Source organism: Pseudomonas brenneri (assembly GCF_007858285.1).
GTDB classification, from domain to species: Bacteria; Pseudomonadota; Gammaproteobacteria; order Pseudomonadales; family Pseudomonadaceae; genus Aquipseudomonas; species Aquipseudomonas brenneri.
In genome coordinates this window covers 111619-154814 of sequence record NZ_VFIL01000012.1, presented here as the reverse complement: position 1 = coordinate 154814, position 43196 = coordinate 111619, and the positions used below count along the sequence as shown (strand labels likewise).

Here is a 43196-nt window from a genome sequence, read left to right as displayed (position 1 = left end):
TGAAACGATGCATCGCCGATGGTAGTGTGGGGTTTCCCCATGTGAGAGTAGGTCATCGTCAAGATTAAATTCCGAAACCCCAATTGCGAAAGCAGTTGGGGTTTTGTTTTGGGCGCTCGGAAAGGGGCTGCTACAAGCTTCAAGTTTCCAGCTGCAAGATTCCAAGCCCAACCCATACTCTCCCTTGCGCTTGCAGTCGGCTCATCCCGACAAATTTGCACAGTTATTTCTGAGCCAGAACACTAGAATAGGCACCTGATCATTTTAGACTTAGAGCCCTATATGTCCGACCCGGTTGATACCCCCCAGGTGTCCGACCTACCGCTGGAGGACCTGGTTGCCTGTCATGAGTGCGACTTGCTGATGCGTAAGCCAGAGCTTGCGCACGGTGAAAAGGCCCTGTGCCCACGCTGTGGTTATGAGATGTACGCCCACCGCTACAATGTCGTCGAGCGCAGCCTGGCCTTGGTGATCGCGGCGTTATTGCTGTACATCCCGGCGAACTTTCTACCCATCATGCAGCTCAATCTACTCGGGCAGACTGCTGAAGACACGGTCTGGAGTGGCGTAGTCGCCCTGTTCAATACAGGCATGCAAGGCGTCGCCGTGGTGGTGTTCCTGTGCAGCATGGGCATTCCGTTGCTCAAGTTGCTGTGCCAACTGGCGGTGTTGCTCAGTATTCGCTGGAACGTAGGTCGCAGCTATGGCCTATTGCTATATCGCATTTATCACCATATGCGCGATTGGGGGATGCTTGAGGTCTACCTGATGGGTGTGCTGGTCGCGATCGTGAAACTGGCCGGCATGGCATCCCTGAGCATAGGCCTGGGATTGGCCTGCTTTGTCAGTCTGTTAATGGTTCAGGTTCTGTTGGAGGTTGTCATGTCACCTCATCAGATCTGGCAAGCGTTGTCAGGGGAGGACGAACATGCGGGCGATTGATGCAGGCATTCTGATATGTGGCGAATGTCACGAACTCAACAGGCAGGACCCGGATACCGGCGAGCAAACCTGTACCCGTTGCGGCGCATTGGTCCACGCTCGTCGTCCGAACAGTTTGACCCGCACCTGGGCTTTACTGATTACCGCTGCGATTCTGTACATTCCGGCCAACCTGTTGCCTATCATGACGATCAACTCTATGGGGCAGGGTGCCCCGAGCACCATCATGGCCGGCGTGATCGATCTGGTGCATTACGGTATGTTCCCAATTGCCACTGTCGTGTTTGTCGCCAGTATTCTTGTGCCAACCTTCAAGCTGGTGGGCCTCGCGTTGTTACTGCTCTCGGTACAACGTCACCAGCCGCTTTCTGCCCGACAACGCATTATCATGTACCGCTTTATCGAATTTATCGGTCGCTGGTCCATGCTGGATATCTTCGTGATCGCCATTCTGGTAGCGGTCGTAAATTTTGGGCGACTTGCCAGTATCGAGGCCAATCTCGGTGCCGTGGCGTTCGCCAGTGTGGTGATTTTGACGATGCTTGCCGCAGTAACTTTCGATCCCCGACTGATTTGGGATAACACGGAGTCGGACGACGACCATGACTGATTTGCCAAAGGCTAAAACCCGCCCCGCTTCGAACTGGTCGGCCATTTGGGTACTGCCGTTGATCGCCCTGGTGATCGGCGGCTGGCTCGGATGGCGTGCCTACACCCAGACGGGCATCGAGATCCAGGTTCGCTTTGAGAGCGGTGAAGGCATCCAGGTCAACAAGACCGAAGTGGTCTACAAAGGCATGCCCGTGGGCAAGGTCACGACCCTGGCCCTGGATGACGAGGGCAGCAATCGCGGGGTGATTGCCACCATCGAGATGAACAAGGATGTCGAGCAGTACCTCAAGGCCAATACGCGCTTCTGGCTGGTCAAACCGAGCGTCAGCCTGGCCGGGATTACTGGCTTGGAAACCCTGGTTTCGGGTAACTACATCGCCGCTAGCCCCGGCGACGGCGAGCCCACGCGCAAGTTCAAGGCGCTCTCCGAAGAGCCACCTTTATCCGACGCCAAGCCCGGCCTGCACCTGACCGTCAAGGCCGAGCGGCTCGGCTCGCTCGACCGTGGCAGCCCGGTGTTCTACAAACAGATCCAGGTCGGCCAGGTCAAAAGCTACCTGCTGTCCGCTGATCAGAACACCGTCGAGGTAAAGATCTATATCGAGCCGACCTACGCCAACCTGGTGCGCAAACATACGCGCTTCTGGAATGCCAGCGGCATCAGCATCGACGCCAACCTGTCCGGGGTCAAAGTGCGCAGCGAGTCCCTGGCGAGCATTGTCGCCGGTGGTATTGCCTTCGCCACGCCGGAGAATCGCAAGGACAGCCCGCCCACCGACCCGAGCCTGCCGTTCCGCCTATACGAAGACTTCGATGCCGCCGCAGCGGGCATCCGCGTCAAGGTCAAGCTCAGTGACTTCGAGGGCTTGCAGGCCGGCCGCACACCCGTGATGTACAAAGGTATCCAGGTCGGCAGTCTCAAGGCCCTCAAGGTCGACTCGGACCTGTCCAGCGCCAGCGCCGACCTGACCCTCGACCCATTGGCCGAGGATTACCTGGTAGAAGGCACCCAGTTCTGGGTGGTCAAGCCGTCCATTTCCCTGGCGGGCATCACTGGCCTGGAAGCGTTGGTAAAGGGTAACTACATTGCCATCCGCCCCGGCGACAAAGGCGCCAGCCCGCAACGCGAGTTTGTCGCCCGGCCCAAGGCGCCACCGCTGGACCTGCGCTCCCCAGGCTTGCACCTGGTCCTGCTCACCGAGAGCCTCGGCTCCCTGGAGGTCGGCAGCCCGATCCTCTACAAGCAGGTCAAGGTTGGTTCGGTACAGAGCTATCAGTTCTCGCGCAAGCGCAAGCAACTGGTGATCGGCGTACATATCGAGAAGGAATACGAAGGCCTGGTCAATGGCTCCACACGATTCTGGAACGCCAGTGGCGTGACCCTGACCGGCGGCATCACCGGTGGCATCCAGGTCAAAAGCGAGTCTCTGCAAAGCCTGATGGCCGGTGGTATCGCCTTTGAAACCCCAGAGCCGAATGTGCCGCTGAGAAATCGCATTCCGCGTTTCCGCTTGTTTGCCGATCACGAAGCCTCCAGCCAACGTGGCACCCTGATCACCATCAAGGTGGACCGCGCCGACGGCCTGCGCATCGATACGCCGATTCGTTTCAAAGGCCTGGACGTAGGCAAGATTGAAAGCGTCGACCTGAGCGCCGACATGCAGTCGGTGATGCTCAGCGCACGTATCACTGAGGTCCCTGAGCGGATCGCCCGTGCCGGCAGCCAGTTCTGGGTGGTCAAGCCCGAGTTGGGGCTGATGAAAACCGCCAACCTGGAAACCCTGGTCACTGGCCAGTACATCGAGGTTCTGCCCGCGGTGAAAAGCACCGGTCCGCAAAAGAACTTCGTGGCCCTGGCCCAACCACCAGAAACCAACGTGCAGGAAGCCGGCTTGAGCCTGGTACTCAGCGCCGCCCGTCGTGGTTCGTTGAAAGTCGGCGTGCCAGTCACCTACCGTGAAGTCACCGTGGGCAAGGTCACGGGTTACGAGCTGGGCAAGACCGCTGATCGCGTGCTGATCCATGTGCTGATCGAGCCCAAGTACGCACCGCTGGTTCGCGGTGGCAGCCGTTTCTGGAACAGCAGTGGCTTCGGTCTGGACTTCGGCCTGTTCAAAGGCGCGACGGTGCGCACCGAGTCTTTGGAAACCCTGATTCAGGGCGGAATCGCCTTTGCTACTCCGGACGGCGAGCGCATGGGCAACCCGGCGCTACCTGAGCAGACGTTCCCGCTGTTCGACAAGTTCGAAGACGAGTGGTTGATCTGGGCGCCGAAGATTCCCCTGGGTAAATAAATCCAGGCGCCACAAAAAAGGCCGCGATCCAAAAGATCGCGGCCTTTTTGCATTTCAGTACAGCCGATCAGACCTCATCCAACTCCGGCTCAGCCGCCTGCACATTCACCGTCGCCTTCACCACATCATGACGACGGATGTACTTCCAGTCCGCCTCATCAATGTAGATCCCGTTCGGTCCGCTGCCACCTTCCAGGTCGATCGCCACCTGGGCGGAAACCTGTGGCTTCACACTGGCCAGGATCGGCACGAAGCCCAGTTGCAGGCTGGTTTCCAGCAAGGCTGCCTGGTTCTTCTCGTCGATATCCGCCGCCTCATCGAGGTAGTACGGCAGGCGCACGCGACCGGCCTGGTCGCGGTCCATCAAGTGCAACAACAAGTACATGTTGGTCAGCGCCTTGATGGTCATGGTGGTGCCGTTGGATGCAGCACCGTCGATATCGGTATGAATCACCGGCTGGCCATTGACCTTGGTAATCTCGAACGCTAGTTCGAACAGATCCTTGAGCCCCAACTGGTTATGGTTGGCAGCCACCAGGCGCGCCAGGTACTCCTTGGCCTCTTCGTTCTTGTTGTCCTGCTCGGCGCTTTGGCTGAGGTCGAACACCGACAGAGTCTCGCCTTCCTCATACTGACCGGCACTGTGGATGATCTGGTCGATATGCTTGAGCGCTTCCTTGTTCGGCGCCAGTACGATACGGAAACTCTGCAGGTTGGACACCTGGCGTTTGTTGATCTCGCGGTTGAACAGTGCCAACTGGTGCTCAAGGCTGTCGTAGTCACTGCGAATGTTGCGCAACGTCCGCGCGATATCCGTCACTGCCGCACGGCGCGCCTTGCCCAGGGTCAGGGCCTCATCGGTACGGTGCGCGTAGGCGTTGATCAACAGGTGCAGGCGACGCTCCATATCGTCTTCGCTGTCGAACTTGGCCACGCCCTTGAGGCGCACCTGAGCGTACAGCGCCTCAATCTGCCCGTCAGCGCGCAGCAAGCCTTGCCAGCTGTCCTGATAATCGTTGAGCAGCGGCAGCAGGTTATCCATGGAATCGTCGACCGGATCCATGAACGGCGTGCCGAACGGCAAGTCGGCCGGCAGCAACTGGCGACGGCGCAGCGCGTCATCCAAAGTGCGTTGCTTGGCTTCCATGTCGCCGATCTGTCGGCCGACCAGTTGCAGCTTGGCCGACAGTTGCTGGACACGCTCGGTAAAGGCATCGCTGGAGCGTTTCAACTCGTCCTGCGCAGCTTCCATCTGCGCCAGGTTTTCCAGCTTCTCGCCTTCCTCGGCGCTCAGGGTCTGGCTGCGGCGGAAGTCTTCCAGGGCTTTCTGCGCATCCAGTACCTGCTGGTACAGCGCTTCAGTCTGGGTCTTGCTCGCCGCCCGGTCAGAGGCCACGGCTTGCTGGGTCTTGAGTTGCTTGAGTTCTTTTTCCAGGCGCTCTTTCTGGTCGCGCAATGCCGCACGATCGGCCAGGGCCTGCAATGCCGGTGGCTCGATGTGCGAGATGTCGATGGACAGCCCCGGCACTTCAAAGCGCTCGCCGGTGAAGCCATCAAGGATCAGTTCCAGGGATTTGACCCACTGGCCGTCTTCATCCAGGGTGATGCCATGTTCGCCCAGTGGCAGGCTGAACAGCGAACTGTTGAACAGGCGCATCAGACGCTCGACGTCCTGCTGTGAGAATTCTTCCCGAAGTTTGGCGTAGCTGTTGTTGTCGGCGTGATCGAGTTGCTGCTTGACCGACTTCAGGCGTTTTTCCAGGTCGCGCAGGCGCTCATCCAGATCTTCGGCGCTGAACTGTCGCGACTGCGCCAGGGCGCCGGCCAGTTCGTCGTGCGCATCCTTGGCCGCCAGCAGTTGCTGCTCCAGGACCTTGACGTCATCGACCAGCGCAAAGCGATGCTTGAGCACCGACAGCTCGCCCAGCCAGCGTTGAATACCGCTGATTTCCCGCTCCAGGCGCATCAGTTCCTGGGTGCCACCGCGCTGATCGTTCTGCAGTGCATCCTGCTCGTTGCGGTAATGTTCAGCCTGGATCGTCAGCTCTTCCTTGCGTGCACTGGCGTAGTCCGACCAGGTGCCCAGCAGCGAATCGAGCAATGGCGACAAACGGTGCAGTTTGCCGCGCAGGACTTCGCGCTGCTTCACCCCGTTGGAAAGCGCTTCCACCAGAGGGCCCGCAGCGACCAGGGAGTTGTAGTCCTGCTCCATGCGCCGCACATCGCGGAAGGCTTCTTCGCACGCGGCGATGTAATCCACACTGCCCGAGCGCAGGCTGTGCTCGAACGCATCAAGGAACAGTTGCTTGAGCTTGGCCGCAGTGATTTCGCGCATGTGCAGCAGGTTGATAAACAGCGCGCGGAAGGTCTTCAGGCTCTGCTCGCTGGTGGAGCGCAGCGGAATCAGGGTCAGGTCCAGCGGGATCGAGGTATGCCCGCCGACCAGCAAGCGGCGCAGTTCATCGGGCTTGAGTTCATAGGCTTTCAGGCCTTCGCGCTCAAGGTTGGTGAACAGTTCTTTCTGGCGCAGGCAGGTATCGTTCTTCTGATAGTGGGCCAGGTCCAGTTTGCCGGCGTAGGCAAAGAACTGGTGACCGAAACCACCGCCCGGGCCGCGACCGACCACACCGATTACATGGGGGCCATGGGGCAGGGATACTTCGACGAGGATATAGCTGGTGTCGGTGGCAAAGTAGAAGCGTCGCGACTGTTCCAGGGTGTACTTGCCGAAGCTCATGTCCGACATGCGCGCCAGGATCGGGAACTGCAAGGCGTTGATCGATGCCGATTTACCGAGGTTGTTCGCGCCATACACCGACAACGGCTCTTCCAGCGGGAACAGGCCCAGGCTGTAGCCGGCGGTGTTCAATAAGGCGAAGCGGCGAATGCCGTAGCGTTCCTTGCTCATGCATCGGTCTCCTGTTCTTCGGCAATGGCGCGGGCCAGGGCGTCTTCTTCGCTGTCATCGGCAAAGTCACTGAGGTCCAGCGGGTCATCGGTCTGCAGCAGTTTTTCATCGCTGTCTTCGTCGATGATCACCGGCGCCGGCAACGGCAGCACGCTGTGCACGCTGGCCGCCAGGTCGCGGTCGGCCTGGACCGACAGGCACACGTCGAGGAAACGGTGCATCGGCGGCAGGAAGCGGTAGACGCCGTTATCTTCACTGGCAAAGCCGAGCTGGGTCATGCGGCGCATGATTTTTTCTTCCAACTCTTCCTGGGTCTGCACTTCGGCCTGGATAAACAGGTCGCGGTATTTCTCCAGCAAGGAGGGCAACTCATCGCGGCCCAGGCTGCCACCATCCAGCACGGCAATCGGGTCGCGGCCCTGGTCGGCCAGGTGTTCGACGATGATGAAGGTGAACAGTGCCAGGCGCTGTGCGGTCTTGTTGACCTGCGCGGCAGCGACGGCGGTGTCCGGCACGAAGTAGTAGAAGCCACGGGTATCGCACACCAGCTCAAAGCCCAGGGCCTTGAACAGCGTGCGGTACTGGTCCTGGAAGTTCGACAGTTGTGCGTACAGCTCCGGGTCGCGGCGGCTGACGTGGTAACCCTTGAACAACTCGCGAAAGATCGGCGCCAGTTGGGACAGTTCGGATAGATCAAGATGCATGAGGGGTGCTCGCAGAGTGCTCGGCCGCGTCAGTGGCCGGGAGCAGGGCGAATGAGCGCAGGCTGACCTGATGCTCGTGAGTATGGTAATCCTGGCGTTCCAGGCGCTCGCGCTTGAAACGCTTTTCCCGCGACAGGCGCGAGAACCAGTACAGCAACTCGTCGGTGGCACCGTCCGGTTCCTGTTCCAGCAGCCAGGTCATCAGGTCCGGCATCGGCAGGGCGTCTTCGCAACGCTCCAGCATCTCCTTGACCGTACGCGGCGCACGCTGGGCTTCGCCCTTGTGGGATTTGTGGGCCTTGGGGAAACGCGCAGGTTTTGGTTCGAAGTTTGCCAGGGCATACACATAAGCCTCCACCTGGCTGGCACTGCCGAGGAAGGTACTTTGCGGCCGGGTAAACATTGGCATCGCCGCTTGCGGCACGGCGTCCAGGCCCTTGCGCCGGATCGCCGACAGAGCCAAGGCGGCGCCACGGGTCACGGCGTTGTGCCGGCGTGCTTCTTCACGCAGCGGCAGCAGCAGTTCCCGGGCATGACGCAAGGTCAACTGGGCGCTGGTCTGCATTTCGAGGATGCGCGCGTGGGTGCGCAGCAACATGTCGTCATCCACCAGGTGGCCCAGGCGCTGCTGCTCGGTGAGCATGCGCAGCAGCACGTTTTCCACCTTGCGCACGCCTTGCTCGAAGGCGCCGTCGGCGTTCACCAGTTGAATCATCGGCTCGACGTACTCGTCCCAGGTCGCCAGGACCTCGGCATAGCGCTGGCGCAACGGGATCTGCCGGTCGCTGGTCTTGGCGCGGTCGGCTACGGCCGCGAGGGCCTGTTCGTCGTTGGCGAGTTTTTTCAGCACGTCACGCACGCGCATGTCCAACAGCCGCAGTTGACGGGCCAGGTCATGGCCGTCGCGGATGTCGAAGGCGTCCTGGATATAGCCGGCCAAGCGCTCAAGATGGCGCAGGTAGGCTTCGATTTCCAGGCACAGGCCTAGCCGGTGCTCCTTGCGAAGATAGGCCAGGAAGTCATGGATCTGCGCATTGAGCTCGAAACGGTTCGGGCTCTTGGCGACAGGTACCAGGATATCCAGGCGAATCCACACGTCCAGCAGGCTGGTGATGTCCTGTGGCGTGCTGTCCAGTTGTTGGGCCGCCAGTTGCGCGCGCAACTCGCCAAGGCTCAGGGTGCCTTGGTCAAAGTGTTCGCACAGTGGCTCAAGCAGGGCCCAGTGTTCGGCGAGGGCGCGCAAGACGCGCTTGGGTTCGATCATCGGAATGGCCGGCTGGTTGGCGATTAAAAGCAGCGATTGTACTGCATCAGGCGCGGGATTTATCCACAGCCGGTCAGGGCGCGTTCGCGATGGACACTCAGGAATGCAGAGAAAAGCATCAACGGTGGGCGATCGTTGCCGAAGGGCGGTAGAATCTGCGCTCTTTAGTTATCCACAAGTGGCCGAGCCTTGCTTATCGAGTCCCGACGTCGCGCTTACTTGACCGCCATGCAGGTGGTCAACTGGCTGCCGCGCACCGAATTGCCCTTTGCCGCACCGTCGCGGCCCGAACTGCTGCAAGCGCTGGAACCGTTCGAGCCGTTCGACGCTTCGGGCGAGGAAGCGGCGGCGCCGGTTGCGGTCGTCAAGCCCACGACTGAAGCGCCCGTGCGCCCATCGGAGCGGGTCAAGATCGAAGTGCCGCGCCCGTCAGCGGCGCCCAAGGTCGCGGCAGTGGCCGACGATGCCCCGGCGCCGGTCGCCAAGGCTGCGGTCGTACCGCCGCCACGCTTTGCCCTGCAACTGTTGCGGGCCGGGTGCTGTTTGTTGTTGGTGGAGTTGCCGACCGGCGAACGTTTCCAGGCCCGCGACCCTGCCTATCTGCTGCTCAAGGACATGCTGCGCGCCGCCGGCCTGCCCGACAGCCCGCAGATCGTCGGCGAGCCGGTGCGCTGGCCGTTGCTGGTGCGCGGCAATATGGACCAGGGCCCGGACGCCGCGCGTGACTTCGTGCAAGGTTTTGTCTCGGCGCGCCTGGAAGATGAACCTTGTGTCTGCCTGTGGCTGATCGGCCTGCCCGCCGTGCGGTTTGCCGGTGAGGCGAATGCCGAGGCCTGGTACCGCGAGCTGCAGATCGACGGCCTGGGCTCGGTCTGGGCCTTGCCGGGCCTGGAATTATTAATGGAAGAGCCACAGCGTAAGGCTGATGTCTGGCAAGCCATGCGCCGGCTGATGGCGCGCTGGAAAACAACCGATGAGTGAGGCTTTATCCTTCCGCCCGATGATCGAGGCTGACCTCGATGCCGTGCTGAAAATCGAATACGCGGCGTTCAGCCACCCCTGGACCCGTGGCATCTTTCTCGACGGGCTGGGCAAGTACCAGATCTGGCTGATGTTCGAAGGCGAGCAGCAGGTAGGCCACGGCGTAGTGCAGATTATCCTCGATGAAGCGCATTTGCTGAACATCACCGTCAAACCGGAAAACCAGGGCCGTGGCCTGGGCCTGGCATTGCTGGAGCACCTGATGTCCAGGGCGTATGCCGCCAGCGCGCGGGAATGCTTCCTGGAAGTGCGCGACAGCAATACCGGCGCATTCCGCCTGTATGAACGCTACGGCTTCAACGAAATCGGCCGCCGTCGCGATTACTACCCGGTTGCGGGTGGGCGCGAAGACGCAGTGGTCATGGCCTGTACCCTGGTCGACTGAAACAGCATCCCCTGTAGACAGGGCTTGTGTGGGAGCGGGCTGTTTTTATCATCACCTTCAGCCTTTTTGGCGTCGTAATTGCTCATGCTGTCGGGGTTATAGTGTGCCTATCTACCCCCGAGCGTGACCTCGACGGGTGGTCGTCTGTCATACCTGCGCATGATTCCTGAGGCTGACCTGATGAACGAACTACAAGACCTGCTTGATAACAACGAACGCTGGGCGGATGCGATCAAACAGGAAGATCCCGAATTCTTCGCCAAGCTCGCCCGCCAGCAGACCCCGGAATACCTGTGGATCGGCTGTTCGGACGCACGGGTGCCGGCCAACGAGATCGTCGGCATGTTGCCAGGCGACCTGTTTGTACACCGCAACGTGGCCAATGTGGTGCTGCATACCGACCTCAACTGCCTGTCGGTGATCCAGTACGCCGTGGATGTGCTCAAGGTCAAACATATCCTGGTCACCGGCCACTACGGCTGCGGCGGCGTGCGTGCCTCGATGCAGGACCGCCAGTTCGGCCTGATCGACGGTTGGCTGCGTTCGATCCGCGACCTGTACTACGAGAACCGCGAAGTGCTGGCCCAGTTGCCCACCGAAGAGGAACGCGTCGATCGCCTGTGTGAACTCAATGTCATCCAGCAAGTGGCCAATGTCGGTCACACCAGCATTGTGCAGAACGCCTGGCACCGTGGGCAGAGCCTGTCGATCCACGGTTGCATCTACGGGATCAAGGACGGTCGCTGGAAAAGCCTCAACGCCACCATCACCGGGTTTGAGCAACTGCCGCCGCAATACCGCCTGCGCCCGATAGAGGCCATTTAATAGCGCTTGCGCTGGCGCCACTGTTCCATGAACAACTGGCCCTCGGCGTTCAAGGGCTCTTTCATGCCGGTGATCCAGCCCCGGCAGTTCCCGGCGCCGCAGCGGCATGGGAACTGCTGGTGCAGCACGTCTTCGGTGGTGGCGTAATCCATCGTCAGCAGGGTGCCGGGGCGGATGGCCTGGATCGACCATAGCTCCAGCTCGCTGATGTCGAGAAACACATTCGGGTCGCACGAATGCAGGAGCAGGCCGCTGAACCACGGGTCGTACAAGTGGATGCGCGAAGACACTTGCAGCGTATGCAAGCGCCGTTCACCTAGGGCGTGCCCGGAAATCCTGGCGATGCGCACGCGGCTGTCGAAGGCGACCTTGGCCTTGATCCCGGTTGCGCGACCGTTCCTGGTGCGTACCACCTCGAAGTGTCGGGGCGAGGGGTAGCCGTTTTTGGCCAGCAGGGTTGCGAACGGATAAAGACAGTCACTCGCAGCAACTGGCACCTCGTCCATGGCCTGGGTTTTCATAGGACTCCTTGTCGGGCTGCATCGACCTCCTGGTGGTGATATGACTGCCAGTCGTACAGCAAATGGGCACGACCCAAGATTTACGCAAGTGGACGCCGATATCTACTGTCAAATCTGACAGTGAATATCGGCGTTTTTTGTGTAGAGCCAATGGCGCGGTTAAAGGGCGGGCGCTGCGACAGAGGCTTCTGGCATGGGGCTTTTCAGGCGCTTGAGCTGAGTCCTGACCGACGGAGTCGTGCATTTTTCCTTGGCCTGATCAGGGGATAACTCGCGAACCGAGGTGTAGAACAGTTCGCAGGTCTGCTCGTTGCGCGTGACCTGCCAGGTCTTCATGCAGCCCTTGAGCAACACATTGGGGTCGCTGGCGGGTTTCTGGCCCATCCCGGCCTGCCAGCAGGCTGCGCTCAAGTCCTGGGCCATGACTTTCAAGCCGGCCTCGTCGGCTTTCTGTTCGTCACCGTCGTAGCTGTCCGGGTTGGCGGCGTACCAGATGTAACTGGGGTGATTGGCCCCCAGTACCGCGACTTTGCTGTCTGGCACCGGGTTGATCTGCGCCAGGCCCAGGACCCCGACAGTTGTCCCGTATTGTTGCTTGACCCAACTGCGCACCGGCGCGCCAAAGGCCAGCATCGGCAGTGAACCGCTGGGGTGCAGGCTCAGTTCCCTGACGATACGTGTCTGGTACTCGGTGAAATAGCCATAGACACCTTCCAGGTCCTTGCCGGCCGATGAGGGCGCGGCAATCGGCGCAATATCGATGATGGTCTGGTATTCCGGGGTCTGGGTCGCGGGTATACCGTTGGCGGTCAGTAACGTCGCCCAACGGTCGGTGGTGGCTGATTCCAGGTAGTCCTGGTAATGGGTCAGGGAATAATCCGGCGGGAAATGCATCAACTCGATGCTCTTGCGGTTTTCCAGGGCCATGCCCAGTGGCAGGAACAGGTACCAGCTAAATTGCCATTTGCCATCACGGTTCAGCCGGCTGGCGCCCTGGTAGGCCAGGTCAGCGGTGTTCAACAGCGAGGTCAAGGACTGGCCATAGCCATCGGGTACGCCGGTAAAGTGGGCCAGCACCTTATCCTCGTTGGCCTTCACACTGACGCGGGCCCGGCTGTAGCCGTCGCGCTGCAAACTCTGGTTGAGGTAATGCTCAACCGTCTGTTCCAGGGTCCATGGGCGAAAGCAGATCACACTGCAATTGTTGGGGTAGGCGAACAATTGCGTGACTCGTTGCGCGGTGCCCAGATCGAGTTCGACATCGGCTTGTAAGACCGTGCTCACAGTAAGTGCGACAAAGGTGAAGGACAGCCTGGTCGATTTAAACATGTGTGTTTCCTTGTCAGCTAAAGCCCGTCTGCGCGGGATGAATGCCTACCCTCACACAGTAGCGGCTGACCGGGAAAATGCGTCGGGAAATGCGGTTTTTTGCAGGGAGCGGTGAAATGCTGCGTATTGCTCAGGTTGCCATGAGCTTGCAATGAGAGCACCCGGGTAATGGGATGTTGGTGCTTTATGAATAGACGTGTTCAATACAGGCTGCGAAGCCAAACACTTTGACGACTTTGAAGATTGTTGAAGTTCTCGCAGCCTATATAATCGTCGAGTCAAAAATTTATGGCTTTAGTTTTTTCAGCAATGAGCTAGGTTGGGGATTTTGTAAACTTTACAACCGGTTTGAAAATGCTCGGGTTGGGATTGGACTCTGAATATATTACGCGTCCTTTCGGTTTGCCGAAAGCTGGTATGAATTGTATGAATTTTCTCAATTTCGGTTGTTTCTGTTTGTGAGTATCTTGAGTGTTGCTGGCCTCTGTCATGCTTTGAGGTGTTAGTGTATTAGTTGAAGGTGTGATCTTCATATGAATACCTCTAGTTGTAGTTCTAAAGCTTATATGGTCGTCTCTTAGTTTGATTTTGTGTTTTTGAGAATTCTAAAAGACACTGTTAGGTGGTTTTCAGAAGTTTTTGGTTCCCTGTTTGAAATATCTAGCGGGTTTATCGGTAAACTTAAGTAGAGGCAGTTAGTGCCCCCGTCGCAATGACGGGGGCGCCTCTCAAGGGTTAAGGCATCACCGGCGGCATGTACTTCAACGTCGTCCCCAGCGCCCACAGCAAAAACAGCACCAGCGGCGTATGCACCAGCAACTGCACAAACGAAAACCCGATCAAGTCCCGCGCCTTCAAGCCCAGTACCCCCAGCAACGGCAGCATATAGAACGGGTTGATCAGGTTCGGCAGGGCCTCGGCGGCGTTGTAGATCTGCACGGCCCAGCCCAGGTGATATTGCAGGTCATTGGCCACTTGCATCACATACGGTGCTTCGATGATCCACTTGCCACCGCCCGACGGGATGAAGAACCCCAGTACCGCCGAGTACACGCCCATCAGTAGCGCATAGGTGTCGTGGGAGGCGATGGAGGTGAAAAAGGTCGAGATATGGTGGGCCAGGGTCTGGCCGTCACCGCCCTTGACCACGGTCATCAGCGCCGCGATGGAGCCGTACAGCGGGAACTGGATCAATACCCCGGTGGTGGTCGGCACCGCGCGGGTGACCGCGTCGAGGAAGCTGCGCGGGCGCCAGTGCAGTAGGGCGCCGACCATGATGAACAGGAAGTTATAGGTGTTGAGCCCCGAAATCGCGCTGATCGCAGGTTTGGTCGAGAACTCGTGGAACAGCCAGCCGGCGGCCAGCAGCGCCAGCAGGATGGTCAGCAATGGGCTGTGTTCCAGCCATTCCCCCGGGCGGCTTGGCGGTTGTGGCTTGGGCAGGTTGAATGCCGGGTCCACGCCGCAAGCCTTGGCGTCACGCGCCGAATTTGGGCCCGGTGCGGTGACGTAGGCAATGATCAGCGAGACCACGATCAGCGCCAGCAGCAGCACGCCCGATTGCCACAGAAAGATGGTGTCGGTGAAGGGGATGGTCCCGGTGATTGCCAGGATCGACGGCGGCAAGCTGGCCGGGTTGGCCTGCAATTGCGCAGCCGATGACGACAGCCCCAGCGCCCAGACGGCACCCAGGCCCAGGTAGGCCGCCGCGCCAGCGGCGCGATAGTCCATGCGCAAATCCGTGCGCCGGGCCAGGGCCCGCACCAGCAGCCCGCCGAACACCAGGGACAGGCCCCAGTTGAGCAGCGAGGCAACCATCGAGATCAGTGCCACCCACGCCACGGCCGAGCGGCCGTTTTTCGGGATGCGCGCCAGGCGGTCGATCAACTTCACGGCCGGCGGCGAGCTGGCGACCACATAGCCACCAATTACCACAAAGGCCATTTGCATGGTGAATGGGATCAGGCTCCAGAAACCATCGCCAAAGGCCTTGGCGGCGTCGGTCGGTGCCGCGCCCATGCCCAATGCCGCCACGGCGACAATGATCACGGCGAGGGCGGCAAACACCCAGGAGTCAGGAAACCAGCGTTCGGCAAAGTTCGAGCAACGCAGGGCAAAGCGGGCATAGCGGCTTTCTTCGATAGGATCGGCCACGTTATTTACCTCTTGTATTTATTATGGGGCGGATTGCAGGCATCTTGGCCCAAGGCCATTTATTTGGGAATGTTGTTATTTTCATGGATCAATGAGTAAAACGAATATATCCGCGGCGATTGCCAGGATCCGGCCCAGCTCATAACCTGCACGCCTTTTCGTTTGTCTGCCGAGCTTCTCCATGACTGCCAGCACTTATCCACAGGCGCAGCGTTTTTCCCGCTCCGACTACAAAACCCTGGGCCTGGCCGCCTTGGGCGGTGCCCTGGAAATCTACGACTTCATCATCTTCGTCTTTTTTGCCCTGACCCTGAGCCAGTTGTTCTTCCCTCCGCAAATGCCCGAATGGCTGCGCCTGCTGCAGAGTTTCGGGATTTTCGTCACCGGCTACCTGGCGCGACCACTGGGCGGCATCCTGATGGCGCACTTTGCCGATCACTTGGGGCGCAAGCGGGTGTTCAGCCTGAGCATCCTGATGATGGCGTTGCCGTGCCTGCTGATCGGGATCATGCCGACCTACGCGCAAATTGGCTATTTCGCGCCACTGATCCTACTGGCGCTGCGGGTGTTGCAGGGCGCGGCGGTGGGCGGTGAAGTGCCCAGCGCCTGGGTCTTCGTCGCCGAGCACGCCCCTGCCAACCATCGCGGTTATGCCTTGGGGTTCCTGCAAGCCGGGCTGACCTTCGGTTACCTGCTGGGGGCATTGACGGCGACCTTGCTGGCGCAGATGTTCACCGCTGAACAAATCCTCGACTACGCCTGGCGCTTTCCGTTTCTGTTGGGCGGTGTGTTTGGCGTGATTGGTGTCTGGCTGCGCCGTTGGCTCAGCGAAACCCCAGTATTCCTGGCCATGCAGGCGCGCCGCCAGGCCGACGCCGAACTGCCGCTGCGCACGGTATTGCGCGACCACCGGCAAGCGCTGTTGCCGGCCATGCTCCTGACCTGCGTGCTGACCTCGGCGGTGGTGGTGCTGGTCGTGATCACCCCGACCATGATGCAGAAAACCTTCGGCATGAGCCCCAGCCACACCTTCGCCCTGAGCGCATTGGGCATCGTCTTCCTGAATATCGGTTGCGTGCTCGCCGGCCTGTTGGTGGATCGCATTGGCGCCTGGCGCGCGGTGCTGGTCTACAGCCTGCTGTTGCCGGTCGGTATCGCCGTGCTCTACGCCAGCCTGATCGCCGGCGGCGTGTGGCTGGGTGCGGCATATGCCGTTGCCGGGTTGAGTTGCGGGGTGGTGGGCGCAGTGCCATCGGTGATGGTCAGCCTGTTTCCGGCGCAGATCCGTGTGTCGGGGATTTCCTTTACCTACAACATTGCCTACGCGCTGTGGGCGAGCACGACACCGCTGATGCTGATTGCATTAATGCCCACCAGCCCGTGGATTTGCGTCGGGTATTGCGTGGTGATGGGCGCGGTCGGCGTGGCCAGCGCGTTGCGGTTTGGCCGGCGTGGCGCGCTGGCGTGATTGGATACACGCAGCTCCCACCTTTGATCCTTGTTGTACTGGGCAAGGTGTTTGACAGCCCCCCTATGTCTTGCTTGGCTAACACCCTGATGGCCGCAGCATGACAATAATGAAATCCATACCGAAGGTTTCCATTTATCGCTCTATGATCAGCGCACATCCCCCCCTTGAGGACATTCCATGAGCGCAGGACACAACCACGCCACCGTACGCGCAGGCCACGAACGCAAGTTATGGCTGGCCCTGGGGCTGACCGGCAGCTTCATGATTGCCGAAGTGATCGGCGCCTTTGTCACCGGCAGCCTGGCGCTGTTGTCCGACGCCGCGCACATGATGACCGACACCCTGGCCCTGGCCATCTCCCTGGTGGCGATCCAGGTCGCCAAGCGCGCCGCTGACCGCAAACGCACTTTTGGTTATGCCCGTTTCGAGATCCTGGCGGCGGCGTTCAATGCGCTGTTGTTGTTCGTGGTGGCGTTCTACATCCTCTATGAGGCTTACCAGCGCTTGCAGGCACCGGCCGAAATCCAGTCCACCGGCATGCTGGTGATTGCCGTGCTGGGGCTGATCGTCAACCTGATTTCCATGCGCCTGCTCAGCGCCGCCAGCGATGAAAGCCTGAACGTCAAGGGTGCCTACCTGGAAGTCTGGAGCGATATGCTCGGTTCCATCGGGGTGATCCTGGCGGCGGTGGTGATCATGTTCACCGGCTGGGCCTGGGTCGACTCGGTGGTAGCCGCAGCGATTGGTTTCTGGGTCCTGCCAAGAACCTGGACGCTGCTCAAGGAAAGCATGAACGTGCTGTTGCAAGGTGTGCCGGACGGTATTGATATCGACGCAGTGGAGCAGGCCATCTGCGCTGTGCCTGGGGTCAAGGAGGTGCACGACCTGCATGTCTGGGCCCTGACCAGCGGTAAAAACGTGCTGAGCACCCATCTGGTAGCGGACCCGGCACTGGGCAGCGAACAACAGATCCTGGCCCAGGTGACAGAGTTGCTGTATGAACAATTCGATATTTCCCACGTCACCCTCCAGATCGAAGGCGAGGGTTTTCATCAGGAACCGATCGCGCACTGACCGCTATTCGCGGTCTTCCAACACATAACCAACCCCGCGCAAGGTGTGGATCAACTTGCGCTCGAACGGGTCATCGATCTTCGCGCGCAGGCGGCGGATCGAGACCTCGACCACGTTGGTGTCGCAATCGAAGTTCATGTCCCACACAAACGAGATGATTTGCGTGCGCGACAGCACCACGCCGCTCTGGCGCATCAGCAAGTGCAGCAACGCAAACTCCTTGGTAGTCAGGTCAATGCGCTGGTTGCCGCGAAAGGCCCGGTGGCGGCCCTGGTCCAGTTCCAGGTCGCCCACCCGCAGTACGTCCGGCACGGCGGCCTCGACACTGCGGCGCATCAGGGTGCGGACCCTGGCCAGCAGTTCGGGAAACTCGAAAGGCTTGACCAGGTAGTCATCGGCGCCCAGTTCCAGGCCCTTGATCTTGTCGGCCAGGCGCCCTTGGGCAGTCAACATCATGATGCGGGTGTTGCTGGTCTGGCGGATCCGCTGCAGCACATCCCAACCGTCCATCAGTGGCAGGTTCACATCCAGAATCACCAGTTCATAGGTGTGTTGCCTGGACAGGTGCAAGCCGTCGGCACCGCTGGCCGCGCAGTCCACCACATAGCCACTTTCGCTCAGTCCCTGATGCAAGTAATCGGCAGTTTTCAGTTCATCTTCGATAACCAGGATTCGCATGTCGAGCGTGCCTCGGGGCAGGGGAAAGTATCAGCGTGTTGCCGCGAAGGTTAAAGCAAAAGCCCGTTCCAGAGCCTTTGCTAACGGATTTGTAATGTTCTGGCCACCCCTCTGATAAGTGGCGAAAGTTACATTGCCCGTGCTTGGATTTATCCGCCAACTCATGGGTGTGGAACGCTTGCTATGCCAACGTTTTTAAGAACAATTGTGTGCTCCTTCATAGGGGTATTGGCGATGGTCCAAGTGGCCAGCGCCAATACCCTGACCCTCGAATCGGCCCTGCAAAGTGCCTTTGCCGACAACCCGGACCTGGCCGCCGCGCAATGGGAAATCGACATCGCCCAGGGCGGTCGGCAGCAGGCCGGGCTGATCCCCAACCCGGTGGCCTCCTGGGACGCCGAAGACACCCGCCGCAGCACCCGCACCACCACCCTCAAGCTGACCCAGACCCTGGAGCTGGGTGGCAAGCGTGGGGCGCGGATTGATGTGGCTTCGCGGGCACAAGATGCGGCCGCCCAGGAGCTGGAGCAGCGCCGCAACCTGTTGCGGGCCGAGGTCATCGATGGCTTTTATGGCGCCCTGCGGGCCCAGGAACGCCTGGAGCTGGCCCAGCGTTCAGTCGCGCTGGCCGAGCGCGGGCTGGTGGTTGCCAATGGCCGAGTCACGGCGGGCAAGTCGTCGCCGGTCGAAGCCACCCGCGCGCAGGTACAGCTCTCGGAAATCCGCCTGGAACGCAGCCGTGCCGAGATCGGCGTGACCGATGCCTATCGCCGACTGGCGGCGATCACCGGCAACGCCAATACCGATTTCCAGCGCGTCGAGGCTGGCGCTTCAGCCATTCCGGCATTGCCGTCCAGCACACAGCTGCTGGCGCGCCTGGAAAACACCGCCGAACTGCGTCTGGCTGAACTGCAAATCCAGCAGCGTGAAGCCGGCCTGGGCCTGGAAAAGGCCCAGCGGATTCCCGACCTCGACGTGTCCATCGGCAGCCAGTACGACGCCAGCGTCCGCGAGCGCGTCAACCTGGTAGGTGTGTCGATGCCGATCCCGCTGTTCAACCGCAACCAGGGCAATGTACTGGCCGCCAGCCGCCGTGCCGACCAGGCGCGCGACCTGCGCAACGCCACCGAACTGCGCCTGCGCACCGAAACCCGCCAGGCCCTGGACCTGTGGTCGACCGCCAACAGTGAAGTGCGGGCCTTCAACCAAGTGATCCTGCCCGCCGCCCAAAGTGCGGTGGACAGCGCCACCCGTGGCTTTGAGATGGGCAAGTTCAACTTCCTCGATGTGCTCGACGCCCAGCGCACCTTGATCGCAGCCCGCACCCAATACCTCGCCGCACTCGCCCAGGCCACTGACGCCTGGGTGCGCATCGAACGGATTTACGGCGACCTCGCCCGCATTTGATCTTTCAGGAGTTCCCCATGAACAAACAACAAGGCCTGGCTCTGGCCGTCGCAGTGGCCATTGCCCTTGGGGCGATGGTGTTTTGGCCGGCTACCAGCGTTGCACCTTCGGCACCGGCACCTGCAGCGAGCGTCGAAGCGCCGGCGGAGGAAGAGGAAGAGGGCGCGCTGGTGCTCAATGAGCAGCAGATCCAGGCCGCCGGTATTCAACTGGCCAAGGCTCAGCCCCGGCAAATCAGCACGTTGCTGTCGTTGCCGGGCGAGGTGCGATTCGATGAGGACCGCACCTCCCACATCGTGCCGCGTGCGGCGGGCGTGGTGGAATCGGTCAAGGTCAACCTCGGGCAGAAGGTGAAGCAGGGTGAGCTGTTGGCGGTGATCGCCAGCCAGCAGATTTCTGATCAGCGCAGTGAGTTGGCGGCCAGCGAGCGCCGGGTCGAACTGGCCCGAACCACCTTCCAGCGCGAGCGCCAGTTATGGCAGGACAAGATCTCTGCCGAGCAGGATTACCTGCTGGCGCGCCAGACCCTGCAAGAAGCCGAGATCGCCCTGAACAACGCGCGGCAAAAGATGAACGCCCTGAGTGGCAGCGCGGTCCTGGCCGGCGGCAATCGCTATGAATTGCGTGCGCCGTTTGCGGGCGTGGTCGTGGAAAAACACCTGGGCGTCGGCGAGGTGGTGAGTGAGACCAGTGCCGCCTTTACCTTGTCGGACCTGTCCCAGGTGTGGGTCACGTTTGGTGTGTTCCCCAAGGATCTGAACAAGGTCCAGGTCGGCAAACCGGTGAAGGTCAGCTCCACGGAAATGGGCACCGACGTGATGGGCACCGTGGCCTATGTCGGCAACTTGCTGGGTGAGCAGACGCGTACCGCAACGGTACGGGTCAGCGTGGCCAACCCCGACGACTCCTGGCGCCCCGGGTTGTTCGTGGCGGTGCAGGTGGCCACGGATACTTACTCGGCGGCGGTCACCGTGCCGGTGGAGGCGATCCAGACCGTAGAAGACAAACCGTCGCTGTTTGTGCGCACCGCCGAAGGCTTCATCACCCGCCACGTTGAGCTGGGTGTCAGTGAAAACGGCTTTGTCGAAGTGCGCCAGGGCCTGGAGGCCGGTGCACAGGTGGCGACCGTTGGCAGCTTCGTCCTCAAGTCCGAGCTGGGCAAGGCTTCGGCCGAGCACGCCCATTGATCCTGCGAGTGATTCCTCATGTTTGAACGTCTGATTCAATTTGCCATCGAGCAGCGCATCATCGTGCTGCTGGCGGTGTTGTTGATGGCCGGTGTCGGCATCGCCAGCTACCAGAAACTGCCCATCGACGCAGTGCCGGATATCACTAACGTCCAGGTGCAGATCAACTCGGCGGCGGCCGGTTTTTCACCGCTGGAAACCGAACAGCGCATCACCTTTCCCATTGAAACCGCGATGGCCGGCTTGCCAGGCTTGCAGCAGACCCGTTCGCTGTCGCGTTCGGGGCTGTCCCAGGTCACGGTGATCTTCAAGGACGGCACCGACCTGTTCTTCGCCCGGCAACTGGTCAACGAACGCTTGCAGGTGGCCCGCGAGCAGTTGCCGGACGGTATTGAAACGGCGATGGGGCCGATTTCCACGGGCCTTGGGGAAATTTTCCTGTGGACCGTGGAAGCTGAAGACGGCGCACGCAAGGAAGATGGCTCGGCCTATACGCCAACGGACCTGCGGGTGATCCAGGACTGGATCATCAAGCCGCAGTTGCGCAACGTGCCCGGCGTGGCCGAGATCAATACCATTGGTGGTTTCGCCAAGGAATATCAGGTCGCCCCGGACCCCAAGCGCCTGGCGGCCTACAACCTGACCTTGAACGACCTGGTGACGGCGCTTGAGCGTAACAACGCCAACGTCGGTGCCGGTTATATCGAGCGCAGTGGCGAACAGTTGCTGATCCGTGCGCCGGGGCAAGTGGCGTCCATCGACGACATTGCCAATATCGTCATCAACACTGTCGACGGTACGCCGATCCGCGTGCGCAATGTGGCTCAGGTCGATATCGGCCGTGAGTTGCGCACCGGCGCGGCCACCGAAAATGGCCGCGAAGTGGTGCTCGGCACAGTGTTCATGTTGATCGGCGAAAACAGCCGCACCGTGTCCCAGGCCGTGGCGAAAAAGCTCGAAGAGATCAACCGCTCCCTGCCTGAAGGCGTGGTGGCGGTCACGGTTTACGACCGCACCAACCTGGTAGAAAAAGCCATCGCCACCGTGAAGAAAAACCTCTTCGAAGGTGCGCTGCTGGTGATCGTGATTCTGTTCCTGTTCCTGGGCAATATCCGCGCGGCGCTGATCACCGCGATGGTGATCCCGCTGGCGATGCTGTTCACCTTTACCGGGATGTTCACCAACAAAGTCAGCGCCAACCTGATGAGCCTTGGCGCGCTGGATTTCGGGATTATCGTCGATGGCGCGGTGGTGATCGTGGAGAACGCCATCCGTCGCCTGGCCCATGCGCAGCAACGCCATGGTCGCCTGCTGACGCGCAGTGAGCGCCTGCACGAAGTATTCGCCGCCGCCAAGGAAGCGCGTCGTGCGCTGATCTTCGGGCAGTTGATCATCATGGTGGTGTACCTGCCGATCTTTGCCCTGACCGGGGTGGCCGGGAAGATGTTCCACCCGATGGCCTTCACCGTGGTGGTGGCATTGCTCGGTGCGATGATTCTGTCGGTGACCTTCGTCCCGGCGGCCATTGCGCTGTTCGTCACCGGCAAGGTCAAGGAAGAAGAGAACTGGGTAATGCGCACCGCACGCCGGGGCTATGCGCCGGTGCTGGATTGGGTGATGGCGCACCGTAGCTGGGCGTTCGGCCTGGCGCTGTTGACCATTGTGGTGTCTGGCGCCGTGGCCAGCCGCATGGGCAGCGAGTTTATCCCCAGCCTCAGCGAAGGTGACTTTGCCCAGCAAGCCATGCGTGTGCCGGGCACCAGCCTGACGCAGTCGGTACAGATGCAGCAGCAACTGGAAAAAACCTTGATGGCCCAGGTGCCGGAGATCCAGCGGGTATTTGCCCGGACCGGCACCGCGGAAATCGCCTCCGACCCGATGCCACCGAATATTTCCGACAGCTATCTGATGCTCAAGCCCAAGGATCAATGGCCCGATCCGAAGAAGTCCCGTGAAACCCTGATCGCCGAGATCCAGCGGGCCAGTGCGATTGTGCCGGGCAGTCAGTACGAGCTGTCGCAACCGATCCAGCTGCGCTTCAACGAGCTTATTTCCGGGGTGCGCAGTGATGTGGCGGTGAAGGTGTTTGGCGATGATCGGGACGTTCTGAACAAGACCGCCGGGGAGATTGCCGAGACCTTGCAGAAGCTCAATGGCGCTTCGGAAGTGAAGGTGGAACAAACTTCTGGCCTGCCAGTGCTGACCATCAATATCGACCGTGACAAGGCGGCGCGGTTTGGCCTGAATGTGGGCGATGTGCAAGACACCATCGCCGTCGCCGTGGGCGGGCGCAAGGCCGGCATGCTGTACGAAGGTGATCGGCGTTTCGACATGGTGGTGCGTTTATCGGAAACCCTGCGTACCGATATCGAAGGCTTGTCGCGGCTATTGATCCCGATCCCGGCGCTGGCCGGCAACACCTCGGGCCAACTGGGTTTTATTGCCTTGTCGCAAGTCGCCAGCCTGGACCTGGTCCTGGGCCCGAACCAGATCAGCCGCGAAAACGGTAAGCGCCTGGTGATCGTCAGCGCCAACGTGCGCGGGCGGGATATCGGCTCGTTTGTCGCAGAAGCGGAAAGTGCGCTGGCGCAGCAGGTGAAGATCCCCGCCGGCTACTGGACCACCTGGGGTGGCCAGTTCGAGCAACTCAAGGAGGCGTCCGAACGCCTGCGGGTGGTGGTGCCGGTGGCATTGCTGCTGGTGTTCGGGTTGCTGTTCATGATGTTCAACAACCTCAAGGACGGGCTGCTGGTATTCACCGGGATCCCCTTCGCGTTGACCGGTGGGATCATGGCGCTGTGGCTGCGCGATATACCGTTGTCGATTTCCGCTGGGGTGGGGTTCATTGCACTGTCGGGGGTGGCTGTACTGAACGGCCTGGTGATGATTGCCTTCATCCGCAACCTGCGTGAGGAAGGGCGCTCGTTGTCGGTGGCGATCAACGAAGGGGCGCTGACGCGCTTGCGTCCGGTGTTGATGACGGCGTTGGTCGCCTCCCTGGGCTTTATCCCCATGGCCCTGGCCACCGGCACCGGCGCCGAAGTGCAACGGCCGCTGGCGACGGTGGTGATTGGCGGGATTATTTCTTCGACGCTGCTGACGTTGCTGGTGCTGCCAGCGTTGTATCAGTGGGCTCATCGCCGCGACGAGGAGCCCGTGTAGGCTGGGGATGGTGGCCGGGAGAACACTGCAACGTTATTCGCGGGCAAGCCCGTGGGGAAATATCAACCTGAACAAGGTAATGCCGTCTGGCACGCTACTGACATCAGCCTGCCCCTGGTGCAAGGTCATGATCGAACGCACGATTGCCAGTCCCAACCCGGTGCCACCTTCGGTGCGGGCGCGGCTGTTGTCGGCACGGTAGAAACGTTCGAACAGGTGGGGCAGGTGTTGCGCCTCAATCCCCACGCCAGGGTTGCTCACCGACAGCGAGGCCCCCTTGGCGTGAGGTTCGATCAGCAGCGAAATGCACGAACCGTCCGGGCTGTGGCGAATGGCGTTGGACAGCAGGTTGGAAATAGCCCGTTGGATCATCAGCCGGTCACCCTGGACACAGGCATCGCCGGACAGGCTCAAGGTCAACTGTTTGTCTTCGGCACTCAGGGCAAACAGTTCCATGACGCGGTGGGCTTCATCGGCCAGGCTCACGGCTTCAAACGAAGCCCGCGCCGCCGGATGGCTGACCTGGGCGAGAAACAGCATGTCGGCGACGATCCGCGCCAGGCGGTCCAGCTCTTCGGTGCTCGATTCCAGCGCCGACTTGTAGTCCTCAGGCGCCCGGGCACGGGACAGTGTGACCTGGGCCTTGCCCATCAGGTTGGTCAGGGGCGCACGCAGTTCATGGGCCAGGTCGTCGGAGAATTGCGACAACTGCTGCACACCGGCATCCAGGCGATCGAGCATGAAGTTGATGCCCTGGGCCAGTTCACTGAGCTCCCTGGGCAGGTTCTCGACGGTCAGGCGATGGGTCAGGTCCTGGGTCGTGACTTTGCCGGCGACGCGGCTGAATTGCTGCAACGGTGCCAGCCCGCGCTGCACCAGCCACCAGGCGCCCATGCCGATCAGAATCAACAGCAGCGGCAGTGCGATCACCGTGGAGCGCAGGTAGGCACTGAGTAACGCTTGATCGTCGGAGCGGTTCAGGGACAGCAGCACCCGCACATTATCCCCGCTGCTCAAGCGCATCCGGCTCGACGCGCTGAGGATCTGATTGCCGTGCCCATCGATCCAATTGAGAAAACTCAACTGTTCGCGCGCTGCAAAGTTGAGCAACAACGGTTCCTGAGGCTTTGCACCAACACTCAGCAGCACGGTGTCGGCGGGCGCGGGGCCGATGATACTCAGGTAGAAATTGTCGTGGCCCATCACCAGGTCCAGCAAAGAATGGGGGCGAGCACTGATGTCTCGGGGGTTGAGGTCCTGGAGCAGGCTGTGTTGGATCTGTTCCATCTTGCTTTCCAGGCCCTTGCGCGCGAGGTTTTCCAGCTCATGGGTGAGGGCCAGGTACGCCAGGGTCGCCAGCAGCACCACCAGGCCTGCGCCCATCAGGCTGACGGTGAGCCCCAGGCGCATGGATAAGCTGCCGGTTCTCATGGGCGTTCTTCCAGTACGTAACCCACGCCACGAATGGTGTGGATCAATTTGACCTCGCTCTGGTCATCGACCTTGGCCCGCAGCCGGCTGATCGACACCTCCACCACATTGGTGTCGCAGTCGAAGTTCATGTCCCAGACCAGCGAGATAATCTGCGTGCGGGTCAGCACTTCACCGCTCTGGCGCATCAAAACCTGCAACAGCGCGAACTCCTTGGTGGTCAGGTCAATGCGTCGCGTGCCCCGGTACGCACGGTGGCGACGCGGGTCCAGCTCCAGGTCCGAGACGCGGAAAACTTCCGGTAACGCGATGGGTTCACTGCGCCGCAGCAACGTGCGCACCCGGGCCAGCAACTCGGGAAACTCGAAGGGTTTGACCAGGTAATCATCGGCGCCCATGTCCAGGCCCTTGATCTTGTCGGCCAGGCGGCCGCGGGCGGTGAGCATCATGACGCGCAAGGTGGTGTCGCGGCGCAGTTGCTCCAGCACTTGCCAGCCGTCCTTGCCAGGCAGGTTGACATCAAGGATCACCAATTCGTAATGGTGCTGCCCGGCCAGGTGCAGACCGTCGACGCCGCTGGCGGCACGATCGACGACATAGCCGCTTTCACTCAAGCCTTGATGCAAGTAGTCGGCAGTTTTTGGCTCGTCCTCAACCACAAGGATACGCATACAGATTGACCTCTTACTGATAAGCGAATAGGAGAATGGAGCTACGCGGGAGAAGGGCTGTAGTCCTGGATGTAGGAAAATTCTGAGCCTTGAAGCTACTTCAGGGTCAAGGCGCATCCCGAGCAATCGCGCTGTTTGGGCGCCAGTGCGACAATTAGTCGCCAGGGGCGGGAGGTGATTGCATCGAGCGGGCAAAAAAAAGCGCCCGTAAGGGCGCTAAAAATTCATCTCCTTCCAAAGGAGCTCCACAAAAAAAGCTTCAAGAGATGAATGTGCTCGGTGTGCGCCGCTCAGATGGCCTCTGGGGCCGGTGTATCCGAGGGCGCTGGCGTTTGCTCGGCCACGGCTTCGCTGCCATGGATCTGTTGCTGTTGCTGGCGAAACTCGGCCAGGAACTGGCGTGAACGATCACTGCCGTCGTCGGCCAGTGCCGCGGTGGAGGCTGTGCTGAGTAAAACGGTGAATAAAATATGCAGTGGCTTCATAAACTTTCTCCGCAAAGGACCTTTGCCGTTAGTTGCAGGAAATCGCCTCGGCCGGTCGATGCAGGCAGTATATAAAGTTCAACTTAACGAGAACGTGAGGCGCATATTACAGTTCTGACAGGCTGCAAATTGTGAAGAAGTGCTAGTCAACGGCAAGTGAATGTAAGCACTTGCCGTTGAGTGTGATCAGAGGATGGCCAGCGGATATTCCATGATCAGCCGGAATTCTTCCAGGTCCGACTCAAAGGCACTTGAGCGCACCGTCGCCTGGCGAATGCGTACGGACAGATCTTTCAACGTACCGCCCTGGAACACGTACTTGGCCTCGATATCGCGCTCCCAGCGGCGTTGGTCGGTGAGCGGGTCACCCAAGGCGTCGCGGCGCATATACACCGAGTTGGCGTTGCTGTAGTCGGCGCCCGTGCCCTTGCCATAACGGGTCATGAACGACAGGCCCGGGATGCCCAGGGTCTGCATGTCCAGGTCATAACGCAGGGCCCAGGAGCGCTCCTTGGGCGAGTTGAAGTCGCTGTACTGGATCGAGTTGTCGAGGAAAATCGAGTCCGACTGACGCAGGTAATCGAAGTCATTGTTGCCGTTGTTGCGCTGGTGCGACAGGGCCAGTTGGTGCGCGCCGACCTTCACCCCAAGCTTGGCACTCCAGATATTGTTGTTGAGTTCGCCCAGCAGTTTTTTGCCTTCATCCTGGGCGTTGTAGTAATTGAAGCCGCCAAACACCGACACCTCTTCTGTCAGTGGATAATTGGCCGCCGTACCGAAATAGTACTGATCCCAGGCGTCCTTCAAGCGGCTGCTGTAAAGGCTGAGGCTCACGTTTGGGTTCAGTTGATAGTCGCCCCCGAAGTAACCGACCCACGGCGAATTCACATTGCCGGCATAAAACGTCGCGAAGCCGTCACGCATGCTGCTGTTGGTGGGCTGGCTCATGGCATGCAAGCGTCCGCCTTGCAGGCTCAAGCCCTCTAGGCTGGTATTTTCCACGGTGACACCGCGAAAGCTTTCCGGCAGCAGGCGTGAGTCACCGTAGTGCACCACCGGGGTTTTCGGGAACACATCACCGACCCTGACCACGGTATCGAACAGGCGCATTTTCACCGCGCCGCCGAGTTTGCTGTAGTCGTCTTCGGGGCGGTTGTCGCTGTCTACCGGCAACATGCCGAAGGAGCCCTTGCCGCCGCTGCGCCCCGTGCCGGAATCGAGCTTGAGGCCGTACATGGCAAAGGCATCCAGGCCAAACCCCACGGTGCCCTGGGTGAAGCCGGACTCGAATTTGCCGATCAGGCCCTGGGCCCAGGCTTCCGAGTAGCCGTTGCCGGTCGGGCTGGACTGGCCCTTGCGGTCATCACGGTTGAAGTAAAAATTGCGGGCCAGCACGTTCAACGTACTGCCCTCGATAAACCCTTCGGGCTTGTCTTCCACCGCCATGCTCGCCAGCGGCGTAGCGCCAGCCAGTGCGGCGATGATGGAAAGAGAAAGTGTGTGCTTAGTGCGCATGTATCGCTCCTCGGTGTTGGCAGCTATTAGCTTTTTTAGTCGCCTGGGGCGTTCTTATTGGATGGGCGCCCGAAACCCAGGAGGCCCGGCTTATAGTTGCAAACGCGAGATAACGCAGAGGTGTCACACACATTACAATTTTGCCAGTTATATAGAATCTGACGGATACGTAATCTGCTCGTGACCCTTCTGACAGGGTGCGTTAGTTACTCTCGGCTCTGAACTTTCAACGATGAAATCAGACGAGAGGCACTCTTATGAAACGTTTAACCTTGGCTTTGGGCGTGATGGTTTTTTCGCTTTCCATGGGGGCAATGGCTGAAGTCGGCGGCGATCGCGAGATTGCTCAATTGATGCAGCAGAACCAGCAAGCCATGAGCCGGTACGCAACCGCGCAGGGCAAGCCGGCGCCCCAGGTGCTGGCTTACGAATATGGCATGAAGCTGGATATCGCCAAGGTGGTCAGCGTCACGCCGCCGATTCGTGCCTGTAAGGTCGTGCCTTCGCGCATGACCTATGAAGACTCCAGCGGCACTATCAAGACCCTTGAGTATCAGGTCATGGGCTTGTGCCGTAACAACGGCAGTTGAGGGGCTGAAAAAATAGTTGAGCCTGGGGCTCAAGTACTCTTCAGAAAACGCCAGCAGCGCCGATGGTTAGACAATCCACTAACTATCAGCTCTCCGGTGCCGCCCATGTTCAATACCCGCTTGAAGCAGGAGCTGTCGGCTCTTCGCGAAGAACTGTCCAGCCTGCAGCAGGTCAAGGAAAGCCTGGAGAGCGAGATGCTGGCTTTGAGCCTAGACCCCGAGGGCCGTATCGAGGCGGTCAACCAGAACTTCCTCGACGAAATGGTCTACCGGTCCGGCGACTTGCTGGGGCACGCTATTCATCAGTTTGTACCGGAGCATGTGAGGCGCGATGAGTTCCAGCAACGTTTCAACAACGCCCTGAGTCGTGGCGAGCACTTTGCCGGCACCGTGCGCTTGCTGCGTGGCAACGGCAAGGAGGCGTGGTTGCGTTCCATCGTGCAGCCGGTGCGTGGCGCGGATGGACGCATCAAGCGTTTCTCGGTGTACTCCAGCGACTTGACCCGCACCATCGAAGCCTCCCGCGAGCACGAAAACCTGATCGCCGCATTGGTGCGTTCCACCGCCGTGATCGAGTTCGACCTCAATGGCAATGTGCTTGCCGCCAACGACCGTTTCCTGCAAGGCATGGGTTACAACCTGGCGCAGATCCAGGGTAAACATCACCGCATGTTCTGTGAGCCGCAGGATTACAACAGTGCTGAGTACCAGGCGTTCTGGAAGCGTTTGAACAGTGGGGAATTTGTCGCCGGGCGCTTCAAGCGCATCGACGCCCATGGCCGCGAGGTCTGGCTGGAGGCGTCTTATAACCCGGTGTTGGATGCCAACGAGCGGCTGTACAAAGTGGTCAAGTTCGCCACGGTGATCACCGATCAGGTCAATCAGGAACGTGCGGTGGCCGAGGCCGCCAACATTGCCTACAGCACCTCATTGCACACCGACAGCAGCGCCCAGCGCGGTACCGCTGTGGTCACCCAGGCGGTGGAAGTGATGCGCGACCTGGCCAAGCACATGGAGCAGGCCGGCGAGGGCATCGAGGCACTCAATGCGCAGTCCCAGGTGATTGGCAGTATCGTCAAGACCATCAGCGGGATTGCCGAGCAGACCAACCTGCTGGCGCTGAACGCAGCCATTGAAGCGGCCCGTGCCGGCGAACAGGGGCGGGGGTTTGCCGTGGTGGCCGATGAAGTACGCCAGTTGGCGTCGCGGACCAGCAAAGCCACTGAGGAAATTGTTGGCGTCGTGCGCCAGAACCAGGACATGGCCCGCGATGCCGTGGCGCTGATGACCGATGGCCGGCTGCAGGCCGAGCAGGGCCTGTCCCTGGCGGCAGAAGCGGGCACGGTGATTGTCGAGATTCAGGACGGCGCGCAGAAAGTGGTGAGTGCGGTTGGTCAGTTTGCCAATCAGTTGTCCACCTAGACACCTGACTCAAGGCCGGCAAGGTCAAAGGTAAGAGCGTCAGGGGGCGTGGATCTCAAAGAGCAACAGATCGAACCACTGCCCGTCGAGCAGGAACGCCTTGCGTGAATGGCCATACTGGGTAAAGCCGCTGCGCTGCAACACCCGCAGCGAGCCGGGGTTCTCTGGGCGCACGGTGGCCTCGATGCGCTTGAGGGCGTGCTCGCCAAAGGCTTTCTCCAGGCCCAGCGCCACGGCTTGCCGGGCCAGGCCGCGCCCGGTGAACTCGGCGCCCATGCGATAACCCAGGGAGGCCGAGTGATAGTAGCGGCGCCGCACCTGGGTAAAGTTGATCCGCCCGACCAGCATGCCGTTTTCTCGGATCAGGTACTGGTAGGCGCGGTCTTCACTGGCCTCCAGCAGTGCGCTCTCGATGGCACGTTGGACCCCTTCGACGGTGTAATACGCCTCTGGCCGGGCATTGATCCAGCTTTCGAAAAACGTCCGATTGGCCAGCTCGAACGCCAGCAGCTCGTTCACGTCATCCCACTGTGGGGGCGTTAATGTCAGGTTCATCCCTGGAAACCTCGCGATGGCAGTAGCGCAGGGGTTCTTCTTCTCACATTCGGGCGGCAGGATTCAAGCGCCGGCTACCATTGCGCCTGCGCCAATGCCAGGGGCGAGGCTCAGCATTTCTGTAGGAGCGAGCTTGCTCGCGAAGAACTCAAATGCACCGCGTTTATCCTGGATAAACACGGCGTTCTCAGGTTCTTCGCGAGCAAGCTCGCTCCTACCGTTTAACGGCCGAGCATCTTCACCCAGCGCGACGGCGGGATGCCGAAGGTGCTTCGAAACTGCCGGGTCATGTGGCTCTGGTCGGTGAAGCCGGCGATCAGCGCGGCATCCACCAATGAGGCTCTGGAGGCGGCTCAGCATTTCTGTAGGAGCGAGCTTGCTCGCGAAAAACTCAAATGCACCGCGTTTATCCTGGATAAACACGGCGTTCTCAGGTTCTTCGCGAGCAAGCTCGCTCCTACCGTTTAACGGCCGAGCATCTTCACCCAGCGCGACGGCGGGATGCCGAAGGTGCTGCGAAACTGTCGGGTCATGTGACTCTGGTCGGTGAAGCCGGCGATCAGCGCGGCATCCACCAATGAGGCTCTGGAGGCGGCTCAGCATTTCTGTAGGAGCGAGCTTGCTCGCGAAAAACTCAAATGCACCGCGTTTATCCTGGATAAACACGGCGTTCTCAGGTTCTTCGCGAGCAAGCTCGCTCCTACCGTTTAGCGGCCGAGCATCTTCACCCAGCGCGACGGCGGGATGCCGAAGGTGCTGCGAAACTGCCGGGTCATGTGGCTCTGGTCGGTGAAGCCGGCGATCAGCGCGGCATCCACCAATGAGGCTCTGGAGGCGGCTCAGCATTTCTGTAGGAGCGAGCTTGCTCGCGAAGAACTCAAATGCACCGCGTTTATCCTGGATAAACACGGCGTTCTCAGGTTCTTCGCGAGCAAGCTCGCTCCTACCGTTTAACGGCCGAGCATCTTCACCCAGCGCGACGGCGGGATGCCGTAGGTGCTGCGAAACTGCCGGGTCATGTGGCTCTGGTCGGTGAAGCCGGCGATCAGCGCGGCATCCACCAATGACTGGCCCTGACCCAGTAAATTGCGCACAAGATCCAGGCGGCGCATGGTCAGGTAGCGATAGGGACTGGTGCCGAACAGCAGGCGGAAATCCCGCGACAGGGCCCAGCGATCCCGCCCGCAATGCGCGGCCATTTCATCCAGGGTGATGCTGCGCCCCAAGGCGCTGTGGATAAACTCACGGGCGCGTTCGGCGGCCTGGTAATCAAAGGTCTTGCGACAGACGCTGATGCCCGAGGCATTGTTCAGCGCATGGGCCAGGTCGAACAGCGCGTCCTGCTCCTGCATCGGGTCCAGCGGGCAGTCGAGTTGCTGCACAAAGGCCTGGCAGGCCCGGTGCAGCCATGGGTCGTTGGACAGCCCATTGTGGATAAACGGCAACGGCTTGCCGCCGAGAATCTGCTGGATCAGCGCCGGCTCCACATAAATCATCCGGTACTTGAAGCCTTCCTCACTGCCGGCCCAGCCGTCGTGGACTTCGTCCGGATGGATCACCATGGTCGTGCCCGGCAGGCTGTGGGTCTGGCTGCCGCGATAATGAAAGCTCTGCACGCCGAACAGGGTATGGCCAATGGCGTAGGTGTCGTGGCGATGAGGGTCGAAGCCAAACCCGGAAAAATACGCCTCGATCCGCTCCAGGCCGCTGGCATGGGGCGCCCGGTGCAGCCAGTCGATGTTCGCGGTGAGTTTGCCCATGGGATGTTTTTCGAAAGATGTCGGATGGAGTTACGTTAACTGAGTCTGGGGCGGCTGTCTGCCGGGGTCTTGTACGATTGTGCGTGGTTGCAAAGGTGGCTAATGGCTGACGGCTCATGGTAATAAACCTTACTTTTACAGTGAGGCCGGGTCATGAGTCAGTTGCGGGTAGGTATTATTTTTGGTGGGCGTTCGGCCGAGCATGAGGTGTCGTTGCAGTCGGCACGTAACATCGTCGACGCCCTTGACCGCACGCGTTTTGAGCCGGTGTTGATCGGTATCGACAAGGCCGGCCATTGGCACCTGAACGACACCTCTAACTTCCTGCTCAACCAGGAAAACCCGGCGCTGATCGCTCTCAACCAGTCCAACCGCGAATTGGCGGTGGTGCCGGGCAAGGCCAGCCAGCAACTGGTGGAAACCTCGGGCCAGAGTCTGCTGGAGCACGTCGATGTGATCTTCCCCATCGTCCACGGCACCCTCGGCGAAGACGGTTGCCTGCAAGGTTTGCTGCGCATGGCGGACTTGCCGTTCGTGGGTTCCGACGTGCTGGGTTCGGCGGTGTGCATGGACAAGGACATCAGCAAACGCCTGCTGCGCGACGCCGGTATTGCCGTGGCGCCCTTTATCACCCTCAACCGTGGCAATGCGGCACGCACCACCTTCGACCAGGCGCGGCAAAAGCTGGGTTTGCCACTGTTTGTCAAACCGGCCAACCAAGGCTCCTCAGTGGGCGTGAGCAAGGTGGCTGACGAAACCGAGTATCTGGCCGCCATTGAACTGGCCCTGGGCTTCGATGAAAAAGTGTTGGTGGAGTCTGCCGTCAAAGGCCGGGAAATCGAATGCGCAGTGCTGGGCAACGAGCGTCCCATCGCCAGCGGCTGTGGCGAGATCGTGGTGCGTGACGGCTTCTATTCCTACGACAGCAAATACATCGACGACCAGGCTGCGCAAGTGCTGGTGCCTGCCGATATCCGTGTCGAAGACAGCGAGCGCATTCGCGCCCTGGCCGTTGAGGCCTTTGAAGTGCTGGGCTGCGCGGGCCTGGCACGGGTCGATGTGTTTCTTTGCGAGGACGGTGAAGTCTTGATCAATGAGGTCAACTCATTGCCCGGTTTTACCCGCATCAGCATGTACCCCAAGTTGTGGCAGGCGGCGGGGATGAGCTACAGCGAACTGGTCAGCCGCCTGATCGAACTGGCGCTGGAGCGGCATGGGTTGCGCAAGGGCTTGAAGATCAGCCGCTAAGCCTCAATCACCATCGCCGGCTTGCCGGCGATGGTGGTAATCCTGAGTCAGTCCCCCAGCGCCTCACCCTCACGCCGTGGATCCGCGCCACCACTCCACGTTGCCTTGCCCTGGGCATCCCGCACCCGCACGATGGCCTGGGTGCCGCTGGTCATGTCGATCTCGCTCAAGGCGTGCCCCCGATCCTTGAGTGCCGCTTTCAACTGTGCGCTGAACAGCCCTCGCTCCAATTCGGTCGCGCCGTTGCGGCTGCCGAAGTTGGGCAGGCTGATGGCGGCTTGCGGGTCGAGGTTCCAGTCGAGCATGCCCACCAGGGACTTGCTCACGTACTCGATGATCTGCGAGCCACCGGGTGAGCCGACTGTGGCCAGCAGCTCGCCACTTTGGCGGTCGAAGACCAGGGTCGGCGCCATGGATGAGCGTGGGCGTTTGCCCGGCTCGATACGGTTGGCCACTGGCTGGCCGTTTTCCTCGGGGATAAAGGAAAAGTCCGTCATCTGATTATTCAGCAGGAAACCCTGGACCATGACATGGGAACCGAATGCCGCCTCGATGGTGGTGGTCATTGATACCGCGCCGCCCTGGTCATCCACGGCCACCACTTGCGAGGTAGAGATGCGCAGCGGCGAGCGATCCGGTGCGTAGGCCACCTCAACCCCGCTCGGCTGGCCAGGCTTGGCCACGCCCATGCTGCGCTCACCGATCAATGCCGCGCGGCTGGCCAGGTAACCGGGGGCGACGAGGCCTGCGAGCGGTACCGGGACAAAGTCTGCATCAGCGACATATTGCGCACGGTCGGCGTAGGCCAGGCGATCGGCCTCGGCAATCAGATGCACCGCTTCGGGAGCAGGTTCCAGGCCGGCAGCTGTCGCGGTCTTCACGGGTTTGAGCGGTGCCAGGGCCCAGCGCGGGTCACGGGCTTCCAGGGCCTGCAAGGTGCCGAGGATCTGCGCAATGGCAACCCCGCCCGACGACGGCGGCGGCATGCCGCATACCTGCCAACGCTTGTAGTCGGTACACAGCGGTGCGCGCTCCTTGGCGCGGTAGCCTTTGAGGTCGCTCAGTGCAAGGCTGCCAGCGTTGCGGTGGCCCTGGACTTTGCGTGCAATTTCCTCGGCGATCGGGCCTTGGTAAAGCGCGTCGGGGCCCTCTTTGGCAATACGCTTGAGTACATTGGCCAGCGCCGGATTTTTCAGTACGGTGCCGGTGGCTTTCGGGCTGCCGTCGGCGTTGAGAAAGTACGCCGCCATGTCCGGCGACTGGCTGATATAGCGGTCGGCGGCGAGCAGGCTGTGCAGGCGCGGGGAAATCGCAAAGCCTTGCTCGGACAACTGGATCGCCGGCTCGAACAACTGGGCCCAGGGCAGGCGACCGCTCTGTTCGTGGGCCATTTTCAGTGCGCGCAATACACCGGGCGTGGCGACCGAGCGACCACCAATCTGCGCCTGGGCAAACGCCATCGGCGTGCCGTCGGCATTGAGCAGCAGGTCGGCCGTCGCACCGGCCGGTGCGGTTTCACGGCCGTCATAGGCCCGTACCTGCTTGCCATCCCACAGCATGATAAAGGCGCCACCGCCGATCCCCGAAGACTGCGGCTCCACCAGCGTCAGCACCGCTTGCATGGCGATGGCCGCATCAATCGCCGAGCCACCCTGGCGCAGGATGGTCCGCCCGGCCTCGGCCGCCAGCGGGTTGGCCGCAGCGGCCATATGGCGCTCGGCATGGCGTACGGTCATGTCGGTGCGATAACCCGACCCCAGCTCCGGCGCAGGAGGCAAGCCTGGGGTGCTGGCGCTGTGGCAGGCACTGAGGCTGAGGGCGGCGACGATCACCGAGAGGCTGGTAAGACGCTGCAAGCGTAGGGTGAAAAGCACGCGCTGAACTCCGTTCATTTTGAGAATGATCTGTTGTCCCTGGGGTGAGGTTTTGCGGGTAAATCGCACCTGGCAGATATCTGCGGGGAAGGAGGGCGGACACTAACAGCGGGGAGACAGGAGCGTCAAAAGTTGATGGGTAACAGAATCAATTTTGCACAAATCCCGTGCGAGGAAGGTCACGCTATTCATTATCAAGTGAATGATTGGCTTTTTTGTGAATATTTAGATGTCGACAAATAGCGTTAAATTGTAGATTTTCTAAGTATTTCAAGGCAAATAGAAGAAAATAATTCTGCTTTAAATGTATGGATTTGTTTCTGAATTGTAACAAATGCTTTTCTAAATGATAAGGATTTGCATTACACTCCGCAGCCTTTAGTGCTCCGTCTTGGTGCATATTGGCTTAACAAGGACTGTTTGCAATGAAGAATCCCCCCTACCTGTTCAGTTCTCTTTTCATGGCCTTCGGTGTGCTGAACGCCGCCCCGGCGTTGCAAGCGCAAGAGATTGGCGAGGTCGATAAACAGGCCGTCACCGAACTCGATACCTCGTTTGTCACCGCCACCGGCGGGGCCACGGACCTGCGGGATGCGCCGGCCAGCGTCAGTGTCATCACCCGTGAAGAAATCGAGCGCCAACCGGTGTACGACCTCAATACCCTGCTGCGGCGTGTGCCGGGTGTCACGGGGGGCTTCGGTCCGGTGGGGGAACAGTCGAAAATCAAACTGCGTGGCCTGGACGACAAGTACACCTTGGTCCTGGTGGACGGCAAGCGTCTGGGCGGTTCGGGGGACTTGAGCTATCGCCGTGACCTGGCACGCCAGGACCTGAACTGGATCACCCCGAACATGATTGAGCGCATCGAGATCGTGCGCGGCCCCATGTCTTCGTTGTACGGCTCGGATGCCATGGGCGGTGTGATCAACATCATCACGCGCAAGGTCTCGCGGACCTGGAGCGGTTCTGCCAACGTCAACACCACGATTCCCGAAGACTCCGACCGTGGCCAGACCACCCAGACCAGCCTCAACCTGTCCGGGCCATTGACCGAGTCCGTCGGCCTGCGCCTGGGCGCCAACCTGACCCGCCGCGCCGCCGATGAAGTCACGGCGCGCCTGGATAAGGATGGCGAGTTCATGTACGGCGACGGCGCTGGCGGCGCCAAGGACCACAGCGTCAACGCCTTGCTCGACTGGAAAATCAATGATGAGCAAAGCCTGTCGTTCGAGGCTGTGCATGGTGTCGAGCGGTCCTGGTCGAGCAAAAAGACCTTTGGTGACTGGGGCGAAACCATGGGTGCCGGCTTCGGCCCCGGCCGTTTGATTCGCGACAGCTATTCCGTGTCCCACACTGGGGACTGGAGTTTCGGTACCTCGAAAGTGGACCTGTACCTGAACAAGTTCAAGAACGACATCGACTGGGGCAAATCCAGCGCCGAAGAGAAAATCGCCGAGGGCAGCCTGAACATTCCGTTCAAACTCCTGCTTGACCAGCGCCTGACCGTGGGCGGGCAGTGGAAGCGTGAAGAACTGACCAACAGCGACACCCTGGGCACGGTGCCGGTGGACTATCAAGGTGTTGCGGTCTCCGGTTCGTCACTCAAGGGTGACTACTCGGCGGCGTTTATCGAAGATGAGTTGTACTTGCTCGATAACCTGGCCCTGACCCTGGGCAACCGTTTTGACCACAGTGAAGACTACGGCAACCACAACAGCCCGCGGGCGTACCTGGTCTACCATCCGCATCCGGACTGGACCGTACGCGGCGGTGTGTCCAAGGGCTTTCGTGCGCCCAGCCTGAAAGAGGGCAGCGCCGGTGCCGCCACCGAATCCGGCGGTCGCGGTTGTGGCTCGTTGAAACCTTTGGGTTATGTGAGCGGCAGTTGCTGGATGGCCGGTAACCCGAACTTGTCGCCAGAAACCAGCGTCAACAAGGAAATTGGCGTGTCCTTTGACCGTGACGGCTGGGAGGCCAGCCTGACCTACTTCCACACCGACTTCGAAGACAAGATCGAATACGCGCCACTGGGCCAGTTCCAGGGCCGCTGGTGGACCATGCTGGAAAACGTCGAAGAAGCGCGGACCCGTGGCTGGGAAGGTTCGGTTCGCGTCCCGCTGAGCGACTCCCTGGACTGGCGCACCAACGCCACCTACATGCTGGAGAGCAAAAACCTGTCCACCGGCGAAGACCTGATCAGCGCGCCCAAGCTGTCAGCCTTCAGTGCGCTCAACTGGCAAGTCACCGACTCACTCAACACCGAACTGTCGGCGCAGCATGTCGGCAAACAGCGTGGGGCAGGTAATGACTTCGTCAAGTCGTACACCACCTACGACCTGACGGCGAACCTGGCCGTGACCAAGTGGTTGACCTTGAATGGCGGTGTGCAGAACTTGCTGGATGAAGATGCACGTGATGGTTCGACGACGTTCTATGTGCCGGGCCGTGCGTTTTTTGCCGGGGCTACCACTTACTTTTGAGGTGTCGCCATGCCACGCGAGCCTCAGGGCTCGCGGGCGTTGCTAGAACAACTCGTCCAGTTGTTCGAAAAACTCTCGCTTTGCCGGCTTATCAGGTTCGCCCAGTCGGTCGAGAAAATCCTGTGCCGACTGCTCCGAAATATCTTCGCGGAGGTTGCGTTGTGCAAACGCGATGTCCAGCCAACGATCGGCGATCCCTCCGCGGCCCAGGTCGATGAAGTGCAGGCGGTCTTGAGTGTCGACGAACACATTGGTGTCACACAGGTCGCCATGGCTGAACACGGGGTCTTCCTTCGGCCGCGCGGCGTGCAGATGGGCCAGCAGTTGTTCGGGGCTGTTCAGGTCTGGCCACGGGTGCGGCTCGGGCTCTTGCGCGCACAGGTCATGCGCAAGCAGGTATTCCAACTCGTTCAGGCGCTGTGACACGCTTGAGTCGAAGGGGCAGCCGGCGATGGGGACACTCTGTAGCTGGCGCAGCGCCTCGTGAAACAGCGCCGACAGGGTGCCTGGCTCGTCGATACGCACCTGGATCGGTGCCCCCGGTACACAACGGGTGATCATGAATTCGCCGTCGGCGCTTTGCGCGATGACCGCCACCTCGGGCACACTCAGATGGCCATCTACCCATTGCAGTACACGGGCTTCGCGCAAGACGCTGTAGGTCGTGGGCGCGTAGATGGCTGCGCAGGTTTTAAGAAAGAAACGATCATTGCCCCGGGTAAAACTGAAGACATCGCAGGGCGACTCGCCGACGTCATCGGCAATCAACGGGGCATCACCGATAAATCGCGTGATGGTCCTGGGGAGTTCGAAAGGCACAGGCCTTGGCCTGGAAGACTGGGAGGGCACGCATCACCTTTTCTGAGGGGGTGGAGTGACGAGTATGAATCGACTCGGGTGTCGTAGACACCCTTTTGCCACTTCTCACCCAGTTTGCTAAAGGGCGAGTATGCGTTGTATCAGGTCGCGTAATACTCGGAACGATCGGAGATCAGATTATGGCGAACAGGGCTTTGGTGCCGGATCAAGAGCTATGGAGTGCATGGACGCCTGCCGAGTTGGCTGTTCGCCTGAAGGCTGTCTCGCTTCCATGGTGCGTTGTCGGTGGGTGGGCGCTTGATCTATGGCGCGGCGAAAAGACGCGGGAGCATGACGATATAGAGTTCACCATGTTGCGAGACGATTTCCCGGCATTCCGGCACGCGCTTGGCGATCTTGATATGTACACCGCGAAGAGCGGAGTGCTCACTTTTCTCCCCTTGGGCCATATCCCGGGACTAGACATTCATCAGGTGTGGTGTTTCGACCCCGTTGCTCAAGCCTGGCGGGTGGACATGATGATTGAATCAGGAAGCCCTGAAGTATGGGTTTACAAGCGTGATGGGGCTATCCGGTTTCCCCGTGCAGAAATGTTGTATTTGAGTCGTGAAGGCATCCCATATTTAAGGCCCGCAGCGATCCTCTTGTTCAAAGCCCAGCATGTGCGGCCCAAGGATGAAGAGGATTTTCACAAGACCTTGCCTACGCTGCCCGATGAGGAGGTGGCGTGGCTGAGGCAGCATTTGCTGAAGCTTCATCCGGGGCATCACTGGATAACCCCTTCATGACCGCTACAAGTATTCAGCCGACCTGGGGGCATAATTTGGCTGGCGTGTACCAGTGGGCTGTAGAGTCGATGTGAACGTGTTTTTGCTTTTCAGGCATGAAGGGCGTGTCAAGCGTGCCCAGTGCTATCGAAACCCAGTCGGCAAATTCGCCTTGAGACCGTGACCAGAACAACGTCGAACCACAGTGCGCGCAGAATTCGCGTAACACCGTCTCTGAGGATGCATAGGTTTTGATGCTAGTGGCGCCGCCAAGTATTCGTAGCGCGTTGCGGGGAACGCTGCCGTACGAAGCGAATGCTGCCCCGTGAGCTTTACGACACTGGCTGCAATGACAATGACTCACTGCTTTTGGTGTGGCAGATAGCTCGTAACTGACGGCTGCGCATAAGCAGCTTCCTTGGTACATCGCAGCCATACGCTCTTCCGTGCATGCGAAAAATATCAGCTTAACCGTCAGGGCCGGTCTAATCCCAGTCACAGATACGAGAGTTTTCAGCCATACAGGTGGGGCTAGGCGTCGAACTTCGACATCCCCCTAGTCCACGCTCAACCCCCACAACACATCCAGCACATGTTGTGTAGGCCGTTCGACGTCCCCGCCACGGTGAGCAATGCCCAGTTGGCGCCATAGTAAGGGCTGTAATGGTCGCATGACGATCCGGGTATCAGGCAATGGCGTGGAGGCTTCATGCGGCAACAACGTAGCACCATAACCGGCCGCCACTAGGCTTTTGATCGCGTCGTTGTAGTTCAGTTGAATGCGTGGCACGGGCAGCAGTCCTTCGCTGGCGAACCAGTCTGAGGTCAGGCGCGAGAGTCGAGTGGTGTTGTCATTCAGAATTAATCGCTGAGCGGCCAGCCAGCCAGGGGTCACAATATCCGGGCACTCCCAGCGAGCCGGCAGGAAAGCCATGACCGGGTCCCGCCGCCATGGCTCGATCCGCAATTGCTTCACTGGTGTCTGTGGCAGTGCGACCAGACCGATATCCAATGAGCCCTCGACAAGTCTCCCCAGTGTTTCCTGCGACGTGAGCACCGCAACTTGCACATCGATGGCGGGGTGTCTTTGGCCTAATGTTTCTAGGGCTTGTGGCAGTAACTGTGCGATAGCCCCTGTGGAAGCGCCCAGCCGCACACGCCCGGCCAAGCCTAGTACCTGACGCTCCACGTCCTCAAGGGCCTGCTCCGCATCCGCCAACAGGCGCCGCGCACGGGCCACCAATGTTTCTCCAATCGCCGAGGGCTGTACACGCCCACGCGTGCGCGATAACAGCTTGCCGCCAACCCGCGACTCCAAGTCGGCAATATGCAAACTGACCGTAGGTGGCGCGAGGTGCAGTGCCCGAGCCGCTTCGGCAAACGAGCCCAGATCGGCAATGGCAACCAGCGTGCGCAGTCGGTCCAGGCTGATTTCGCGCATACGTCATTCCTTGTTCAGAAAAACTTAACTTCATCGTTTGGAAATTCAACTTTTCCTATCTTAGCTCGTCACTGAAGATTGGAGCTCCTGATTTCCTATACCGAGCGCATTCCATGGCAAGTCCTCTTATATTTATTGATGGCGACCAAGGCACCACCGGTTTGCAAATTCAGCAACGCCTATCCAACCGGAGTGATCTGCGCCTGATGACACTCAGCCCCGAACACCGCAAGGATCCGCAACATCGCGCCGAAATGATCAACGCCTGCGATATCGCGATTCTTTGTTTGCCTGATCAAGCCGCGCGCGACGCTGTAATGAGCATCGAAAACCCCGCCGTTCGGGTGATCGATGCGAGTTCGGCACACCGCACTGATCCAGACTGGACTTATGGTTTTGCGCAGATGAGCCCGCAGCAGGCCAAACAAATCGCCACGGCGCGGCGGGTCAGTAATCCAGGTTGCTATCCCACGGGAGCGATAGGGCTGCTGCGGCCATTGCTAGAGGCCGGGTTGCTGCCCAGGGATTACCCCGTAAACATTCATGCGGTATCGGGATATTCCGGAAAAGGGCGCGTCGGAGTGCAAGAGCATGAGGGCGAGTACGCATCACAAGCGCTCGCATATCAGGTTTATGGTCTGGGGCTGGCGCACAAACATGTTCCTGAGATTCAGCAGCAAAGCGGTTTGACGCAGCGGCCGATGTTTGTGCCGGCCTATGGGGCTTTTCGGCAGGGGATCGTACTTACCATACCGTTACAGCTTCGGCTGTTGGCGCCGGGCGTGAACGCGGTGCAGTTGCATGCATGCCTTATGCAGCACTACCGCGATACCGAGCATGTGCAGGTGATGTCGATGCAGGAGGCCAGAGCGTTGACCTACCTTGATCCCCAGGCGCTTAACGGGACGGACAGTTTGCGTTTGGTGGTGTGTGAAAATGATGAGGCGGGGCAGGTTCTGTTGGCTGCCGTGTTTGACAATCTTGGGAAGGGCGCAGCTGGAGCGGCGGTGCAGAACCTGGACTTGATGATTGCAGGAGTATGACGTCGACTAACATTGGCTCTCAGGTGCGGGATGATCCGTTGCTGAATATTTCTCGCCCGCTAGCTACAGAGCCCGTCCAGAACCCAGACAGTTAAGGGGCTGGCGCTCACATATTTCTTACTAGAGCAACGCTATGATGCTCTCCCGTATGCAGTGAGCCTGATAGGACGATCGATTATGAATGTGAGTGTCCTCTATGCATTAGCTGCTGCGGCGTTGTTTGGCGCCAGTACTCCGCTCGCCAAGCTATTGGGTGTGGATACTCCGCCCATTCTGTTGGCAGGACTGCTCTACCTGGGTAGCGGACTCGGCCTGGCCATTGTTCGTTTTGCTCGCGATCAACGCTGGCAACGGCCCGGGATTCCTGCTGGAGAGTGGCCCTGGTTGATTGGCGCCATTGTCTTTGGGGGTGTACTTGCTCCCGTGGCTCTCATGTACGGTCTCACTCGGACGGCGGGAGCCACGGCGTCGCTGATGCTCAATCTTGAGTCGGTCCTCACAGCAGTGCTGGCGTGGGTCGTGTTCAAAGAGAACGCAGATCGCCGTATCGTTATCGGCATGATCGCTATTGTTTTGGGTGGGATTGTTCTGTCGTGGCCGCAAGGGCGGGTGACGACTCACGATTGGACTGGGCCGCTGGCCGTGGCTTTCGCCTGCCTCTGTTGGGCCATCGACAATAACCTGACCCGCAAGGTCTCTGCCTCCGATGCGCTTTTTATAGCGGGGAGCAAAGGCTTGGTCGCGGGCGTGGCCAATTGCTGTTTGGCGTTTGCCATTGGGTCACAACTGCCAGCCTTGGCGACGTTAGGGCCAATCATGATGCTTGGGTTTCTTGGATATGGCGTGAGTTTGGTGTTGTTCGTTCTTGCCCTCCGGGGGCTTGGAAGCGCGCGCACCGGCGCATATTTTTCCACTGCTCCCTTCCTCGGCGCGGTCATCTCGATCCTAATCTTGGGCGAGTCGGTATCGCTGATGTTCTTGCTTGCTGCTGCATTGATGGCCATCGGTGTCTGGATTCACTTGATGGAAAATCATGCTCACGAGCATCAGCATGATCCCCTCAAACACGGCCATCGCCATACACACGACGAGCACCACCAACATGAGCACAGCTTTGAGTGGGACGGTACTGAACCG

35 protein-coding genes and 4 pseudogenes (1 of these 39 running past the window's edge) are annotated in these 43196 nt (G+C 60.1%); 19 read left to right on the top strand and 20 right to left on the bottom strand.

Annotated elements, in window-relative coordinates:
- Positions 1-282 precede the first annotated feature (282 nt).
- From FJD34_RS23695 to FJD34_RS23685, 3 genes are read left to right on the top strand one after another with little or no spacing between them, the layout of a single operon-like run.
- Positions 283-942 (top strand): paraquat-inducible protein A, encoded by a 660-nt coding sequence (locus tag FJD34_RS23695; protein WP_032859853.1) that lies wholly within the window; start codon positions 283-285, stop codon positions 940-942.
- Complete coding sequence (locus FJD34_RS23690) at positions 929-1552, top strand: paraquat-inducible protein A (protein WP_032859855.1); 624 nt, start codon at positions 929-931, stop codon at positions 1550-1552. The genes FJD34_RS23695 and FJD34_RS23690 overlap by 14 nt, the downstream gene beginning before the upstream one ends.
- Complete coding sequence (locus FJD34_RS23685; RefSeq protein WP_032859857.1) at positions 1545-3848, top strand: PqiB family protein; 2304 nt, start codon at positions 1545-1547, stop codon at positions 3846-3848. Before FJD34_RS23690 ends, FJD34_RS23685 begins: the two co-directional genes overlap by 8 nt.
- A 67-nt stretch (positions 3849-3915) precedes the next feature.
- Here FJD34_RS23685 and mksF read toward each other — a convergent pair whose 3' ends face one another.
- From mksF to mksB, 3 genes are read right to left on the bottom strand one after another with little or no spacing between them, the layout of a single operon-like run.
- Positions 3916-6756, bottom strand: coding sequence for an Mks condensin complex protein MksF (mksF, locus tag FJD34_RS23680; protein ID WP_032859858.1), 2841 nt, complete (start codon positions 6754-6756; stop codon positions 3916-3918).
- Positions 6753-7460: an Mks condensin complex protein MksE gene (gene mksE, locus FJD34_RS23675; RefSeq protein WP_032859860.1), complete on the bottom strand. Its 708-nt coding sequence runs from the start codon at positions 7458-7460 to the stop codon at positions 6753-6755. Before mksE ends, mksF begins: the two co-directional genes overlap by 4 nt.
- Positions 7450-8724: an Mks condensin complex protein MksB gene (gene mksB, locus FJD34_RS23670; RefSeq protein ID WP_032859862.1), complete on the bottom strand. Its 1275-nt coding sequence runs from the start codon at positions 8722-8724 to the stop codon at positions 7450-7452. Before mksB ends, mksE begins: the two co-directional genes overlap by 11 nt.
- 228 nt (positions 8725-8952) lie before the next feature.
- Between mksB and FJD34_RS23665 the strand changes: the two genes are divergently transcribed.
- From FJD34_RS23665 to can, 3 genes are all read left to right on the top strand, one after another.
- A complete protein-coding gene (locus FJD34_RS23665; RefSeq protein ID WP_090292978.1) occupies positions 8953-9705 on the top strand; it encodes an energy transducer TonB in 753 nt (250 codons plus the stop codon).
- Positions 9698-10150: a ribosomal protein S18-alanine N-acetyltransferase gene (gene rimI / locus FJD34_RS23660; RefSeq protein ID WP_032859866.1), complete on the top strand. Its 453-nt coding sequence runs from the start codon at positions 9698-9700 to the stop codon at positions 10148-10150. The genes FJD34_RS23665 and rimI overlap by 8 nt, the downstream gene beginning before the upstream one ends.
- A 180-nt stretch (positions 10151-10330) precedes the next feature.
- On the top strand, positions 10331-10975 hold the full coding sequence (gene can, locus FJD34_RS23655; protein WP_029295821.1) for a carbonate dehydratase: 645 nt from the start codon (positions 10331-10333) through the stop codon (positions 10973-10975).
- Here the strand turns inward: can and FJD34_RS23650 are convergent.
- The 3 genes from FJD34_RS23650 to FJD34_RS23640 all read right to left on the bottom strand — a co-directional run bounded on the left by FJD34_RS23650 (position 10972) and on the right by FJD34_RS23640 (position 14979).
- A complete protein-coding gene (locus tag FJD34_RS23650) occupies positions 10972-11496 on the bottom strand; it encodes an SET domain-containing protein (protein WP_032859868.1) in 525 nt (174 codons plus the stop codon). The two genes, can and FJD34_RS23650, sit on opposite strands and share 4 nt — an antisense overlap.
- Positions 11497-11655: 159 nt before the next feature.
- Positions 11656-12825 carry a hypothetical protein gene (locus FJD34_RS23645; protein ID WP_032859870.1) on the bottom strand — a complete coding sequence of 390 codons (1170 nt, stop codon included), beginning with the start codon at positions 12823-12825 and terminating at the stop codon, positions 11656-11658.
- 735 nt (positions 12826-13560) lie between these two features.
- Positions 13561-14979 carry a short-chain fatty acid transporter gene (locus FJD34_RS23640; RefSeq protein ID WP_032859871.1) on the bottom strand — a complete coding sequence of 473 codons (1419 nt, stop codon included), beginning with the start codon at positions 14977-14979 and terminating at the stop codon, positions 13561-13563.
- Positions 14980-15160: 181 nt separating this feature from the next.
- On the opposite strand from FJD34_RS23640, the gene FJD34_RS23635 reads away from it, so the two are divergent.
- Both FJD34_RS23635 and FJD34_RS23630 read left to right on the top strand, forming a co-directional pair.
- Positions 15161-16447: an MFS transporter gene (locus FJD34_RS23635; RefSeq protein ID WP_065944331.1), complete on the top strand. Its 1287-nt coding sequence runs from the start codon at positions 15161-15163 to the stop codon at positions 16445-16447.
- 180 nt (positions 16448-16627) lie between these two features.
- Positions 16628-17524 (top strand): cation diffusion facilitator family transporter, encoded by an 897-nt coding sequence (locus FJD34_RS23630; protein WP_090292979.1) that lies wholly within the window; start codon positions 16628-16630, stop codon positions 17522-17524.
- Positions 17525-17527: 3 nt separating this feature from the next.
- Here FJD34_RS23630 and FJD34_RS23625 read toward each other — a convergent pair whose 3' ends face one another.
- Entirely contained in the window at positions 17528-18202 is a 675-nt protein-coding gene (locus FJD34_RS23625; protein WP_032859875.1) for a heavy metal response regulator transcription factor, read from the bottom strand.
- Between the two features lie 183 nt (positions 18203-18385).
- Here FJD34_RS23625 and FJD34_RS23620 point away from each other — a divergent pair, with 183 nt between their 5' ends.
- Genes FJD34_RS23620 through FJD34_RS23610 form a run of 3 tightly spaced genes read left to right on the top strand, consistent with a single transcriptional unit; the run spans position 18386 to position 23958 of the window.
- Positions 18386-19609 (top strand): TolC family protein, encoded by a 1224-nt coding sequence (locus FJD34_RS23620; protein WP_065944329.1) that lies wholly within the window; start codon positions 18386-18388, stop codon positions 19607-19609.
- Positions 19610-19626: 17 nt separating this feature from the next.
- Positions 19627-20796: an efflux RND transporter periplasmic adaptor subunit gene (locus FJD34_RS23615; RefSeq protein WP_090292980.1), complete on the top strand. Its 1170-nt coding sequence runs from the start codon at positions 19627-19629 to the stop codon at positions 20794-20796.
- Positions 20797-20814: 18 nt separating this feature from the next.
- On the top strand, positions 20815-23958 hold the full coding sequence (locus FJD34_RS23610) for a CusA/CzcA family heavy metal efflux RND transporter (RefSeq protein WP_032859880.1): 3144 nt from the start codon (positions 20815-20817) through the stop codon (positions 23956-23958).
- Between the two features lie 33 nt (positions 23959-23991).
- Here the strand turns inward: FJD34_RS23610 and FJD34_RS23605 are convergent, their stop codons facing one another.
- The 4 genes from FJD34_RS23605 to FJD34_RS23590 all read right to left on the bottom strand — a co-directional run bounded on the left by FJD34_RS23605 (position 23992) and on the right by FJD34_RS23590 (position 28060).
- Entirely contained in the window at positions 23992-25389 is a 1398-nt protein-coding gene (locus tag FJD34_RS23605; protein ID WP_032859882.1) for a heavy metal sensor histidine kinase, read from the bottom strand.
- Positions 25386-26060, bottom strand: coding sequence for a heavy metal response regulator transcription factor (locus FJD34_RS23600; protein WP_032859884.1), 675 nt, complete (start codon positions 26058-26060; stop codon positions 25386-25388). Before FJD34_RS23600 ends, FJD34_RS23605 begins: the two co-directional genes overlap by 4 nt.
- Positions 26061-26350: 290 nt before the next feature.
- Positions 26351-26545 (bottom strand): hypothetical protein, encoded by a 195-nt coding sequence (locus FJD34_RS23595; protein WP_032859886.1) that lies wholly within the window; start codon positions 26543-26545, stop codon positions 26351-26353.
- 186 nt (positions 26546-26731) lie between these two features.
- Complete coding sequence (locus FJD34_RS23590) at positions 26732-28060, bottom strand: OprD family porin (protein WP_065944327.1); 1329 nt, start codon at positions 28058-28060, stop codon at positions 26732-26734.
- 257 nt (positions 28061-28317) lie between these two features.
- Here FJD34_RS23590 and FJD34_RS23585 point away from each other — a divergent pair, with 257 nt between their 5' ends.
- From FJD34_RS23585 to FJD34_RS28920, 3 genes and pseudogenes are all read left to right on the top strand, one after another.
- Positions 28318-28650 carry a DUF2790 domain-containing protein gene (locus tag FJD34_RS23585; RefSeq protein WP_032859890.1) on the top strand — a complete coding sequence of 111 codons (333 nt, stop codon included), beginning with the start codon at positions 28318-28320 and terminating at the stop codon, positions 28648-28650.
- A 105-nt stretch (positions 28651-28755) separates the two neighbouring features.
- Positions 28756-29532, top strand: a pseudogene (locus FJD34_RS28925) (PAS domain-containing protein); the annotation flags it as partial.
- A 108-nt stretch (positions 29533-29640) separates the two neighbouring features.
- Positions 29641-30072, top strand: coding sequence for a methyl-accepting chemotaxis protein (locus FJD34_RS28920; protein ID WP_373347773.1), 432 nt, complete (start codon positions 29641-29643; stop codon positions 30070-30072).
- 39 nt (positions 30073-30111) lie between these two features.
- On the opposite strand, the gene FJD34_RS23575 is transcribed toward FJD34_RS28920, so the two are convergent.
- The 5 genes and pseudogenes from FJD34_RS23575 to FJD34_RS23555 form a co-directional block, all read right to left on the bottom strand.
- Positions 30112-30627, bottom strand: coding sequence for a GNAT family N-acetyltransferase (locus FJD34_RS23575; protein ID WP_090292981.1), 516 nt, complete (start codon positions 30625-30627; stop codon positions 30112-30114).
- A 221-nt stretch (positions 30628-30848) separates the two neighbouring features.
- Positions 30849-30965, bottom strand: a pseudogene (locus tag FJD34_RS23570) (helix-turn-helix domain-containing protein); the annotation flags it as partial.
- A 126-nt stretch (positions 30966-31091) separates the two neighbouring features.
- A pseudogene (locus FJD34_RS23565) lies at positions 31092-31208 on the bottom strand (helix-turn-helix domain-containing protein); the annotation flags it as partial.
- Positions 31209-31334: 126 nt separating this feature from the next.
- Positions 31335-31451, bottom strand: a pseudogene (locus tag FJD34_RS23560) (helix-turn-helix domain-containing protein); the annotation flags it as partial.
- 126 nt (positions 31452-31577) lie between these two features.
- Positions 31578-32387 (bottom strand): AraC family transcriptional regulator, encoded by an 810-nt coding sequence (locus FJD34_RS23555; RefSeq protein ID WP_090292983.1) that lies wholly within the window; start codon positions 32385-32387, stop codon positions 31578-31580.
- Positions 32388-32540: 153 nt separating this feature from the next.
- On the opposite strand from FJD34_RS23555, the gene ddlA reads away from it, so the two are divergent.
- The gene (gene ddlA, locus FJD34_RS23550) at positions 32541-33635 is read left to right on the top strand and encodes a D-alanine--D-alanine ligase (RefSeq protein WP_032859895.1); all 1095 of its coding nucleotides are present in this window, start codon (positions 32541-32543) and stop codon (positions 33633-33635) included.
- Between the two features lie 47 nt (positions 33636-33682).
- Here ddlA and ggt read toward each other — a convergent pair whose 3' ends face one another.
- On the bottom strand, positions 33683-35527 hold the full coding sequence (ggt, locus tag FJD34_RS23545) for a gamma-glutamyltransferase (protein ID WP_090292984.1): 1845 nt from the start codon (positions 35525-35527) through the stop codon (positions 33683-33685).
- A 407-nt stretch (positions 35528-35934) separates the two neighbouring features.
- Here ggt and FJD34_RS23540 point away from each other — a divergent pair, with 407 nt between their 5' ends.
- A complete protein-coding gene (locus FJD34_RS23540; RefSeq protein ID WP_032859897.1) occupies positions 35935-37989 on the top strand; it encodes a TonB-dependent receptor domain-containing protein in 2055 nt (684 codons plus the stop codon).
- A gap of 42 nt (positions 37990-38031) precedes the next feature.
- Here FJD34_RS23540 and FJD34_RS23535 read toward each other — a convergent pair whose 3' ends face one another.
- Complete coding sequence (locus tag FJD34_RS23535) at positions 38032-38808, bottom strand: APH(3') family aminoglycoside O-phosphotransferase (RefSeq protein ID WP_090292985.1); 777 nt, start codon at positions 38806-38808, stop codon at positions 38032-38034.
- Positions 38809-38987: 179 nt separating this feature from the next.
- On the opposite strand from FJD34_RS23535, the gene FJD34_RS23530 reads away from it, so the two are divergent.
- Positions 38988-39596, top strand: coding sequence for a nucleotidyltransferase domain-containing protein (locus FJD34_RS23530; RefSeq protein ID WP_032859899.1), 609 nt, complete (start codon positions 38988-38990; stop codon positions 39594-39596).
- A gap of 13 nt (positions 39597-39609) precedes the next feature.
- On the opposite strand, the gene FJD34_RS23525 is transcribed toward FJD34_RS23530, so the two are convergent.
- Entirely contained in the window at positions 39610-40011 is a 402-nt protein-coding gene (locus tag FJD34_RS23525; RefSeq protein WP_082445565.1) for a GFA family protein, read from the bottom strand.
- Positions 40012-40131: 120 nt separating this feature from the next.
- Positions 40132-41016 carry a LysR family transcriptional regulator gene (locus FJD34_RS23520; RefSeq protein WP_065944323.1) on the bottom strand — a complete coding sequence of 295 codons (885 nt, stop codon included), beginning with the start codon at positions 41014-41016 and terminating at the stop codon, positions 40132-40134.
- 113 nt (positions 41017-41129) lie between these two features.
- Between FJD34_RS23520 and argC the strand changes: the two genes are divergently transcribed.
- Together argC and FJD34_RS23510 are read left to right on the top strand one after the other, a co-directional pair.
- Complete coding sequence (gene argC / locus FJD34_RS23515) at positions 41130-42059, top strand: N-acetyl-gamma-glutamyl-phosphate reductase (protein WP_065944322.1); 930 nt, start codon at positions 41130-41132, stop codon at positions 42057-42059.
- A gap of 177 nt (positions 42060-42236) precedes the next feature.
- Positions 42237-43196, top strand: the 5' portion of a protein-coding gene (locus FJD34_RS23510) for a DMT family transporter (protein WP_090292990.1). It continues 81 nt past the right edge of the window; 960 of the gene's 1041 nt are visible here — the first part of the coding sequence; its start codon is at positions 42237-42239; its stop codon lies beyond the right edge, outside the window.

What these genes read in the sequence shown, in the direction of transcription:
- can (WP_029295821.1), top strand. Translation starts at nt 10,331, where the DNA reads ATGAACGAACTACAAGACCTGCTTGATAACAACGAACGCTGGGCGGAT.
- FJD34_RS23630 (WP_090292979.1), top strand. Translation starts at nt 16,628, where the DNA reads ATGAGCGCAGGACACAACCACGCCACCGTACGCGCAGGCCACGAACGC.
- FJD34_RS23615 (WP_090292980.1), top strand. Translation starts at nt 19,627, where the DNA reads ATGAACAAACAACAAGGCCTGGCTCTGGCCGTCGCAGTGGCCATTGCC.
- mksE (WP_032859860.1), bottom strand. Translation starts at nt 7,460, where the DNA reads ATGCATCTTGATCTATCCGAACTGTCCCAACTGGCGCCGATCTTTCGC.
- FJD34_RS28920 (WP_373347773.1), top strand. Translation starts at nt 29,641, where the DNA reads ATGCGCGACCTGGCCAAGCACATGGAGCAGGCCGGCGAGGGCATCGAG.
- FJD34_RS23555 (WP_090292983.1), bottom strand. Translation starts at nt 32,387, where the DNA reads ATGGGCAAACTCACCGCGAACATCGACTGGCTGCACCGGGCGCCCCAT.
- FJD34_RS23665 (WP_090292978.1), top strand. Translation starts at nt 8,953, where the DNA reads ATGCAGGTGGTCAACTGGCTGCCGCGCACCGAATTGCCCTTTGCCGCA.
- FJD34_RS23605 (WP_032859882.1), bottom strand. Translation starts at nt 25,389, where the DNA reads ATGAGAACCGGCAGCTTATCCATGCGCCTGGGGCTCACCGTCAGCCTG.
- ddlA (WP_032859895.1), top strand. Translation starts at nt 32,541, where the DNA reads ATGAGTCAGTTGCGGGTAGGTATTATTTTTGGTGGGCGTTCGGCCGAG.
- FJD34_RS23695 (WP_032859853.1), top strand. Translation starts at nt 283, where the DNA reads ATGTCCGACCCGGTTGATACCCCCCAGGTGTCCGACCTACCGCTGGAG.
- FJD34_RS23540 (WP_032859897.1), top strand. Translation starts at nt 35,935, where the DNA reads ATGAAGAATCCCCCCTACCTGTTCAGTTCTCTTTTCATGGCCTTCGGT.
- FJD34_RS23590 (WP_065944327.1), bottom strand. Translation starts at nt 28,060, where the DNA reads ATGCGCACTAAGCACACACTTTCTCTTTCCATCATCGCCGCACTGGCT.
- FJD34_RS23520 (WP_065944323.1), bottom strand. Translation starts at nt 41,016, where the DNA reads ATGCGCGAAATCAGCCTGGACCGACTGCGCACGCTGGTTGCCATTGCC.
- FJD34_RS23645 (WP_032859870.1), bottom strand. Translation starts at nt 12,825, where the DNA reads ATGTTTAAATCGACCAGGCTGTCCTTCACCTTTGTCGCACTTACTGTG.
- FJD34_RS23585 (WP_032859890.1), top strand. Translation starts at nt 28,318, where the DNA reads ATGAAACGTTTAACCTTGGCTTTGGGCGTGATGGTTTTTTCGCTTTCC.
- FJD34_RS23600 (WP_032859884.1), bottom strand. Translation starts at nt 26,060, where the DNA reads ATGCGTATCCTTGTGGTTGAGGACGAGCCAAAAACTGCCGACTACTTG.
- ggt (WP_090292984.1), bottom strand. Translation starts at nt 35,527, where the DNA reads ATGAACGGAGTTCAGCGCGTGCTTTTCACCCTACGCTTGCAGCGTCTT.
- mksF (WP_032859858.1), bottom strand. Translation starts at nt 6,756, where the DNA reads ATGAGCAAGGAACGCTACGGCATTCGCCGCTTCGCCTTATTGAACACC.
- FJD34_RS23650 (WP_032859868.1), bottom strand. Translation starts at nt 11,496, where the DNA reads ATGAAAACCCAGGCCATGGACGAGGTGCCAGTTGCTGCGAGTGACTGT.
- FJD34_RS23525 (WP_082445565.1), bottom strand. Translation starts at nt 40,011, where the DNA reads ATGGCTGCGATGTACCAAGGAAGCTGCTTATGCGCAGCCGTCAGTTAC.
- FJD34_RS23575 (WP_090292981.1), bottom strand. Translation starts at nt 30,627, where the DNA reads ATGAACCTGACATTAACGCCCCCACAGTGGGATGACGTGAACGAGCTG.
- argC (WP_065944322.1), top strand. Translation starts at nt 41,130, where the DNA reads ATGGCAAGTCCTCTTATATTTATTGATGGCGACCAAGGCACCACCGGT.
- mksB (WP_032859862.1), bottom strand. Translation starts at nt 8,724, where the DNA reads ATGATCGAACCCAAGCGCGTCTTGCGCGCCCTCGCCGAACACTGGGCC.
- FJD34_RS23610 (WP_032859880.1), top strand. Translation starts at nt 20,815, where the DNA reads ATGTTTGAACGTCTGATTCAATTTGCCATCGAGCAGCGCATCATCGTG.
- FJD34_RS23530 (WP_032859899.1), top strand. Translation starts at nt 38,988, where the DNA reads ATGGCGAACAGGGCTTTGGTGCCGGATCAAGAGCTATGGAGTGCATGG.
- rimI (WP_032859866.1), top strand. Translation starts at nt 9,698, where the DNA reads ATGAGTGAGGCTTTATCCTTCCGCCCGATGATCGAGGCTGACCTCGAT.
- FJD34_RS23685 (WP_032859857.1), top strand. Translation starts at nt 1,545, where the DNA reads ATGACTGATTTGCCAAAGGCTAAAACCCGCCCCGCTTCGAACTGGTCG.
- FJD34_RS23595 (WP_032859886.1), bottom strand. Translation starts at nt 26,545, where the DNA reads ATGAAGCCACTGCATATTTTATTCACCGTTTTACTCAGCACAGCCTCC.
- FJD34_RS23690 (WP_032859855.1), top strand. Translation starts at nt 929, where the DNA reads ATGCGGGCGATTGATGCAGGCATTCTGATATGTGGCGAATGTCACGAA.
- FJD34_RS23625 (WP_032859875.1), bottom strand. Translation starts at nt 18,202, where the DNA reads ATGCGAATCCTGGTTATCGAAGATGAACTGAAAACTGCCGATTACTTG.
- FJD34_RS23620 (WP_065944329.1), top strand. Translation starts at nt 18,386, where the DNA reads ATGCCAACGTTTTTAAGAACAATTGTGTGCTCCTTCATAGGGGTATTG.
- FJD34_RS23635 (WP_065944331.1), top strand. Translation starts at nt 15,161, where the DNA reads ATGACTGCCAGCACTTATCCACAGGCGCAGCGTTTTTCCCGCTCCGAC.